This is a genomic window from Flavobacterium sp. CAU 1735 (assembly GCF_039888695.1).
In the GTDB taxonomy this organism is placed as follows: Bacteria; Bacteroidota; Bacteroidia; order Flavobacteriales; family Flavobacteriaceae; genus Flavobacterium.
In genome coordinates this window covers 1-57,671 of record NZ_JBDQQQ010000007.1, presented here as the reverse complement: position 1 = coordinate 57,671, position 57,671 = coordinate 1, and the positions used below count along the sequence as shown (strand labels likewise).

General features: G+C 40.4%; 48 protein-coding genes (1 of these 48 running past the window's edge). 31 read left to right on the top strand and 17 right to left on the bottom strand.

Annotated features, from left to right (window positions below; translation table 11 throughout):
* The 17 genes from queG to AAFN64_RS14590 form a co-directional block, all read left to right on the top strand.
* Window positions 1–81, top strand: the final stretch of a protein-coding gene (queG, locus tag AAFN64_RS14670) for a tRNA epoxyqueuosine(34) reductase QueG (protein WP_347761007.1). It extends 846 nt beyond the left edge of the window; only the last 81 of its 927 coding nucleotides appear in the window; its start codon lies off the left edge, out of view; the stop codon is at window positions 79–81.
* Window positions 82–245: 164 nt separating this feature from the next.
* Complete coding sequence (locus AAFN64_RS14665; RefSeq protein WP_300489297.1) at window positions 246–2,543, top strand: NADP-dependent malic enzyme; 2,298 nt, start codon at window positions 246–248, stop codon at window positions 2,541–2,543.
* Window positions 2,544–2,637: 94 nt separating this feature from the next.
* Window positions 2,638–3,219 (top strand): Holliday junction branch migration protein RuvA, encoded by a 582-nt coding sequence (gene ruvA, locus AAFN64_RS14660; protein WP_300489294.1) that lies wholly within the window; start codon window positions 2,638–2,640, stop codon window positions 3,217–3,219.
* 3 nt (window positions 3,220–3,222) lie between these two features.
* Entirely contained in the window at window positions 3,223–10,440 is a 7,218-nt protein-coding gene (gene sprA / locus AAFN64_RS14655) for a cell surface protein SprA (protein ID WP_347761005.1), read from the top strand.
* A 61-nt stretch (window positions 10,441–10,501) separates the two neighbouring features.
* Complete coding sequence (gcvH, locus tag AAFN64_RS14650) at window positions 10,502–10,882, top strand: glycine cleavage system protein GcvH (protein ID WP_300489288.1); 381 nt, start codon at window positions 10,502–10,504, stop codon at window positions 10,880–10,882.
* The gene (locus AAFN64_RS14645) at window positions 10,875–11,249 is read left to right on the top strand and encodes a VanZ family protein (protein WP_300489285.1); all 375 of its coding nucleotides are present in this window, start codon (window positions 10,875–10,877) and stop codon (window positions 11,247–11,249) included. Before gcvH ends, AAFN64_RS14645 begins: the two co-directional genes overlap by 8 nt.
* A 53-nt stretch (window positions 11,250–11,302) precedes the next feature.
* Window positions 11,303–12,046, top strand: coding sequence for a deoxyribose-phosphate aldolase (gene deoC, locus AAFN64_RS14640; protein ID WP_300489282.1), 744 nt, complete (start codon window positions 11,303–11,305; stop codon window positions 12,044–12,046).
* 12 nt (window positions 12,047–12,058) lie between these two features.
* Complete coding sequence (locus AAFN64_RS14635) at window positions 12,059–14,158, top strand: gliding motility protein RemB (RefSeq protein ID WP_347761003.1); 2,100 nt, start codon at window positions 12,059–12,061, stop codon at window positions 14,156–14,158.
* 47 nt (window positions 14,159–14,205) lie between these two features.
* The gene (locus tag AAFN64_RS14630) at window positions 14,206–14,748 is read left to right on the top strand and encodes an SRPBCC family protein (RefSeq protein ID WP_347761002.1); all 543 of its coding nucleotides are present in this window, start codon (window positions 14,206–14,208) and stop codon (window positions 14,746–14,748) included.
* Between the two features lie 142 nt (window positions 14,749–14,890).
* Complete coding sequence (cyoE, locus tag AAFN64_RS14625; RefSeq protein WP_300489330.1) at window positions 14,891–15,793, top strand: heme o synthase; 903 nt, start codon at window positions 14,891–14,893, stop codon at window positions 15,791–15,793.
* Between the two features lie 23 nt (window positions 15,794–15,816).
* Complete coding sequence (locus AAFN64_RS14620) at window positions 15,817–16,398, top strand: cytochrome c oxidase subunit 3 (protein ID WP_300489327.1); 582 nt, start codon at window positions 15,817–15,819, stop codon at window positions 16,396–16,398.
* A gap of 44 nt (window positions 16,399–16,442) precedes the next feature.
* Window positions 16,443–17,423: a cytochrome c oxidase subunit 3 gene (locus AAFN64_RS14615; RefSeq protein ID WP_347761000.1), complete on the top strand. Its 981-nt coding sequence runs from the start codon at window positions 16,443–16,445 to the stop codon at window positions 17,421–17,423.
* Between the two features lie 24 nt (window positions 17,424–17,447).
* Window positions 17,448–17,801 (top strand): cytochrome C oxidase subunit IV family protein, encoded by a 354-nt coding sequence (locus tag AAFN64_RS14610; protein ID WP_136403856.1) that lies wholly within the window; start codon window positions 17,448–17,450, stop codon window positions 17,799–17,801.
* 80 nt (window positions 17,802–17,881) lie between these two features.
* Entirely contained in the window at window positions 17,882–18,532 is a 651-nt protein-coding gene (locus AAFN64_RS14605) for a hypothetical protein (RefSeq protein WP_347760999.1), read from the top strand.
* A gap of 27 nt (window positions 18,533–18,559) precedes the next feature.
* The gene (locus AAFN64_RS14600; RefSeq protein ID WP_300489267.1) at window positions 18,560–19,186 is read left to right on the top strand and encodes an SCO family protein; all 627 of its coding nucleotides are present in this window, start codon (window positions 18,560–18,562) and stop codon (window positions 19,184–19,186) included.
* A gap of 5 nt (window positions 19,187–19,191) precedes the next feature.
* Window positions 19,192–19,731 (top strand): DUF420 domain-containing protein, encoded by a 540-nt coding sequence (locus tag AAFN64_RS14595; RefSeq protein WP_300489264.1) that lies wholly within the window; start codon window positions 19,192–19,194, stop codon window positions 19,729–19,731.
* Between the two features lie 43 nt (window positions 19,732–19,774).
* The gene (locus AAFN64_RS14590; RefSeq protein WP_136403873.1) at window positions 19,775–19,963 is read left to right on the top strand and encodes a hypothetical protein; all 189 of its coding nucleotides are present in this window, start codon (window positions 19,775–19,777) and stop codon (window positions 19,961–19,963) included.
* Between the two features lie 105 nt (window positions 19,964–20,068).
* Here AAFN64_RS14590 and AAFN64_RS14585 read toward each other — a convergent pair whose 3' ends face one another.
* The 3 genes from AAFN64_RS14585 to AAFN64_RS14575 form a co-directional block, all read right to left on the bottom strand.
* A complete protein-coding gene (locus AAFN64_RS14585; protein ID WP_347760997.1) occupies window positions 20,069–20,809 on the bottom strand; it encodes a zeta toxin family protein in 741 nt (246 codons plus the stop codon).
* A complete protein-coding gene (locus AAFN64_RS14580) occupies window positions 20,799–21,041 on the bottom strand; it encodes a hypothetical protein (protein ID WP_347760995.1) in 243 nt (80 codons plus the stop codon). The genes AAFN64_RS14585 and AAFN64_RS14580 overlap by 11 nt, the downstream gene beginning before the upstream one ends.
* Window positions 21,042–21,179: 138 nt before the next feature.
* Window positions 21,180–22,571, bottom strand: a complete 1,392-nt coding sequence (locus tag AAFN64_RS14575; RefSeq protein WP_347760993.1) for a DUF4403 family protein — start codon at window positions 22,569–22,571, stop codon at window positions 21,180–21,182.
* A 142-nt stretch (window positions 22,572–22,713) separates the two neighbouring features.
* Here AAFN64_RS14575 and AAFN64_RS14570 point away from each other — a divergent pair, with 142 nt between their 5' ends.
* From AAFN64_RS14570 to tsaB, 3 genes are all read left to right on the top strand, one after another.
* Window positions 22,714–24,147: a TolC family protein gene (locus AAFN64_RS14570; protein WP_300489249.1), complete on the top strand. Its 1,434-nt coding sequence runs from the start codon at window positions 22,714–22,716 to the stop codon at window positions 24,145–24,147.
* 6 nt (window positions 24,148–24,153) lie between these two features.
* Window positions 24,154–25,473: an efflux RND transporter periplasmic adaptor subunit gene (locus AAFN64_RS14565; protein ID WP_347760992.1), complete on the top strand. Its 1,320-nt coding sequence runs from the start codon at window positions 24,154–24,156 to the stop codon at window positions 25,471–25,473.
* A 148-nt stretch (window positions 25,474–25,621) separates the two neighbouring features.
* Window positions 25,622–26,296: a tRNA (adenosine(37)-N6)-threonylcarbamoyltransferase complex dimerization subunit type 1 TsaB gene (tsaB, locus tag AAFN64_RS14560; protein ID WP_347760991.1), complete on the top strand. Its 675-nt coding sequence runs from the start codon at window positions 25,622–25,624 to the stop codon at window positions 26,294–26,296.
* Here tsaB and AAFN64_RS14555 read toward each other — a convergent pair.
* The 4 genes from AAFN64_RS14555 to AAFN64_RS14540 all read right to left on the bottom strand — a co-directional run bounded on the left by AAFN64_RS14555 (window position 26,283) and on the right by AAFN64_RS14540 (window position 30,319).
* Complete coding sequence (locus tag AAFN64_RS14555; RefSeq protein WP_300489240.1) at window positions 26,283–27,056, bottom strand: mechanosensitive ion channel domain-containing protein; 774 nt, start codon at window positions 27,054–27,056, stop codon at window positions 26,283–26,285. The genes tsaB and AAFN64_RS14555 overlap by 14 nt on opposite strands.
* An 11-nt stretch (window positions 27,057–27,067) precedes the next feature.
* On the bottom strand, window positions 27,068–29,113 hold the full coding sequence (locus AAFN64_RS14550) for a thioredoxin domain-containing protein (protein WP_347760989.1): 2,046 nt from the start codon (window positions 29,111–29,113) through the stop codon (window positions 27,068–27,070).
* A gap of 19 nt (window positions 29,114–29,132) precedes the next feature.
* Window positions 29,133–29,333 carry a dodecin family protein gene (locus tag AAFN64_RS14545; RefSeq protein ID WP_136403866.1) on the bottom strand — a complete coding sequence of 67 codons (201 nt, stop codon included), beginning with the start codon at window positions 29,331–29,333 and terminating at the stop codon, window positions 29,133–29,135.
* A gap of 86 nt (window positions 29,334–29,419) precedes the next feature.
* Window positions 29,420–30,319, bottom strand: a complete 900-nt coding sequence (locus AAFN64_RS14540) for a NifU family protein (protein WP_347760988.1) — start codon at window positions 30,317–30,319, stop codon at window positions 29,420–29,422.
* 134 nt (window positions 30,320–30,453) lie between these two features.
* Between AAFN64_RS14540 and AAFN64_RS14535 the strand changes: the two genes are divergently transcribed.
* Genes AAFN64_RS14535 through AAFN64_RS14525 form a run of 3 tightly spaced genes read left to right on the top strand, consistent with a single transcriptional unit; the run spans window position 30,454 to window position 38,201 of the window.
* Window positions 30,454–36,627, top strand: a complete 6,174-nt coding sequence (locus tag AAFN64_RS14535) for a choice-of-anchor L domain-containing protein (protein ID WP_347760987.1) — start codon at window positions 30,454–30,456, stop codon at window positions 36,625–36,627.
* Window positions 36,628–36,632: 5 nt separating this feature from the next.
* Window positions 36,633–37,628 carry a type IX secretion system membrane protein PorP/SprF gene (locus AAFN64_RS14530; protein ID WP_300485330.1) on the top strand — a complete coding sequence of 332 codons (996 nt, stop codon included), beginning with the start codon at window positions 36,633–36,635 and terminating at the stop codon, window positions 37,626–37,628.
* 60 nt (window positions 37,629–37,688) lie between these two features.
* Window positions 37,689–38,201 carry a gamma carbonic anhydrase family protein gene (locus tag AAFN64_RS14525; protein ID WP_300485327.1) on the top strand — a complete coding sequence of 171 codons (513 nt, stop codon included), beginning with the start codon at window positions 37,689–37,691 and terminating at the stop codon, window positions 38,199–38,201.
* 90 nt (window positions 38,202–38,291) lie between these two features.
* Here the strand turns inward: AAFN64_RS14525 and murI are convergent, their stop codons facing one another.
* The 8 genes from murI to AAFN64_RS14485 form a co-directional block, all read right to left on the bottom strand.
* Entirely contained in the window at window positions 38,292–39,077 is a 786-nt protein-coding gene (murI, locus tag AAFN64_RS14520) for a glutamate racemase (RefSeq protein ID WP_347760986.1), read from the bottom strand.
* 64 nt (window positions 39,078–39,141) lie between these two features.
* Complete coding sequence (locus AAFN64_RS14515; RefSeq protein WP_300485323.1) at window positions 39,142–39,654, bottom strand: OmpH family outer membrane protein; 513 nt, start codon at window positions 39,652–39,654, stop codon at window positions 39,142–39,144.
* A gap of 17 nt (window positions 39,655–39,671) precedes the next feature.
* Entirely contained in the window at window positions 39,672–40,703 is a 1,032-nt protein-coding gene (locus tag AAFN64_RS14510; protein ID WP_300485321.1) for an OmpH family outer membrane protein, read from the bottom strand.
* 40 nt (window positions 40,704–40,743) lie between these two features.
* Window positions 40,744–43,494, bottom strand: a complete 2,751-nt coding sequence (locus tag AAFN64_RS14505; RefSeq protein WP_347760985.1) for a POTRA domain-containing protein — start codon at window positions 43,492–43,494, stop codon at window positions 40,744–40,746.
* On the bottom strand, window positions 43,427–44,167 hold the full coding sequence (locus AAFN64_RS14500; RefSeq protein ID WP_300485316.1) for an isoprenyl transferase: 741 nt from the start codon (window positions 44,165–44,167) through the stop codon (window positions 43,427–43,429). The genes AAFN64_RS14505 and AAFN64_RS14500 overlap by 68 nt, the downstream gene beginning before the upstream one ends.
* Window positions 44,168–44,171: 4 nt before the next feature.
* Window positions 44,172–44,855 carry a DUF6089 family protein gene (locus tag AAFN64_RS14495; protein WP_300485314.1) on the bottom strand — a complete coding sequence of 228 codons (684 nt, stop codon included), beginning with the start codon at window positions 44,853–44,855 and terminating at the stop codon, window positions 44,172–44,174.
* A gap of 152 nt (window positions 44,856–45,007) precedes the next feature.
* Window positions 45,008–45,892 (bottom strand): NAD kinase, encoded by an 885-nt coding sequence (locus AAFN64_RS14490; RefSeq protein WP_347760983.1) that lies wholly within the window; start codon window positions 45,890–45,892, stop codon window positions 45,008–45,010.
* A 9-nt stretch (window positions 45,893–45,901) separates the two neighbouring features.
* Window positions 45,902–46,561 (bottom strand): CBS domain-containing protein, encoded by a 660-nt coding sequence (locus AAFN64_RS14485; protein ID WP_300485310.1) that lies wholly within the window; start codon window positions 46,559–46,561, stop codon window positions 45,902–45,904.
* 94 nt (window positions 46,562–46,655) lie between these two features.
* Between AAFN64_RS14485 and AAFN64_RS14480 the strand changes: the two genes are divergently transcribed.
* The 8 genes from AAFN64_RS14480 to clpX all read left to right on the top strand — a co-directional run bounded on the left by AAFN64_RS14480 (window position 46,656) and on the right by clpX (window position 55,043).
* Window positions 46,656–47,369 carry a pyridoxine 5'-phosphate synthase gene (locus tag AAFN64_RS14480; RefSeq protein WP_300485307.1) on the top strand — a complete coding sequence of 238 codons (714 nt, stop codon included), beginning with the start codon at window positions 46,656–46,658 and terminating at the stop codon, window positions 47,367–47,369.
* A complete protein-coding gene (locus tag AAFN64_RS14475) occupies window positions 47,369–48,136 on the top strand; it encodes an alpha/beta fold hydrolase (RefSeq protein ID WP_347760981.1) in 768 nt (255 codons plus the stop codon). The genes AAFN64_RS14480 and AAFN64_RS14475 overlap by 1 nt, the downstream gene beginning before the upstream one ends.
* Window positions 48,137–48,280: 144 nt before the next feature.
* Window positions 48,281–49,534 carry an outer membrane protein transport protein gene (locus tag AAFN64_RS14470; RefSeq protein ID WP_300485303.1) on the top strand — a complete coding sequence of 418 codons (1,254 nt, stop codon included), beginning with the start codon at window positions 48,281–48,283 and terminating at the stop codon, window positions 49,532–49,534.
* A 35-nt stretch (window positions 49,535–49,569) separates the two neighbouring features.
* A complete protein-coding gene (locus AAFN64_RS14465; protein WP_347760980.1) occupies window positions 49,570–51,147 on the top strand; it encodes a G-D-S-L family lipolytic protein in 1,578 nt (525 codons plus the stop codon).
* Window positions 51,148–51,233: 86 nt separating this feature from the next.
* Window positions 51,234–51,572, top strand: a complete 339-nt coding sequence (locus tag AAFN64_RS14460; RefSeq protein ID WP_300485301.1) for a phage holin family protein — start codon at window positions 51,234–51,236, stop codon at window positions 51,570–51,572.
* 124 nt (window positions 51,573–51,696) lie between these two features.
* Window positions 51,697–53,022 carry a trigger factor gene (gene tig / locus AAFN64_RS14455; RefSeq protein ID WP_300485299.1) on the top strand — a complete coding sequence of 442 codons (1,326 nt, stop codon included), beginning with the start codon at window positions 51,697–51,699 and terminating at the stop codon, window positions 53,020–53,022.
* A gap of 80 nt (window positions 53,023–53,102) precedes the next feature.
* On the top strand, window positions 53,103–53,762 hold the full coding sequence (gene clpP, locus AAFN64_RS14450) for an ATP-dependent Clp endopeptidase proteolytic subunit ClpP (RefSeq protein WP_300485297.1): 660 nt from the start codon (window positions 53,103–53,105) through the stop codon (window positions 53,760–53,762).
* A 48-nt stretch (window positions 53,763–53,810) separates the two neighbouring features.
* The gene (gene clpX, locus AAFN64_RS14445) at window positions 53,811–55,043 is read left to right on the top strand and encodes an ATP-dependent Clp protease ATP-binding subunit ClpX (protein ID WP_300485296.1); all 1,233 of its coding nucleotides are present in this window, start codon (window positions 53,811–53,813) and stop codon (window positions 55,041–55,043) included.
* A gap of 91 nt (window positions 55,044–55,134) precedes the next feature.
* Here clpX and AAFN64_RS14440 read toward each other — a convergent pair whose 3' ends face one another.
* A complete protein-coding gene (locus tag AAFN64_RS14440; protein ID WP_347760977.1) occupies window positions 55,135–57,009 on the bottom strand; it encodes an OmpA family protein in 1,875 nt (624 codons plus the stop codon).
* A gap of 19 nt (window positions 57,010–57,028) precedes the next feature.
* Window positions 57,029–57,671, bottom strand: a 643-nt coding sequence (locus AAFN64_RS14435) for a type IX secretion system membrane protein PorP/SprF (RefSeq protein WP_347760976.1), incomplete at its 5' end; no start/stop codon positions are given.

Sequence of the window (57,671 nt, the reverse complement as noted above, 5' to 3'; positions counted from 1 at the left end):
CGGAAAGTTTTTAAGGATTCGGCCGTAAAGCGAACCAAATACGAAGGATTAATCCGCAACATGAATTTCTTAAAAGAATAATTCTAAATACTACTTCTTCTTATCTTTTTGTGAATCAGAGTCTTGCTTTTTTTTTGGCTTTTTGATTTACTGTAATAGTGCATTGTTTTTAAAATATTCGCTGTTAAAAGTTTCTAAAATTATGTGTATACCGTTATCTTTGTGAGTTAGTAAAATAAAAAACTATGCATAAAGACAGCAAAAGAAGAGAGGCTTTATTATATCATGCGAAACCTACACCTGGAAAAATCCAGGTAGTACCCACCAAAAAATATGCAACACAGCGCGATCTGGCACTGGCATATTCACCGGGAGTTGCAGAGCCATGTTTGGAGATTGAGAAAGATGTAAACAATGTGTATAAGTATACGGCCAAAGGAAACCTGGTAGCGGTGATTTCCAATGGAACGGCTGTCTTGGGGTTGGGCGATATCGGACCGGAAGCTTCAAAACCGGTAATGGAAGGAAAAGGACTTTTGTTTAAAATCTTCGCCGATATTGATGTGTTTGATATTGAAGTGGATACCAAAGACGTAGATAAATTTATTGAAACTGTAAAAAATATCGCACCAACTTTTGGTGGGATTAACCTGGAAGATATCAAAGCGCCGGAATCGTTTGAAATCGAACGACGATTGGTGGAAGAACTGAATATTCCGGTAATGCACGACGACCAACACGGAACAGCGATTATTTCGGCTGCGGCCTTATTAAATGCTGTAGAATTGGCCGGTAAGAAAATGGGAGATGTAAAAATGGTAATCTCCGGAGCGGGTTCGGCGGCTATTGCTTGTGCCAACCTGTATGTGTCGTTTGGTGTTAAACAGGAGAACATCGTAATGTTTAACAGTAAAGGAGCGCTGCGTAAAGGAGATCCTAGAGTTTCCGAAATGCAGGCAAAATATGCAACCGACAAAGAATACGCTTCTCTTGGCGATGCCATGTTGGGTGCTGATGTGTTTATCGGTTTGTCTTCGGGCGATATCGTAACACCGGATATGCTAGTAGGAATGGCCGATAATCCAATCGTTTTTGCAATGGCTAATCCGCGTCCGGAAATCAATTATGATGTGGCTATTGCAACCCGTAAAGATATTATTATGGCTACCGGTCGTTCCGACCATCCTAATCAGGTGAACAACGTACTTGGGTTTCCATTTATTTTTAGAGGAGCTTTAGACGTTCGTGCAACCAAAATTAACGAAGAAATGAAAAAAGCTGCGGTAGTGGCTTTGGCTAATCTGGCCAAAGAATCCGTACCGGAGCAGGTAAATATCGCGTATGGCGAAACCAAATTAATTTTCGGTAGAGATTATATCATTCCGAAACCGTTTGATCCAAGATTGATCGCCGAAGTACCACCGGCTGTAGCCAAAGCGGCGATGGAATCGGGAGTGGCAACAGCACCAATCACCGACTGGGATAAATACCGTGAGGAATTATTGGAACGTATGGGATCGGATAACAAAATGCTACGACTGTTACAGAACCGTGCCAAAACAGATCCGAAGCGAGTTATTTTTGCCGAAGCCGATCATTTGGATGTGTTAAAAGCAGCGCAGATCGTTTTGGAAGAAGGTATCGGACAACCGATCTTATTGGGTAACCGCGAAACCATTTTGGAATTAAAAGCGGAAATCGGTTTCGAAGAGGAAGTGTTGATTATCGACCCGAAAACCAAAGAAGAGGAAGAACGAAGAAATCGTTTTGCAGAAGTATATTGGAAAGCCCGTCAAAGAAGAGGAACAACTTTATTGGATGCTCAAAAATGGATGCGCGAACGCAACTATTTCGCAGCGATGATGATTAATGAAGGTGAAGCCGATGCTTTGGTAACCGGATATTCCAGAAGTTATCCAACAGTTGTAAAACCAATGTTGGAGCTAATCGAAAAAGGACCTGGGGTGTCACGTGTGGCAACCACCAACCTTATGATGACCAAACGCGGACCATTATTCCTGGCCGATACGGCAATCAATCCGAATCCATCGGCAGAAGACCTGGCAAAAATCGCCTTAATGACTGCCAAAACAGTAAAAATGTTTGGTATGGAACCGGTTATTGCAATGGTGTCGTTCTCGAACTTCGGATCATCTAAAAATGAAGGCGCTTCCAAAGTACGTGAAGCAGTGGCCTATTTGCATAAAAACCACCCGGATTTAATTGTGGACGGTGAGATTCAAACCGACTTTGCTTTGAATTCGGATATGCTAAAAAGCAAATTCCCATTCTCAAAACTGGCTAATAAAAAAGTAAATACCCTTATTTTTCCTAATCTGGACGCGGCGAATATCACCTATAAGATGATAAAAGAGTTGTATAAATCCGTATCGATCGGACCAATCATGTTAGGGTTGGAAAAACCGGTACACATTTTCCAATTAGGCGCCAGCGTAGAAGAAATGGTAAATATGGCGGCTGTTGCGGTTGTCGATGCTCAGGAAAAAGAGAAACGTTTCAAGCAACAAACAGTAAAGAAATAATTGCCGGTAACCGGACAAAATAGTGACTTTGCACTATAAAATTAGGATAGTAAAAGATTTTTCTTATTTTTGGTAATAACGAATACGGGTCAATATGATTGCACATATTAAGGGACGGCTTGCCGAAAAGTCGCCAACAGAGGTAATTATAGATTGTAATGGCGTAGGATATCAGATCCATATCTCGCTCCATACGTTTTCGTTATTGCCAGATAATGAGAATATTAAGCTCTATACTTTTCTTCAGATTAAAGAAGATGCGCATACCCTTTTTGGTTTTGTTGAAAAAGCCGAAAGAGAACTGTTTAAACTGTTGATTTCCGTTTCCGGTGTCGGAGCGGGAACAGCACGGACGATGTTGTCGTCTATTCCTCCACAACAAATCATTCACGCCATAGCCAATAACGATGTCGCGACGGTTCAATCCATTAAAGGAATTGGAGCTAAAACAGCGCAACGCGTTATCCTGGATCTGAAAGATAAAGTACTTAAAGTTTATAATTTAGAGGAAGTTTCGGCAGTAGAAAGCAATACAAATAAAAATGAAGCGTTATCAGCTTTGGAGGTTTTAGGATTCCTGCGGAAATCAGCCGAAAAAGTAGTTGATAAAATTGTTAAAGATAATCCAGATGCTTCTGTGGAATCAATCATTAAACTAGCTTTAAAAAATTTATAATTCTTGGAAACATTTTACTCGCATGATTTTTTTAAGAAGATAAAGACCGGACTCACGATTTTGGTTTTATTCTTTTGTTTTTCTGTCCAGGCTCAGGTTGATGAAGAAGAACAGGATTCTATTAAAACCGGTTCTTCAGTAGGAAAACTCAATATTTCCAATCCGAAAAGTATTGTGGAAGCCTATACCTATGATCCGGTAACCAATCGTTATATCTATACCAAAACTTTTGACGGTTTTAATATTAATTACCCGATCATCCTAACGCCAAAGGAATATGAAGAGTTGGTGTTGCGGGAGTCCATGCGAGACTATTTCAAGAAAAAATCAAGTGCTATCGACGGTAAAAAAGCAGGTAGCGAAGATGCGAAAAAAGATTTATTACCACGATATTATGTAAATTCCAATTTCTTCGAAGCCATCTTTGGAGGAAATACAATCGATGTAAAACCACTCGGATCCGTAGAAGTGGATTTGGGAATGCGGTATACCAAACAGGATAATCCGGCATTTTCCCCAAGAAATAGATCGACCTTTACATTCGATTTCGACCAGCGAATCAGTTTGAGTTTACAGGGGAAAGTGGGAACCCGTTTAAATGTAAATGCCAACTACGATACCCAGTCGACTTTTGCTTTCCAGAATTTAATTAAATTAGAATATACACCCACCGAAGACGATATTATTAAAAAGATCGAAGTCGGAAACGTAAGCTTGCCGCTAAACAGTTCTTTGATCCGTGGCGCGCAAAGTCTTTTCGGGGTGAAAGCACAATTCCAGTTTGGGAAGACGACCATTACCGGGGTTTTCTCCGAACAGAAATCACAAACCAAAACGGTTACCGCACAAGGTGGTGGAACCATTCAGGAATTCCAGTTGTTTGCATTGGATTATGATTCCGATCGACACTATTTCCTATCGCAGTATTTCCGTAATCGTTATGACGAAGCTTTAAAGCAGTATCCGCAAATTAACAGCCGGGTACAAATTACCCGTGTGGAAGTTTGGATCACCAACAAACAAAACCGAGTTAGTGGTACCGATAACAACCTGCGTAACATTATGGCGTTACAGGATTTGGGAGAGGCGCAACAACTTGGCGTACCGGATGCCAGCATCATCGGAATACCTTCCGGCGGATTTTTTAACCAGCCAGCGGGAGCACCTGTTGATAATAAAAATAACAAATTCGATCCGGGAGCGATCGGAACCAACTACCTGAATTCGGGTATCCGTGAAATTGTAAACGGAAGTGCCGGATTTAGTGTGCCAGCCTATAATGTTATCGAAGGAAAAGATTACGCTAAATTGGAAAATGCGCGTAAATTATCATCCAACGAATATACCTATCACCAGCAATTGGGATACATCTCGTTAAACCAACGTTTGGCAAACGACGAAGTACTGGCAGTAGCCTATCAGTATACCGTGGGTGATAAAGTATACCAGGTTGGGGAATTCGGTACCGATGGTATTGATGCGACACAGGTTCAAAACGGAATCCCGTCTACTCAAAGTCTTATCGTAAAATTATTAAAAAGTAACCTGACCAACGTAAACCAACCGATCTGGAATTTGATGATGAAAAACATCTACCAGATCCCGGGTGCTTACCAGTTGTCTCAGGAAGATTTCCGTTTTAATATTTTATATACCGACCCTTCGCCGTTAAACTATATTGTTCCGGCAGGTCCGGGCAGTGGATCGCAACCCGCGGTTCCATTACCGGGTGATGTAGAAAATACCCCATTGATCAAAGTTTTCAATGTCGACCGTCTAAATTACACCAATGACCCGCAAGTAGGAGGGGACGGTTTCTTCGATTTTGTTCCGGGTATTACGGTCGATCAGCAAAATGGACGTATTATCTTTACAACGGTTGAGCCATTCGGGGATCACCTTTTTGAAAAATTACGATCCAACGGAAACGAAAATTATGATGGAGACGCAACTAGCGGTATCGATTATAATGCCAACCAGCGTAAATATGTATTCCGAAACCTGTATAAAACCACGCAGGCCGGTGCTTTACAGGATAGTGATAAAAATAAATTCCAGTTAAAAGGTAAATTCAAATCCTCAGGAGGAGACGGTATTGCGATTGGAGCCTTTAACGTACCGCAGGGATCGGTTGTTGTAACAGCCGGTGGACGTCGTTTGGTTGAAGGTGTCGATTATACCGTAGACTACCAGAGAGGGCGGGTGCAAATCCTGGATCCGTCGTTACAGGCATCCAGTATTCCAATTGAAGTGTCGTTGGAAAACAACGCCATCTTTGGTCAGCAAACCCGACGTTTTTACGGTTTAAACGTGGAACACAAATTCTCGGATAAATTCTTGATAGGGGGTACATTCCTGCGATTATCAGAACGTCCGTTTACACAAAAATCAAACTACGGTCAGGAATCGGTAAACAATACCATTTATGGTTTGAATACCAATTTCTCTACCGAAGTACCATTCTTTACCCGTTTGGTAAACAAACTTCCGAATGTGGATACCGATGTGCCGTCGAACTTATCCTTCCGTGGAGAGATCGCCTATTTACAACCGGGTGCTTCTACTGCGGATCAGTTTAACGGAGAAGCAACAACCTATATCGATGACTTCGAAGGTTCGCAAACTACAATCGACATGCGTTCGGCTCAAGCCTGGTCGTTGGCGAGTACGCCGGTTGGCTACGGAGACGAATTGTCGGCTCCGGATTATGGTTTCCGAAGAGCGAAATTATCGTGGTACTCCATTGACCCGACGTTCTATGCCTCATCGCAATTACCGGCCGGATTATCAGTAGATGATATCTCTTCAAACCGTACCCGTCGTATTTATAGTCAGGAGTTATATCCGGTTACCGATATTGCACAAGGGCAAAGTACGGTGATCAATACGCTCGATTTAACGTATTATCCAAAAGAAAGAGGACCGTATAACTTTAGCCCGTTGGCAAATCCTTCCGACAACTCCATAGCCAACCCACAAAATAACTGGGGTGGTATTATGAGAGCGATCAACTCAACCAACTTCGAACAGTCGAATGTGGAGTATATCCAGTTCTGGATGATGGACCCGTATTACGGTTCCGATGTTCAGGGGATTACAACCAACGAAGGAAAATTAACCTTCAATATTGGTGAGATTTCGGAAGACATCTTAAAAGACGGAAGAAAATTCTATGAAAATGGTTTGGGACCAAATCAGGTTTTGGTACAACCGCAAGGTCCTTGGGGTAACGTACCGGCGTCGCAATCGCTAATCTATGCTTTCGATACCAATGAAGGAAATCGTGAAGCACAGGATGTTGGTTTGGATGGATTGAACGATGCTGAAGAAGCAGCAAAATTCCCAGCTTTTGCCAGTAATCCCGATCCGGCTGCCGATAACTACCAGTACTTCTTAAATGCACAAGGAAATATTATCCAGCGTTACCGTAATTATAACGGTGTTCAAGGGAACTCGCCAATCGCTGTTTCGGATACCAACCGTGGATCGACAACCTTACCGGATGTAGAGGATATCAACCGTGATAACACTATGAATACGATCAATGCGTATTGGAAGTTTGAAGTTCCGGTGAAGTATTATCCGGGTGAAGTTCCGGTTGGACAGGATTTTATTGCCGACGTTCGTGTAAACAATAACGTTGATCTTGCTAATGGTGGTACCGGTCGTGTACGTTGGATCTTATATAAAATTCCAATTCTGGAAGCAACCAGTGCCAATCAGGAAGGTTCGATTTCCGATTTCCGCTCGATCCGTTTTATGAGAATGTTCATGTCGAACTTCTCCGATCAGATCACATTGCGTTTCGGTGCTTTAGATTTAGTACGTGGTGAATGGAGACGTTATACCGGTACACTGGATCCTAACGAAACCGAACAACAAAACGAAAATGACAATACCGGGTTTGACGTAGTGGCTGTAAACATTCAGGAAAATGGTAACCGTTTGCCAATTCCGTATGTAACGCCTCCGGGAGTAACCCGCGAACAATTATATAATAACAACACGATTATCAACCAAAACGAGCAATCGTTATCGTTACGTGTTTACAAAAAAGATTCAGCCCTTCCGGGACTGGGAGGTTTGGAGCCGGGTGATGCCAGAGCCGTGTTTAAAAACGTAAGTGTGGATATGCGTCAGTTTAAAAAACTACGAATGTTCCTTCACGCCGAAGCGTTACAACCACCGGCCGAAACACAACCGCTAATGGCCGATCAGATGGTGGCGTTTATCCGTTTTGGTAATGACTTTACACAAAACTTCTATCAGGTGGAGATTCCGTTAAAACCAACGGCTTTCTCGGCGCGTTCGGCGGAGGAAATCTGGCCTTCGGATAACGAAATCGATTTACGTCTGGAATTGTTAACCAAGTTAAAAGTACTCGCATTACAGGGGAACCTGCCAAACCCGGTTGATCCGTTAACCGGTATCGGATATGCACGTGAGGATGTCCTGGATCCGTCATTGAGCGGAAAACCAAATATGCTGACATTAGGTATTAAAGGTAACCCGAACTTTGGTTTGGTACGTACCTTAATGGTCGGGGTAAAAAACATCTCCACTCAGGAAGTACGCGGGGAAGTTTGGTTTAACGAATTGCGTATGTCCGAAATGGATAACAAAGGCGGTATGGCGGCTATTGCCAATTTGGATACCAACTTTGCCGACCTGATGAATATCTCGGCTACCGGTAGGATGAGTACCATCGGTTTCGGAACACTGGAACAGGGACCAAACGAAAGAAGTCGTGAAGATGTAAAACAATACAACATCGTTACCAATATTAACTTAGGAAAATTATTGCCTAAGAAATGGGGAATCAACCTGCCGTTTAACTACGGAGTAGGTGAGGAAATCATTACACCGGAATACGATCCGTTTAATCAGGATATCAAATTACAGCAGTTGTTGGATGTAACCGCTGATAGTGCCGAAAAAGACAATATCCGCAACCGTGCGATCGATTATACCAAACGAAAAAGTATCAACTTTATCGGAGTGAAAAAAGACCGTGCACCGGAACAGAAACAGCATGTGTATGATGTGGAAAACCTTACCTTATCGTACTCGTTTAACGAAATGGAACACCACGATTTTGAAGTGGAAAGTTTGGTGGATCAGCAGGTGAAAACCTCAGCCGATTATGCCTATACATTCAAACCAAAAGCCGTAGAGCCGTTTAAGAAAACGAAGTTCATGAAGAAAAGCAGTTATTGGAAAATGTTGAGCGACTTTAACTTTAATTATTTGCCAACAACCATTTCATTCAGCTCGACAATTTTACGTCAGTACAACAGACAACAGTTCCGACAGGTAGATGGTGTGGAAGGTATTGCAATCGATCCGTTGTACAGAAGAAATTACTTCTTCAATTACCAATACGGATTCAATTATAATCTAACCAAATCGCTGCGTATTAATTATAGTGCGTCATCCAATAACATTGTAAGAAATTACCTTGATGAAAATAAAATTCCGGATCCGACAAATACTATCTGGGATAGCTATTTTGATATCGGAGAACCGAATAACCATACGCAACAGCTAAACGTAAATTACGATCTGCCGATAAACAAACTGCCGTTCTTAAGCTTTGTGAAATCAACCTATACGTATACCGGTGATTACAACTGGCAACGTTCGTCGGATGCTTTCTCATCAATCGATGGTTACGATTTGGGTAACACGATTCAGAATGCGGCATCACACCGATTGAATACGGTATTGACGATGGATAACTTCTATAAGTACATCGGTCTAACCAAACAACGTAGAAAAGCGGCGCCAAAAGCCAATACACCGGCTCCGAAAGCTCCGGTTCCGGGTCAGAAAATTACCCAGATCCAGCAAGCTCCGGAAGACAAACCGAATGTGATTATTGACGGTTTGATCGGATTGGCAACCAGTGTGAAAAATATTCAGATTAACTATACCGATAATGGTGGTACGGTACTTCCGGGTTATTTGCCTAAAGTAGGTTTCTTCGGAACCATGCAACCGACATTAGGATTTATTATGGGTAGCCAGTCGGATATTCGTTATGAAGCAGCCAAAAACGGATGGTTAACCAATTATCCGGAATTCAACCAGAGTTTTACACAGGTGCGTAATAAATTATTGGATATTACCGCACAGGTAGAACCGTTTAATGATTTGAAAATCGACTTAAATGCGAATCGTACCTATTCACAGAATTTCTCGGAACAGTATGATGTGGATGCCTTTGGAAACTATAACGCCCGTTCACCTTACGATTTTGGTAACTTCTCGATTTCGACTGTGTTGATTAAAACAGCGTTCTCAAGAAGTGATGAAACCGGTTCGGATGCGTTTAACGATTTCAGAGAAAACCGATTGACAATTGCAAGACGTTTGGCAACCGAAAGAGGATTGGATCCGAATAACACCACTCCGGACGGTTATCCGGTTGGATTTGGAAGAAACAGTCAGGCGGTATTGTTACCGTCGTTCCTTGCCGCTTATACCGGAACAAGTGCTTCGAGTGTGTCGACAGGAATTTTCCGCGATGTGCCAATCCCGAACTGGAATATAAAATATACCGGATTGATGCGCTATGGGTTCTTTAAAGAAAACTTTAAACGATTCTCGTTACAACACGGATACCGTGCCTCGTATACGGTAAGTTCATTCCGTTCGAATTTCGATTACGATGCCGATCCGAATGCTATAAACCCGACAACAGGAAACTATCCGGTAAAAACGATTGTAGCGAATGTCAACTTAGTGGAACAGTTTAACCCATTGATGCGCGTGGATTTTGAAATGAAAAACTCATTCAAGATTTTGGCCGAAATGAAAAAAGACCGAAGCTTGTCGTTGAGTTTCGATAACGGATTGTTAACCGAGGTAAAAGGAAATGAATATACACTGGAATTTGGATATCGTTTTAAAGATGTTACGATCAACTCCAAACTGGCCGATAATCCAATGGGTGTGATTCGTAGTGATATTAACCTGAAAGCGAATTTAACATTGCGTCAAAACCAGACAATCGTTCGTTATTTGGATTACGATAATAACCAGTTGGCTGGTGGTCAGGATATCTGGTCGCTAAAATTAACAGCCGATTATATGTTTAGTAAAAACCTGACAGCGATTTTCTATTATGACCATTCGTTCTCACAGGCGGTGATCTCGACTTCGTTCCCGATGACGAACATCCGCTCCGGTTTTACACTGCGTTATAACTTTGGAAATTAATAAGGAAAACATTTTAAAGTTACCGCTAATAAAATTACATTTGTCAATAAAAATAAACACAATGAATATACCATCTAACTTAAAGTACACAAAAGATCACGAATGGGTAAGCCTTGACGGCGAGGTTGCAACGATTGGAATTACTGATTTTGCACAAAAAGAATTAGGAGATATCGTTTATGTTGAAGTAGAAACGTTGGATCAGACACTGGATAAAGACGAAGTTTTCGGAACCGTTGAAGCGGTAAAAACAGTATCGGATTTGTTCTTACCTTTAACAGGAGAGATCATTGAATTTAACGAAGATTTAGAGTCAGAACCGGAAAGTGTTAACAGCGATCCTTACGGAGCGGGATGGATGATTAAAGTAAAAATCAGCAATCCGGCAGAAGTAGAAGAACTTTTGTCAAGCGAAGATTATAAAGCCTTGATTGGTGCGTAAACTCAATCTTTTACTCGCATTAGGTTGGTCGTTAGTGATAGGTATTGCCTGTCTGATAACCATTAATACGGATGTGGGCGGAAAAATTCCTTTTAAAGATAAGTTTGTACATTTTGTTTTTTACTTTCTGTTTACAATTCTGTGGTTTCGGACACTCGATAGCAAGTTCCCAAAAGAACCATTGGTAAAAAAACTGCGAATCGTATTTCTTTTCGGGTTTTTATACGGCGTTGGAATTGAAGTTTGTCAGGGTTTGTTTACAGAAAACAGGTCGGCCGACATTTTAGATGTGCTGGCCAATACCACAGGAGGACTTATAGCAATAGCATTGCTTTACATAAACAGAAGTCAGAAGCTGAAAGACTAAATTAATTGCAACATAGTAATCCCACTTTTGTGGGATTTTTTTATTTTTATACCATGGATATTAGAAATTATTTAGACTCGACCTATTTAAAAACCGCCGAACAGGCTGGTGTTTCAGAAACGGAGAACCGAAAAATTGTTGCCGACTATGTTGCGGAAGCAATTCGGGAAAAATTCAAACTGATTATGATTCGCCCGGATATGGTAGCGATGGCCCGAACGATGATCGCTGAAAATAATTCAGCTGTAACCATCGGAACGGTTATCGATTTTCCAAACGGTAACGGAACATTGGAAGAGAAATTAAATGAAGCGGAACAGGCCATTCAGGATGGTGCAGACGATCTTGATTTTGTAGCGGATTACGAAGCATTTAAACGCGGTGAAACCGATAAAGTAAAAAAAGAAGTCCTGGAGTGTACCCGTTTGGGATTATCGCATAACAAGATCGTAAAATGGATCATCGAAGTAGCGGCTTTAAACGACCATCAGATCGTACAGCTATCGGCATTGATCAAAAACGTCGTTATTGCCAATTTTAAAGAAAATCAATACGAATTGGTTTTTGTGAAATCATCAACCGGATTTTATAAAACCGAAGATGGGAAGCCAAATGGCGCGACTGTGCCGGCCGTAAAACTAATGCTGGAAAATTCATTTCCGCTACCGGTAAAAGCAGCTGGTGGTGTACGTACATACGAGGAAGCACTGGAAATGGTGCGTTTGGGTGTAAAACGAATCGGAACCTCTTCGGCGAAAGCTATTGCCAACGGAGAGCAATCAAATAGTGAATATTAAACCCGGTATTACATGAGGTATTTATGGTGTGCCCTGTTCTTGTCACTTGGATTGACAAATACGTTTTCACAAACCGAAAACGAACAGTTTCCGGTTTTTAAGGACTGTAAAGATAAACCGCAAAAAGAGCAGGAATCCTGCTTTAATGCTAAAGTTCAGGATTTTTTCTATTCGCATTTTAAAGTGCCACAGCAGGTAACCGATGCGAATTATAAGGGAACGGTTATTGCCTTGTTTGAAGTCGATTCAACCGGGACATTTAAACCCTTGTATATCGATGCGGCCTATCCCGAACTGAAAGAGGAAACCAAAAGAGTTTTTGCGCAGTTCGAAAAAGTAGAACCGGCAAAATTTGCAGGTAGGGCAACCTATGCTAAATATACGGTGCGTATCGCTATTCCGTTGGAAAAACCGGTATCGGATGAAACAACAGCTGTAGCGACTACTTCCGGAAAAACCAATCCAAAAGTACAACAGGAACTGGATGAGTTTGATAAAATTGTTAGCAAGCCCTTTCGGAACCCGCAGTTTAAAAGCCACCTGAATATTCCTTTTTCACATCAGAATTATGCCGTTTTCGATGCGGCCGTAAATCAGGTGGGAAGTAATAACCATTCGGCTTCCAAACCGTATTCTTATGCGGAAGTGGCCAAATATTACGATTTCGATAAGGAACAACAAAAACTGCTTAAAAATAAAACCTCCTGGTGGGGACGAAAACTCTGGAATGAAAACCTGGTTGCCATTCAGGGTGACGGCTATTGGTTTACTATCAACCCGATTTTCGACCTGCGCGTTGGGAAAGATATGGATAGCGAACTCAAATATACCTATGTGAACACCCGCGGGGTACATGTTCAGGGGGCGTTGGGCGAGCAGTTAACGTTCTCGAGTTCGGTTTATGAAAGTCAGGGGCGTTTTGCGGATTATTACAACCGTTATGCCGAATCGATCAAACCATCGGGTGGAAACCCGGCGATTATTCCAGGTATCGGGATCGCTAAAGAATTTAATGGAGATGGCTACGATTTTCCGCTTGCGGAAGCCAATATATCGTATACGCCTAATAAATTCATCAACCTGCAATTGGGTTACGGACGGAATTTTATTGGAGATGGATACCGCTCACTGATTTTTAGCGATGTGGCCAGTCCGTATCCGTATTTTAAAATCAATACGACGTTTTGGAAAATTAAATATACCAATACCTATATGTGGTTGAAAGATGTCCGTACCGACGTAACAGCCGAAAAGACATACGCCACCAAATATATGGCCAATCACTACCTGAGCTGGAATGTTTCCAAACGATGGAATATGGGATTCTTTGAATCGGTGGTTTGGAGTAATACCAACGACCGTGGTTTTGATTTTAGCTTTGTTAACCCGATCATTTTTTATCGTGCCGTTGAATTTACATCGTCTTCCAAAAGCGGAAATGCCGTTTTGGGACTTACGTCGAAATATAAGCTGAGCAACCAAATGAATATCTACGGACAATTCCTGTTGGATGAGTTTTCGTTAAGTGATATTAAAGCGGGTAATGGAAGCTGGAAAAATAAATACGGCTTCCAGATAGGTGGAAAGTATTACGATGCATTTAAGATTAAAAACCTGATGTTACAAGCCGAATACAATTATGTGCGTCCGTATGTGTATTCGCATAGTAATGTGTTAACGAACTACGGACATAATAACCAAAGTATGGGACATCTTTGGGGTGCCAATCTGAAAGAAGTGGTCGGAATTGCGCGTTATTATTATGGGCGTTGGTTTGTCGATGCAAAACTGATTTACGGACTAAGAGGACTCGATTTTAACACGGCGGACAATACCTATAATTACGGTGGGGATATCTATCGTAATTATGACGAAGACCGCCCTTTTGATACCGGAGTGGTAACCGGACAAGGAAATAAAACGAATGTTTTAATAGCCGATCTTCAGGCGGGTTATCTGGTAAATCCGGCGATGAACCTGAAACTTTTCGGAAATGTGATTTATAGAAACTTTGATCCGGCTACCGAAACGCCAAGTGCAGTAAAAAGTTCGACAACCTGGTTTTCAGTTGGTTTGCGCGTAGATTTGTTTAATTGGTACTATGATTTTTAATTATTTTTTGTAATTTTAGAATTATAACCAATAAAAAACATCATTTTATGAGAATCATAAAAAATATCATACTGTTCTTCCTGGCGGTTATCGTATTGTTACTCGTAGCGGGTTTGTTTGTGAAAAAAGACTATGCTATTGAAAGAGAAATAGTGATCAACAAACCTAAAGCGGAAGTGTTCGATTATATAAAGCATATTAAAAACCAGGATAACTATAGCGTCTGGAATCGAAAAGATCCGGCGATGAAAAGAGAGTATAAAGGAAACGACGGAGAAGTTGGTTTTGTTTATGCCTGGGAAAGTACCAATAAGGAAGTTGGGAAAGGCGAACAGGAAATTGTTCGTATTGTCGATGGCGATCGTGTGGATATGAAGCTGCGTTTTAAAGAACCTATGGAAGCCGATGATGATGCGTATATGATAACCGAAGCGGTATCGGAAAACCAAACCAAAGTCAAATGGGGTTTTAAAGGTTCGATAAACTATCCGATGAATCTGTTGCTGCTGTTTATGGATATGGAAAAAGAATTGGGCGGTGCTTTGGATACTGGTCTGAAGGATATGAAGACACTATTGGAAAAACAATAAAAAAATATGGAGAGAGGTCGAAAGACCTCTCTTTTTTGTTAAAACTGCTGTTTGCGGTTGATTTTAAGGGTTTACTTTTGATGAAAACTAATTTTTGAAGTATATTTGCGCACCGTTTTTATAAATAATAATGAAAACTGCCTTGAACGCTTCAGAAAAAACAATTTCACTTACCTCTTTATTTGCGGATTTTAAAGGAATCACCAAAGCAGGACTGGCTATTAGTGTTGTCTTTTCGTCTATAGTAGGCTATTTATTAGGGGTTTCCGATGAAACGCCTTTTAGCTGGATTACTTTTATACTGCTTGGAATTGGTGGCTATTGTATGGTGGGGGCTTCCAATGTATTTAATCAGATCATAGAAAAAGATCTGGATGCGTTGATGGATCGTACCAAAAACAGACCGCTTCCTTCCGGGAGAATTTCCAAACAAACTGCCTTTATTTTAGGAGCCGTGCTTACCGTTGTCGGGATCGCTATTTTGTATACGATCAATCCGAAAACGGCCATGTTCGGCGCAATATCCATATTTTTATATACCAGTGTTTATACGCCTTTAAAGACCATGACGCCACTTTCGGTGTTTGTAGGTGCTTTTCCGGGTGCTATTCCGTTTATGTTAGGGTGGGTAGCGGCGACCAATGAATTTGGTATTGAAGCCGGAACACTTTTCCTAATTCAGTTTTTCTGGCAATTCCCGCATTTCTGGGCTATTGGTTGGTTTTTGTATAAAGACTACGAAAAAGCCGGGTTCTTTATGTTGCCAACAGGAAAACAGGATAAGAAAACAGCCTTGCAAACGATATTGTATACTGTTTGGTTGATCATCGCTTCGTTGATTCCGGTAGTCGGGTTTACAGGTGATTTAAAACTGAGTTATGTAGCGGCTGGTTTTGTATTGCTTTTAGGACTTTGGATGTTGTATTTTGCAGTGAAATTATATAGAGAAATGGACGAGAAAGCGGCCCGCAAATTAATGTTGGTGAGTGTTTCGTATATTTCGTTGCTGCAATTGGTATATGTTATAGATAAATTTTTACGATAGGCTATATGAGTGCAATAAATAGTATGAAAATGTCAGTGGAAGAACATAACGAAAGAAAAGCAAAATCGTATAAGATGATGCTTTGGTTCGCGATGATCAGTATTGTGATGGTGTTTGCCGGCTTAACAAGTGCCTATGTGGTGAGTAAGTCCAGACCGGATTGGTTAAAGGATTTTACCCTGCCGAGTGCTTTTATTGCCAGTACGGTAGTGATGTTGCTGAGCAGTGTGACTTTTCATCTGGCTAAAAAAGCCATTCAGAAAGATAATAGAAAAGCAACTACCAATTTGTTATGGCTTACATTGGCTTTGGGAATTGCTTTTGTGGTATTGCAATTTGAAGGTTTTGCACAAGTTATCGAAAGCGGTTATTTTTTTACCGGAAGTGAGAGTACGATCACAACTTCGTTTTTATACGTGGTTGTAATTGTCCACTTAGCCCACTTATTCGGGGGTTTAATAGCACTTTTGATCATAATTTATAATCATTTTAAACAAAAATACAATTCAGGTCAAACCCTTGGTATAGAGCTAGGTGCGATGTTTTGGCACTTTCTTGATTTTCTTTGGGTGTATTTGTTTTTATTTTTCTATTTCTACAAATAGAAAAAAAATGTAAATTTGGGAACTTTTTAACTAATTACTTTATAATGGGAGCGACAGTTACTACAACAGCTACTAATGGAAAAACTTGGGACGGCGGTAATGAGCCGATGGGAGCAAGTTATGGTAAGATGATGATGTGGTTTTTCATCGTATCGGATGCCTTGACTTTTTCTGGATTTCTAGCAGCCTACGGTTTTTCAAGATTTAAATTTATAGAATCCTGGCCTATTGCGGACGAGGTTTTTAATCACTTCCCGTTCATGCATGGCGTTGATGCACCGATGTATTACGTGGCATTGATGACATTTATTTTGATTTTCTCATCCGTAACCATGGTATTGGCGGTTGATGCAGGACATCACATGAAAAAAACAAAAGTAGCCGTTTACATGCTTTTAACCATCATTGGTGGTTTTATCTTCTTGGGATCTCAGGCATGGGAATGGAAAAACTTTATCCAGGGTACTTACGGGGCTGTGGAAACTAAAGGAGGTTTAATCCTTCAGTTCGTCGATAAAGACGGAAAAAGAGTAGCGTTGGGTGATTTTGCTGCGAACCTTCCAAAAGAAAGAGAACAATTAACCCGAAATAAAGGGGTTTGGTATATGAACGAATCGCATGCTATTCCTACCTATTCTGTAGAGCAGGTTGTAGAAGGATTCAAAGCCAATCCGGATCTATTGATTCGTTCGGAATTCAATACAAAAGACAAAACGAAAACCGTATTGTCGAGAGAAGAATCATTGAAAAAATTAAATGACGTTAAATATGTAGTGGAAGGGGCAAACCTGATCCGCAACGAGTATGGTCATAAATTATTCGCAAACTTCTTCTTCTTTATTACAGGATTCCACGGATTCCACGTATTTACCGGAGTATTGATCAACATCTTGATTTTCTTTAATGTGATCTTAGGAACATACGAGAAAAGAAGAAGTTATGAAATGGTTGAAAAAGTTGGATTGTACTGGCACTTTGTAGATTTAGTTTGGGTGTTCGTATTTACATTCTTCTATTTAGTTTAATTGATTTAAAAGAATAAGTATATCATGGCACATACCGCGCACGAATCAAATACAAAAAGAATATGGGTTGTTTTCGGAATCCTTTCCGTAATTACAATCATCGAAGTTATTTTAGGTATCGATAAACCAAAAGCATTATACATGACAAATCTATTGTCGATGAATTTGCTAAACTGGATTTTCATTATCTTAACCGTTGTGAAAGCTTACTATATCATGTGGGCCTTCATGCACCTTGAAGGAGAAAAAGGAAGTTTCAGATGGTCAATTGTTGGACCTCTGGTTTTTTTAATTATCTATTTAGTGTTCATCTTACTGGTAGAAGGTAATTATATCTTTGATGTGTTTAAAAATTCCGATTACAGATGGATTTTTTAATAGCATATTAAATTATAAAAAAGGCGGTTATTCAACCGCCTTTTTTTAATTTTGTGAAGACTAAAATTCAGGTATATCCCATGAAAAAATATATTGTTCTCACCGTTCTTTTTGCATTGCCTATATGTGCTTATCTGTTCTTCGCATCCGGAGTAAACAGTTTTGCAAAATTGCCTACCGTAACACCCAATATCAAGGAACTTTCCAACTGGAAATCACTTGACGGCGATACCGTTCGTCTAAAAGATAAAATCACGATTCTGGGATTCCCCGGATCCGAAATCTTGATCAATAAAGGAGACGCCTTTAACCTCGATCAGAAAATCTATAATAAAAACAGAGAGTTTGCCGATTTCCAGGTGGTGATGCTAGCACCCGAAGGAACCGAAGATCAGGCACGCCAGTTAAAAACGGAATTAAGCGGGATTTCCGATCTGAAAGTGTGGCATTACGTATTTGCCAAGCCGGAAGAAATCCAGGCCTATTACGATGCACTTAAGCTGGTTGGAAAGCTGGATAAAAACCTGAGAACGCCAAATGTTTTTATAATCGATAAAGACCTCAACCTAAGAGGACGTAAAGGGAAGAATAAAAAAGGCGAGGAAGAATACAAAGAAGGTTATAATACAATCTCGGCTGCCGATTTGCACAATGAAATGAGTGACGATGTAAAAATCATTCTGGCCGAATACCGACTGGCGCTTAAAAAGAACAACAAACGCAAAATATAATCCGCATTACTCTAAATAGTTTACCTCATGAAAAACAAATCGTATATCGGAATTTCATTTATCGTGCTGATCTTCGGGATCTGGGCGGTGCCGAAAATTCTGGCCAAATTTCAAAAAGCAGATTTAGTAACCATCGGACCGGTGCCGAAGTTTGAGTTAACCGATCAGAACAATAAAAAAATAAGCAATACCGATTACCTTGGAAAAGTATACGTAGTGGAATTTTTCTTTTCGACTTGTCCGACGATTTGTCCGATTATGAATCAGAATATGCTGAAACTACAGGAAGAGTTTTATGGAAATCCAAGTTTCGGAATTGCCTCTATTACGATCGATCCGGAACACGATACACCGGCAGTTTTAAAAGCACACGCCGATCAGTTGGGAGTGAAAAATTACAATTGGCATTTCCTGACTGGTGATAAAAAATACATATACGATCTGGCGTTAAAAGGATTTAATCTGTATGCCGGAGAAAACGATAAACAGGCTGGCGGATTTGAACATTCCGGTTTGTTTGCTCTAATCGACAAAGAAGGAAACATCCGTTGTCGTAAGGATAGTTTTGATAACCCGATTTTGTATTACGATGGTTTGGAAGAAGCGGGAATCAAAGCGATAAAAGAAGATATTAAGAAATTGCTAGAAGAATAAGTATAATGGAAAATTCAGTAGAAAAAAAATACAATAAATGGATTGTGGTGCTTTCGGTTGCGATACCGTTAGTAGTAGCGTTATTGTTTGGTGTTAACCTTAGAAAGTTAGGTTATGATGTACAGCCGTTATCCTTTTTACCGCCTATTTACGCGACGATCAACGGAATAACAGCCGTTTTATTGGTTGCGGCGGTTTGGGCGATTAAAAACGGCAAAAGAAGCCTGCATGAAAACCTGATGAAGGTGGCGATTGCCTGTTCGGTAGCATTCCTGGCGATGTATGTGGCTTATCATATGACATCCGATTCGACAAAATTCGGAGGGGAAGGAGCAATCCGTTATATCTATTACTTTATTTTGGTGACGCATATCCTTTTATCAGTGATCATCATTCCTTTTGTATTGATTACCTATGTAAGAGCGATAGCGGGAAGTTTTGACCGTCATAAAAAGATTGCAAAGATTACCTTTCCGATGTGGTTGTATGTAGCCGTGACCGGTGTGATTGTTTACCTTATGATTGCGCCCTATTATGTACATTAAGAAGACTATAAAGCCACTGTTTTTATCGGTTGTGGTATTGCTAATGTCGTTAAATGCAAATGCACAATGTGCCATGTGTCGGGCGGCTTTGGAAAGTGAAGAAGGAGGCGTAAAAGCAGAAGCCGTAAACGACGGAATTGTGTACCTGATGGTGATTCCGTATGTATTGGTTGGTGTGTTGGGTTATGCGATTTACCGCTTAAAGACAAAGAAGAAAAAAATAGAGAATTAATAATGGCCGCTATAAAGCGGCCTTTTTATTGGATAAATAATTTGTGTGTGTAATCATGCGAATTTATAATACAGTGATCTGAATATAAAGATGTATCATTCATGATTATTCAGTATAGTAAGGAAGAACAAAGTCGATAAACCATCTTGGAGGATTGGCCGTCAGCAATTGCATTTCATTGTTGTATAGTTCGGCAATCATAATTAGTTCTTTTCCTGAATTGTCAAAAAGATAAGCCCTGTGGCACAATGGAAGCATCTGATGTAATAATTTAAGAGTTCGGGAGTATCGATTTTCAATCTTTTCTCTTGAGACTGGATGACCTCCTTTTTTAACTCTATTAGCTACTCTCGAGATGTTAACTTCGGGATCATCAATGCAAACAAAATATAGATAAGGTTGATAACCAAATTTTAATAAGTCTTGAATCTCTTTTATTTTAGAAGTGTGACTCATTATAGTTTCAAAACTAAAAGATTTTCCCTGTTCAATTAATATGTGTCTGATAAAAGAGGCTACATAGGAAGCTTCATAGCTGTGTGAATCTTTTGAACGATCGACAATGCAATTATTGCTTATCACTATGTCAATAGGGTGGTTTCCTTCTTGTGCTTTCTCTATGAGAGAAATTGAACTTGGCAGCTTAGAGAATAAAACTAGGTCATCTTGCGAGGCAATCACATTAAACTCATTCAAATCAATTAAGCCTTTTGTGATTAGTTTGTTTTCTATTTCATCAGCATTTATAAAAGAACCTGTAGGGTATACTTTGGAGAATTCCGAGAAAAGTGAACTCTTGCCAGAACCGTTTGGACCTGCAAAAATCCGTATTCTTCTATTTGGCATGAAATACCATTCCTTTGGTTAGTACGATGGGAGTCTCTTTTTTTTCAACTCTTTTTTTTAAGGTAACTGTGCCGTCGGGATGTTCTTCATAAATGGCATCATTTTTTATATAAGTGATTGTAAGATCCAACGCCTTCGATTGTCTTACAGCATTAATCGCAACTTTTTTGCTTGCTTTAACAAGTGATTTTGTTTGTAAGTTGTCTTTTCTGAAAATTTTTTTTTGGCTCATGATTTTAGAAAATCTAATTTGATTGCTCTCTCAAAGATAATAAATTTGGCTTAGTTATGCAAAGTTTCCTGACTTTGAGGCTTGTGTGAAAAGACCTCCAGACTATATACCCGGGATTTTGTTTTTTATTGTTGTTAATTACTCCATTCCGTCTATTTTAATGCTCATTTGTCCGGATGTTTTGATAAAAGCGATGATGGCTTTATCGGTAACCTCAACTTTGTCAAAAATAAAATCGTTGATGTTTCCATTTACAAAAACACCTTTCATTGGGGAATAATTGTTTAAGTACGGCAGCATATTTTTCTTACCTTCTTCCAGATTGTCTTTAATCGAATAACGGCAGCTCTCCTGTATTTTATTTAGAATATAACCCTGCATTAACCAGTTGGCCGTTTTGGTTAGGATGCCTTTGGTGTTTAATACATAATCCATTTGATCAAAATAAATCTCTTTTGATACCGCATTGTAATTAGGAATACCCGACAGGTAAATCGTACCATCTAAACTACCGGTCATACTTAATGCAATGATCATTTTACCATCTTTATGCCATAAGTCAACTTTTTGAACTGTGATCTTTCTGCTTCCGGAAGCAAATTCCTTACCCTGAAAGTTTTTGGTAATGATGCGTGAGGCACTTTCATAGGTCGAAACGGCGGCAACCGTGGCTTCAATCTTATTCGGCATTTTGGCAACCGGTTTTAAAACGATAGCTTCTTTTTTAAACGTGTTTAGCGGCTCCTGACCTACGATGGTTTGCATTTTGCATTTTAAGCCCATATCCATCGTGATTTTGCTTTTTGATAATATAGCGTCGGTTACATATAATTCGGTTGGAGCTACCTTAAACCAGGTTTCGTAAACCTCACTGGTTTTAAACGGCGTACTGATTTTCTCCAGAACGGCTAACACCTGTGGTTTGAAATCGGTGGTTTTGTTAATGGCATCATCTATCGTTTTGGCAATTTTGGCTTTAAACAAACGGATCGTCGGATTGACAACATAGGTAATCGGTACATTTTTGCCGGCTACGACAATACTCGGACTGTCTTTCCATTCGAAATCTTCAATTGCGGAAGTTGTCGAAAGTTTCCAGTTCGATAATTTGGCATCACTCAAAAGGGTGATTTGCCCGTTTAGGTTAATTTCTTTCGTATCGTTCAATCCTAAAAAGTCAGTCCCGTATTTGAATTTAGCCCATATTTTTAAAGGAATTACCGATCGGATTTTACCGTCTTTCTCCGTTAGTTTTATCGGAGCCTGTTTCCAGATTTTCATTTCCGTTTTATCATCGGCCAGAATACTATCGTTATAAATTAATCCGTTTAGGGATTTGTTGAGTTGGATTTCAATTTCCTTTAGCGGAATTTCTATCGGCATATTGATAAAAGAAGTGGTGGTTTCGTAAACCGCGGGTTTGTTGTCGCTGGGTTCCGGTTTTAGGGTGTTAATTTTTCCGGTACTCCCGCAACGGGTCATTAGCATTGCCAGGCTTATTACTGCCAGGAATGAAAAAAAAGTTTTCATAAGAGTTGTCTAAAAATCTTCGGTAAAAGTAGGTTTTTATTGAAATAAAATTGTAACGTTCGTTAAAGAATTGCGTCTAATGGATACCGAATAAAAATGCATATGTGCACAGAAATTTTATATTTGTAGGAAAATCAATAATATGAAGAACACAACATTGCTGTTTTTGGGTTTGTCCATGGTGACAATTCAAATGAAAGCACAAGCTAAAAAATGGACTTTGGAAGAGTGTGTGAATCACGCAATGGAGAAGAATATTTCGATCAGACAATCGATTTTAGATAAACAGGTTGCCGAAATCTCTAAAAAAGATGCTTGGGGAAATTTCCTGCCAACCGTTAACGGGCAAGCATCGCACTCCTGGAACGTTGGTCTTAACCAGAACATCACCACAGGTCTTTTGGAAAATCAAACCATTCAGTATACTTCTGCCGCATTGAATGTGGGAATTGATGTTTATAAAGGGTTACAGCATCAAAATCAGTTGCGAAAAGCCAATCTTTCGATCATCGCGTCACAATATCAATTGCAGAAAATGCAGGAAGATGTTTCGTTGAATGTTGTGAATGCCTATTTACAAATCCTTTTCAATAAAGAAAATCTAAAAGTGCAGACCAAACAGCTGGCCTACGATACCAAACAAATGGAGCGTACACAAGAGCTTGTTGATGCCGGAGTAGTACCAAAAGGGGACTTGCTGGATGTGAAAGCTACGGTTATGGCTGACAATCAGAAATTGATTGCCGGAGAAAACGCACTGTTGCTGTCAAAGCTAAGTTTGGCGCAATTATTACAACTGGACGATTTTCAGGAGTTTGATATTGTTGATTCTGAAACGCCGGTACAAAACAGTAGTGTGTTGCTGGAAAATCCAAAAAATATTTTTCAGAAAGCAAAAGAAACCAGAGCCAATATAAAAATTGCGGAAGCCAATGTTTCGATAGCCGAAAAAGATTTGTCTATCGCAAGAGGAAAATACCATCCGACACTTCAGGGATTCTATAGTTTCAGTACCCGTGCGGCTTATGCCGATAGAATTACCGGTTACCAACTGGATGCGGCTAACCCGACACTTCCAACACAGTATTTTACGGAAAATGGATTACAGGTGTTGCAAAACAACTACCGTCCGGTTTTAGGAAGTCCGGAGCCAATCTTTGATCAGTTTAGCAATAACAAAGGACAGAATTTTGGATTGTCGTTAAATATTCCGTTGCTAAATGGTTTCTCGGTTCGCAATAATGTCGAGCGTTCTAAAGTAGCGTTGGAACGTTCCAGAATCGCATTAGAACAACAGGAACTGGATTTGGAAAGAACGGTTTATACGGCTTTTACCGATACCAAAGGATCGCTTAAATCATACGAAGCGGCTGTGGCAACACTGGAAGCCCGACAAGAATCGTTTAACTATGCGAAAGAGCGTTATGAAGTGGGCTTGATGAATGTTTTCGATTTTACACAGGCACAAACGTTATTCGTAAATGCCCAGTCGGAAGTGTTGCGAACAAAATATGATTATATATTCAGAACGAAAATATTGGAATTCTACTTTGGGTTACCAATTATTCAAAAATAAAAATTTATGAAAAAGAGTACAAAATACATCCTGTTGGGTAGTGTTGTTTTGTTAGTTGTTGTACTGGTTGCCCTTAGTAAATCGGGTGTGATCGGTAACAAAGAAAAAGGAACGGAAGTAGAAACGACGCAAGCCAACCAGATGACAATTGTCGAAACGGTTTCGGCTACCGGGAAGATACAACCTGAAATTGAAGTAAAAATTTCATCCGACGTTTCCGGAGAGATTATTGGTCTTCCGGTTAAAGAAGGACAAACAGTAAAAAAAGGAGATTTGTTGGTTCGCATCAAACGCGACTTATACGAGTCGGGAGTGAACCGATCGGTAGCGTCTTTATCAACGTCCAAAGCGGGATTAAGTCAGGCGGAAGCTCAGGTAAAAGAAGCCAAAGCCAACTACGATCGTAACAAACAGTTGTTTGCCAAAGGTGTAATTTCAAAATCCGAATGGGATAAGATCGTATCGACCTACGAAGTGGCTGTTGCTGCGAAACAATCGGCCTATTACAATGTGCAAAGTGCTACGGCAACTGTGACCGAAGCAAATGATAACTTAAACCGAACAACTATTTATGCACCGGTAGACGGAACGATTTCCCGACTGGATGTGGAATTAGGAGAACGTGTATTGGGAACGCAACAAATGGCGGGTACCGAATTATTGCGTGTGGCCAACCTCAACAATATGGAAGTGGAAGTCGATGTAAACGAAAACGATATCGTTAAAGTAAATATCGGCGATCCGGCTAAAATCGAAGTGGATGCCTATCTGAAAAAAGAATTCAAAGGAATTGTAACCAGTATTTCCAATTCGGCCAGTTCGACGCTAACAGCTGATCAGGTGACCAACTTTAAAGTAAAAGTACGTATCTTAAAAGAATCGTATGAAGACCTTTTGGTTGGAAAGCCTTCTAATTATTCGCCTTTCCGTCCGGGAATGACAGCAACGGTTGATATTGAAACCAAACGTAAAGAAAATATTCTGGCGGTGCCAATTAGCTCGGTAGTGATGAAAACCGATGCCGATATTTCGGGAGCTAAAAAAGATATCATGGAAGAGCTGGAGAAAGAAGAAAAAGAAAAAACAAAAGGCTCTACCGAAAAGAAATTTGAATGCGTATTTGTGAAAGTAGGTAATAAAGCGGAATTGCGTAAAATTAAATCCGGAATCCAGGACGATACCAATATCGAAATCGTCGAAGGTTTGAAAAAAGGAGATGAGATTATTACCGGACCGTATACTACAGTTACTAAAGATTTAAAACCGGGTGATATGGTTGTGATAAAAAAAGCCGGATCGCCCGATAAAGGAAAAGATAAAAAATAATAACGCTTAGTTTTTTTGATTTTTACCGGATTTTTCCGGGAATACATTTGCCACGGTTGCACCATTTTTTCAGGCTATAGAGCGGAAAAGATATTGCAATCGTGGCAAAAAAATATATGATTATCTTTGCCAATAATTTTTACTGAAGATGGCTTACATTTTGAATATTGAAACGGCAACAAAGAATTGTTCCGTAACCCTTGCAAAAGACGGAGAAATACTGGTGTGTCTTGAAATGGCCGAAGAAGGCTATTCCCACGCGGAAAAACTTCATGTCTTTTTTGAACAGGCTTTGCAACAGGTGGGGTTAGCGTTTCAGGATTTAAACGCGATAGCGGTAAGTCAGGGGCCGGGTTCGTATACCGGACTTCGCATTGGCGTTTCGGCGGCAAAAGGCTTGTGTTATGCGCTCAATATTCCATTGCTGGCAATCGATACGCTGGAAACGTTGGCACGACAGTTAACGGTAGCCGAAGGAAAGATTATCCCGATGATCGACGCCCGAAGAATGGAAGTTTTTACAGCTGTTTTTGATTCGTCCTATGCCCGACTACGCGCTACGGAAGCAGAAATTATTGAAACTACAACTTACGATACACTCGAAGGAACGTTGCATTTGGTTGGTGATGGTGCCGCAAAATGCAAAGCGGTTTTAAACGATCCGAGGTTTGTATACCATGATACGATTGTATATCCGTCGGCCAGAGAAATGAGCCGGATCTCCTTTGAAAAGTATCAAAAAAGCGACACCGTAGATGTCGCTTACTTTGAGCCTTTTTATTTAAAAGATTTTGTGATGACTACAAAACCTAAGAAGTCGTAACGGAAACAATTTTACTGCTTTCTTCCAGTAATTCCGAACAAACGGTACCATAATCGGCATTATAGGTCCAGGCACGAAGGGAAAAAATCACATTCTTTTCGCCCATATCGCTAATCACGACTTCCGGTGCCGGAGTTTGTAATACTTTCGGATGATTTTTTACCAGTGCTTCCAGTTTGATTTTGATGTTTTTGACATCCGAATCATATCCCGTTGGTACTACCAAAGTGGTTCTGCGGGTTGTTTTCTGCGAAAAGTTTTTAATCTTTCCATTGGATAAAAGTCCGTTCGGAATATAGATGATCTGGTTTTGAGCCGTTAATATTCGAGTCGAAAAAATCTGAATCCCCAGTACTTTTCCATTTTCGGACTGCGCTTCGATGGTGTCTCCTACTTTAAAGGGTTTGAAAAGGATGATCAATACACCGCCGGCAAAATTCGAAAGCGAACCTTGTAACGACAAACCTACGGCAAGTCCGATGGCTCCTAAAATGGCTACAAACGATGATGTTTCGATACCTAATTTGGAGATTACTGATACAAATAATAAGATTCGTAATGCCCAGATCAGGAAATCCAACAGGAATTTGATCAATGTGGGTTCCAGTTCTCTTTTGGTCATTACCGTTTCGGCAATCTTTCGGATAAAACGGATTCCCCAAATCCCGACAAACAGGATGATGATCGCCGAGATCACTTTGGGTGAATAATCCAGTAAAACATTAAAATAGTGAATAAAAAAGTTATTCATTTGTTCCATAAGAGGGATATTTATTTAATTGCTAATTCGTCTAATACAGTGGTCAGTTCGCGAACGGGTAACTGACAATTTCTGTTTTCACAAATATAAAACAGTGTGTCCTTTTCGTCAAATCGATTTTGAAGAAATGGGATTTTTGAAGGCGTTGTACTTCCGGCGATAACCACATGTGGGTAATAATGTCGCTGCACAGCCTTTATACCGGCAATCGCATCCGCACCGCAAACGGCCAGTTCTTTGTTGTCGGTCGATAGGTTCATCCATAAATTCAACCAGTTCGAAAAAGCCGAACCATAATCGATATTGGGAATGACATGGTTGAGCATTTGCATAGCCGTTTTTTCATAATGACTGTTGTGAAACAGTATGCCAAGTGTAAACAGGTTGTTGGCCATAACCGAGTTGGACGACGGGATTACATTGTCTTCAATCTCATAATGTTCGGCGATTAAGGCAGTTGTGTTTTTGGCTTTAAACAGGAAAAATTGCTGTGTTTCATCATAGAAATGATCAAAACAATAATCGGTTAATTGTTTGGCGTGATACAAAAAGGTTTCGTCCAGTGTAGTCTGATATAAACTGATAAAAGCGTCGATAGTAAACGCATAATCTTCTAAAAAACCAACGATACTGCTTTGTCCGTTTTTATAGCTATGCCATAAATAGCCTTCTTCCGACCAAAGTTTTTCGATGATAAAAGAGGCGTTCCGAAGTGCCAGCTCGAGGTAAGAAGAAGTTTCGATGGCGTTATACGCTTCAACATATCCTTTTAACATAATAGCGTTCCACGATGTGAGCGATTTATCATCCAGTCGTGGTCTGGGTCTTTTTTGCTGTTCGCGGAATAATAACTGTTCCCACTGTTGTTTTTTGTCGGAAAGTGCCGTTACGGTCAATCCGAATTGTTCGGCGATACTTTCCAGCGACTGACTTTGGATAAGGACATAATTGTCGTGCTCCCAATAGCCGAAATCATTAATGTTAAACAAGGCGGCAAAAATCTCAAAATCGTCCTGTAGGAGTTGTTGCAGTTGTTCTTTTTGCCAAACGTAATAGGCGCCTTCTTCGAGTTGCTGTTCTGCGTTTAAACTGTCGGCATCCAAAGCGGCATAAAAACCGCCTTCCGGATTTAAAAGTTCGCGTTCGACGAATTCCAGTGTTTTTTCGATTACTTCTTTATACAGCGGATTTTGTGTCCGTTTATAAGCCTGAGCATATAGCGTAACCAACTGACCGTTGTCGTAAAGCATTTTTTCGAAATGCGGAACATGCCATCGCATATCGACGGAATAACGGGAAAAACCGCCGCCCAATACATCGAATAATCCACCGTGAGCCATTTTTGTCAGGGTCAGGTCTACAAAATCCAATAGGTCTTTTGAGGATGTTTGATAGCCAAATCGTTGTAGGAAAATAAAATTATTCGGCATCATAAATTTGGGAGCCCGCGCATAGCCACCAAAATCCCAGTCAAAACTTTTAGACCACTTTTCAATCAGTATTTTAATTCGCGCCGGATCCTGTTCTTCGGGATTGGCTTGTGCGTGGTTTACGATTCCTAAAAACGAAATACCTTCGTGTAATTTTTCGGCATATTCCAGCATCTTAGCGGGATTCGTCTGATACAGGTTTTGAAGCTGGGTTAAAATATCCATCCAGTTTTCTTTTTTAAAATAGGTACCGCCCCAAACCGGCCGGCCATCCGGTAAACAAACCACATTGAGTGGCCATCCGCCATGACTGGTCATTAGTTGTACGGCTTTCATATAAATAGCATCCACATCGGGACGTTCTTCACGGTCGACTTTAACGGAAATAAAACCGGGATTCATAATATTGGCTACTTCGCTGTCTTCAAAACTTTCATGTTCCATTACATGGCACCAATGACAGGCCGAATAGCCGATGCTAACGATCATGAGTTTGTTTTCTGCTTTGGCAGTTGCCAGCGTCTGGTCGTTCCATGCTTTCCAATGGATCGGATTTTGCGCATGTTGGAGTAGGTAAGGACTGGATTCGTATTGGAGTTCGTTCATGGTTTTAAAAAAGGCGTTCATTCGAACGCCTGTATCTTTTTTATTTTATTTCAAAAGTGAGTTTCAGATTTACCCTGAACTCTGTCACTTGATCATCGTTAACAACAGCACTTTGTTCCTGTACATAAACCGATCGGATATGCTTTAGCGTTTTCGATGCTTCTGCAACCGCTTTTCGGGTGGCATCTTCCCAGCTGGTTTCCGAACTGGAAAGTAATTCAATAACTTTTAGTACGCCCATAATTTACCAGTTTTTAAGGTTAAACTATTAAAGGTAGTGTATAAAAGTTAAAAAAGCAACTGCTGTTGTGGGAGAACAGTTGAAAATTAACCGTTTACCGCTTCTACTTTGATATTCTGATCGTGTAACATTTCTTTTAGCATGTTTTCAATACCGTTTTTCAACGTAAAAGTTGAAGACGGACAACCGCTGCAAGCCCCTTGAAGGATCACCTTTACGCGTTTTTCGGTTTCGTCGTAGGATTCGAAAATAATGTTTCCACCGTCTGAAGCTACAGCCGGTTTTACATATTCGTCCAGGATATTGATGATTTGCTGTGACGTTACATCCAGGTTGTTAAAATACTCTTCCTGTTGTTTTTCGTGGTTGGCGGTTTTTACGATCTGCGTTTCGTCGATGATTTGTTTGCCTTCTTCAATATAATTTTTGATAAAAGTGCGCACCTCCTGTGTGATTTCCTGCCACTCGTTAATATCGTATTTGGTGATCGAAATATAGTTTTCGTCGATAAATACTTCTTTTACAAACGGAAGCTTGAATAATTCTTTTGCCAACGGCGAAGGAGCTGTCTCGTCGATGTTTTTAAACTCCACGCTGGTTTTGGTTAGTAACCGACTGGCAACAAATTTTAATACCGATGGATTAGGCGTCGTTTCTGCATAAACAGTAACCGGTACTTTTTTACTTTTGTTTTCATCGGTGTTGATGATCTTTCCGCCTTTGTCTACAAAACTTTCGATTTGTTCGGCCAATAATTCTTTTACCTCATGCCATTCTACAATCGAATATTTTTCGATGGCAATAAAGTTGCCTGAAATGTACACCGTCTTAACAAAAGGTAGGTAAAATAGCTGTTTTGCAAGGGGTGACGGTGCGGTTTCGTCGATGTTTTTAAACTCGAAACTTTCACTTTTTGTTATGAAATCTGGAAATTCAAACTTCACAATAGCAGGGTTTTGCGTATCTCGTATTGTTACTTTTAACATTTTTTTTGTGATTTTTTGCAAATTTAACGAACATATATCGTTTGAATAAGTATATTTGGAAATTTTAAAGGAAAAATTAACATAAAGGAACTGTTTTAACCCCAAAATAAGATATTTTACAAGCTTAAGCAAATATGAAAAAACTCTCCCCTCTATTGTTTTTGCTATTCTCTGTTGTGGCTTTTTCCCAGCCTATAACGGTGAATTCCAATACATATACGGTTCCTCAATTGGTTCAAGATGTTTTGATCAACTCCCAATGTGCGCAAATTTCAAACGTGACCTGGAGAACGGGGAATACCAATGGACAGAATTCGGAAAACGGTATCGGGTATTTTCAGAATACCAATCCTAACTTCCCAATTCAGTCGGGTGTGATTTTAAGTACTGGTAGAGCTACTTCGGCTTCGGGACCGAATAACGGAATTTTAAGTCAGGGAAGTACTTCCTGGACCGGAGATGCCGATCTAAAGCAAACAATGGTGCAAGCCGGTGTTGTAAATAATGCGTTTACCTATACGAATGCCAGTTATATCCAGTTTAATTTTACACCGCTAACCAATAGTTTTAGTTTTAATTTCCTGTTTGCCTCGGAAGAGTATGGTATGTATCAATGTACGACAGATTATGCTGATGCTTTTGCTTTTATTTTAACAAATCTAACGACTGGGCAAAGTACTAACTTGGCTGTTGTACCGGGAACTTCAACCCCAATTTCTGTTTTTACAATAAAAGACCAGATAAATAATGCAATTTGTGCCTCATTGAACCCTACTTACTTCGGAATGTATTACCCGGAAAACGGATTTCCACCGGCTCCGATTCATTTTATAGGAAGAACGGTTGTAATGAATGCGTCTGCTACAGTTACTCCAAATACCCCTTATCGAATTAAAATGGTAATTGCCGATGGTGGTGGAGTTTCGGGACTGGATACTGCTTATGATTCTGCGGTATTTTTACAAGCGGGTAGTTTTAACGTAGGGCAGGCTTCTTTAGGAGGAAACCTTACAATTGATAACCTTGGGGCTTTGTGTCCGGGTGAGATTCGAACCTTATCTACCGGATTGGATCCAGCTTTTTATACATTCCAATGGACTAACGGAGGAAATCCTATTCCTGGGGCAACCGGACCTTCCTATGGTGTTTCGACACCTGGGACTTATGGTGTTATCATTACAAATGTTTCCGGTGCCTGTGTGCAACAGCCCGATCCGGTTACTGTAGAAGTCTTTCCACCTATTGCGGCCGGAACACCGGTTGACTTGTTTAAGTGTGGTGACGGAACAACTCCGGTTAGTTTTAACCTCGACGACAATCGTGCTGCAATTTTAGCGGGTCTTGATCCGGGTACGATTATTACCTATCATACCAGTTTGACAGATGCGGAACAAGGAGCAAATTATGTTCAGGATCCGACGAATTATCTGACGCCAATTACCAGAACGATTTATGTGAATGTTTCAACGGGTGAAAATGCCTGTTATGTTATCCGTCAGTTTAATGTAAACGTGATTTCGTGTACAGCTGATCCGGTACGTCCAGATGATCAAACAGTTTGTGATATTGACAGCGATGGTGTTGAGACTTTCGATCTGACACAATTTTATACGACTATTCTTGGAGGACAAAATGCGTCCGACTACAATATTACATTCCATCTTAATCAGGCGGATGCCGATAATGATGCGAATCCAATTACACCGGCTAATGCTTTTACTACTGGTAATCAAACGGTTTATATCCGTATGGAACGAGCAGCCGATCCTACCGTTTTTGGAACTACAAGTTTTAACCTGATTCTAAAAGCGCTACCACAGGCAGCTATTAGCGGACCTGATGGTACTTGTAATGGAAGTACTGCAGTAATCGTTTTTCAAGGTACGCCTAATGCAACGGTAAATTATACGGTTGACACTAATCCGGCCAGTATCACTTTGGATGCCTCCGGAAACGGATCGGTAATAACGCCACCTGTAACAGCCAATACGGTTTATAGTTTGGTAAGCGTGGTAAGTAATGATACAGCACCACAGTGTACCAGAAACCTTACGGGTTCGGTTAATATAACTGTTTATAATGCACCAACGGCTACAATAGGAACCGATACAACAATCTGTTCCGGTGATACCGCGGTACTAACATTTAACGGAACACCAAGTGCTGTTGTTACCTATAATAATGGTACGGCTGATACTACTGTAACATTAGATACGAATGGAATGGCATTGGTAACAGTTGGTCCGTTAACAGCAACAACGACTTATAGCCTTGTACGGGTTATTTCTTCGGGAACTCCGGCTTGTATGGCAACCTTAACCGGTAGTGCAACAATTACCGTAAACCCATTACCAACAGCGACAATCAGTGCACCGGCATTAATTTGTTCTGGTGACACGGCTGTAGTAACGTTTACAGGACCAGCCAACGGAACTGTTACATATAGTGACGGAACGACTCAGGTAACGATCAACCTTGATGCTGCGGGTCAGGCAACAATTACAACTCCTGTATTAACCGCACCGGCTACTTATAGCCTGGTTAGCGTAAGTACAGCAGGACCTTTGGTATGTACCCGAAACATCAGTACATCGGTAACGATCGGCGTTAAAGATCTACCGGTAGCAACAGTAACCGGACCTGCTTCGGTATGTTCAGGAAGTACGGCGAATATCGTATTCAACGGAACACCAAATGCTACGGTAACGTATACTATTGGAACCGATCCAACTTTATTTACAATTACCTTAAACAGTGCCGGAACCGCTACAGTTGCAACAGCAGCATTGACCGGACCGGTTACGTATACTTTGGTAAGCGTACAAAGCAACGGTACACCAAACTGTAGTCAACCACAAACAGCGAGCCATACGGTAACTACAGTAGTAGCACCAACTATTTTCAACCCGACTCCATTGGAAGTTTGTAACTCCAACTACGACGACGGAATTGAAACATTTGACTTAAGCGTTAAAATCGCAGAAATCACCGGAGGTGACCCTAACTTAACGGTAACCTTCCACGAAACACCGGAAGATGCTCAATTAGGAAACTATCCGATTGCGATGCCGTTATACACGAACATCAATCCGCATACACAAATTATTTACATCCGTGTTGTAAACACCGGAGTAAACGCATGTGCTTCTTTCAGTACCTTAACTTTAATTGTTAATGAAAGACCACGTATTGTAGTAGGGGATATCACCGATTACGAATTATGTGAAACCAGTACTCCTGGTGACGGATTTGAAATCTTCAACCTTACCACCAAAGACGCAGAAGCGATCAATGGTCAGGCAGGAGTAAACGTAACCTACTATACCACCGAAGCAGATGCATTAGCAGGAACCAGCCCTATTACAGGAGCGGCAGCCTATACGAATGCTTCGAACCCGCAAACAATCTGGTACCAGTTGAAAAACGCATCAGGCTGTATCGCAGTAGGATCTTTCGATCTAATCGTAAATCCACTACCAACCGTACCAAGCCCGGTACCGGCATACACCCTTTGTGATTACACCGGACAGGCGTTATACGAACAATTCGATTTATCAACTAAGATTCCGGAAATCATCGGAACCACAACCGGATTGGAAGTTAAATTCTATAAGACACAAGTTTTAGCAGAAGCCGGAACAGCCGGAACCGAATTACCAACGTTATACACCAATGAAGTTGCTACAGTACAAACCATCTTTGTACGTGTGACCAACAGTACAACGAGATGTTATGCGGTAACTGCAATGGACTTACGAGTGGAGCCACTACCAGTATTGGTAATGCCAACAACACCGGTAACTACATGTGACGGAACTAACAACGACGGAATCGGAGATTTTGACTTAACAACCTTAATTCCGGGTATGTTAAGTGGAGAAGCTAACGTAGTATTAAGCTTCCACGAAACACAACAAAATGCAGAAAACGGATTATTCCCAATCACCGTTCAACCATACCAAAACATCAACCCTTGGACACAAACCCTATGGGTATTGGCAACCAATACGGTAACGGGATGTAAGAGCGTATACTCGTTCAACTTACTAGTGCAACCGGCACCAATCATGCCAACACTATTAGACCTTGATGAGTGTGATACGGATTCGAATCCGCATGATAACCAAACCACATTTGATTTAACAGTACACACGGCCACAATCCTTGCAGCTCAAACCGGACCTGCATCGGATTATGTAGTGAACTACTATATCTCAGAAACCAATGCGCAGAATGGTTCACCATTTATCGTATCCAATGGAAACTTTATCGGAACCAACGGCCAAACGATCTGGGTACGTGTAACGCATAAAGCAACAGGATGTTATACCATCGGAAGCTTTAAACTGATTGTAAACAGTCCGCTACAATTAACACAGCCGGACGAGATCACCCTTTGTGATGATGCTTTACCAAATGATCAACGTCAAATCTTTGACTTAACGATCCGTGAAGCGCAAATCACCGGAGGAGCGACAGGATATACCTTTAATTATTACAGCAGCACGGCCTTACCACCGAACCCGGCTACGTTGATCGCAGATCCAACTGCGTTCCATAACACGGCAACGGTACAGACTTTATTAGTAGAAGTAGTAAGCGGCGCAGGATGTAGCAGCTATGTAACCCTAACGATCCGTGTTACACCACTACCGGAACCGAAATTCGACCCGGCACCACTTGTAGAGTGTGATGATGATTATCCAGGAGATGGAATCACGTTCTTTGATGTAACGCAAAACGCGAACTACATCCGAAACAATGAACCGAACTACGTATTAACATACCACCCAACTCAGGCGGATGCTTTAGCAGGAACCAACGCGATTGCTACACCAACCAACTGGCAAAATATGGATGCCAACGGAAACGCCTTAACCAGCGTATGGGTACGTGTAACAACAGCACCGGCCAACAACCGTGACCGTTGTTCATTAGTAGTAGAACAGCCATTAATCGTAAACCCACGACCAGCTGCTGGTCCGGTAACCGATTACCATATGTGTCAGATTCCATTCACAGGAAGTGGTGTATTTGATTTAAGTACTAAAACACCTGAGGCATTAGCCGGACAAGGTCCTGCAGGTTACACGGTAAGCTACCATGCTAACCAGGCGGATGCTGATAGTGGAAATGCTCCATTGGCAACCAGTCACCCAAGTACTGTAAACGGCGAAACCATCTATGTACGTGTGGTAAACACTACAACAGGATGTTACAACACCACAAGCTTCCAATTATTTGTGGAGCGTGGATCGGAAGCTACTGATGTAGCGGATATCGACAGATGTGATGACCTAAACGATGGAACGGAAACGTTTAACTTAAATGATTTGGATGCTACGATCTTAGGTCCTGTACAGGCAGCGGATCCGAACTTTAGCGTAAGCTACTATGCTTCGGATGCAGACTTAGCCAACGGAACACCGATTGCAACACCAGCAACGTATACAATCACGGATTACCTGACACACGAGATCATTGCAGTAGTTAAAAACACCTACAGCACTTACGGATGTCCTGCAGAAATACGATTCAACATCACGGTGCACCGTTTACCGGAACCGACACCAAATGCAGGATTTGTATGTATTGATCAAGAGACAGGAACGGTATTAAGTACGCATATCATCAACAGTGGATTGGATGCTACAACGCACACGTTCCAATGGTATGAGAATGATGCAGCGGGAGTACCACAACCGATTACAGGCGCAACAGGAGCTACGTATGAAGTAAACCACCCGGGAACGTTCTCTGTAATTGCAACCAGCATTGCAACAGGATGTCCTTCATTACCGGCATCAGTAGTGATCACACAATCGGAACCGGCAGAAGTTACGGCTTATGTATCGAATGCGTTCACGGATAACCAATCCATCACAGTAGAAGCGATTGGAATCGGAGAGTACGTATACCAATTAGACGAAGGTGACATCCAGACAAGCCCGGTATTTACCAATGTAAGCTCCGGATCGCACACGGTAACGGTATACGATAACAAAGGTTGTGCTACGGTAACCATTCCTGTAACGGCAATCAATTATCCGCATTACTTTACGCCAAATGGGGACGGATATCACGATTTCTGGAATATTGGTGATTTAGAAAACGATGCAAACGCAAAAATTTATATATTTGACCGATACGGAAAACTATTGAAACAGATCAAACCATCGCGATCAACCGGATGGGACGGAACGATGAACGGTCAACAGCTACCATCGACGGATTACTGGTTCACAGTGACCTATACCGAGAATGGAGATATTAAAGAGTTTAAAGCGCATTTCTCATTAAAAAGATAACCCAAATGAATATTTTTAAAAAACGTTATTTAGTTTTAGCATTATTTTTATCCCAAATGTCCTTTGCACAGGAAGGGATTGCAGTTTATTCTGATTATTTATCGGACAACTATTATCTGATACACCCATCTATGGCTGGAGCAGCAAATTGTGGAAAAATCCGATTAACAGCCAGACAGCAATGGTTTGGACAAGATGATGCACCGGCCTTACAAACTTTGAGTTTTAATACAAGTGTTGGAGAGCAATCCGGTATTGGTATTATTGCTTTTAATGATAAAAATGGGTATCATTCGCAAATGGGAGGTAAGATTACCTATGCGCACCACATCCGTTTTTCAAGAGGGGTTAACGATTTAAATCAGTTGTCATTTGGTATGAGTGCCGGTTTGGTACAAAGTACGCTGGATGAATCCAAATTCGGAAACGAGTTTGATCCGATCGTTGCCGGTATGAAACAAAAAGATTCGTATTTTAATATCGATTTGGGGGCATCTTACCACTACCTTGATTTCTATACGCACTTTACGGTTAAGAATGCCGTATCAAACAAACGCGATATCTATACCGATATTGAAAGTGATAACTTAAGAAAATATCTATGGAGTGTGGGTTATGTGTTTGGTAACAGCGATAATGGATTATCATGGGAGCCATCTGTAATGTTACAGTATGTAGATAAAACCAAAGAGAAAACCTTCGATATCAACCTGAAAGTTTATAAAGATATGGACTTCGGTAAATTATGGGGAGGTTTGTCTTATAGAAGAAGTTTCGACGGTGCTCAATTCGTTGCTGATAACAGCGTGAGTGACCAGAAATTACAATATATCACTCCTATCGTTGGGGTGAATTACAAAAACTTTATGTTTGCGTATACGTATTCACACTTAACGGGTGATGTAAAATTTGATAACTCAGGATTCCATCAAATCACACTTGGTATCAACTTATTCTGTAAGCGTGAGCCATACGATTGCCACTGTCCTGCAGTTAACTAATTATAAAGAGATTATTAATTCTGTCCCGATTTATTCGGGACATTTTTTTAAAAGACAGTTATGGTTATAAAAGAAGTTAGAGGGAAGTATCCTCAAATCCCGGAAGATTGTTATGTGGCCGAAAATGCCACTATTGTCGGAGATGTGTCCTTTGGTGCCTCATGTAGTGTTTGGTTTAATGCTGTTGTACGCGGTGATGTACATTATATAAAAGTAGGTGATAAGGTAAACATCCAGGATGGTGCGGTGATCCATTGTACGTATCAGAAACATCCAACGGTGATAGGAAATAACGTTTCCATCGGGCATAATGCGATTGTTCACGGTTGTACGATCGAAGATAATGTCTTGATCGGTATGGGAGCGATTGTAATGGATAATTGCGTGATCAAGAGTAATTCGATTATTGCTGCGGGTTCGGTGGTAACGCAGAACACTGTGGTGGAATCCGGAGTGATTTACGCGGGTGTTCCGGCTAAAAAGGTAAAAGATATCAATGCTTCGGATTTCGCCGGGGAAATCGAGCGTATTTCGAATAATTACGTGATGTATTCCAGTTGGTTTAAAGAATAAGTTTGTTACTTGCCCAATTCGGAGATTTATAAAATACAAAAGGCCATCTTAAGATAAAAGATGGCCTTTTTGGTATAATGAATTTTCAGTTTAAAAATCGATTATGGAAACATTGTCGGAGAAGGGAGCACCCAGTAATTTTTTGAGAACATCCGCTTTCGAATTGGTGTAGAACAAATGCTGTGTTTCTTCGTGGGATGTGTTTAACAATCCGTTTTGTTCCAGTATGTTTTTAGTTTGTTTCGCAACAGCTTCACCGGAGTCGATAATTTTAATATGATCCGGAATAATTTCTTTAATCTGCGGAATCAGAAAAGGGTAGTGGGTACAACCCAAAACCAGATAATCCATATTGGCGGCTACCATCGGATCGAGATAGGTTTTTAATAGCTCTTTAATCTCTTCGGATTCAAGGTCGCCGTTTTCGATCAGTTGAACGAGATTATAGCCCACCTGTTCAATGATATTGAGGTGTTGGTAGTTCGCTATGGTTTTGTGGAATAACTCGCTGTTTAACGTTCCTTTTGTGGCCAGGATTCCAATGGTTTCGGTTTGGGTCTGATTGGCGGCCGGTTTAATTGCCGGTTCGATACCAATAAAAGGAATGTCATAGCTGGCACGTAGTTCTTTTATCGCATTGGTTGTTGCCGTATTACAGGCAACGATTACCATTTTGCAACCGCGTTCGATTAGATAATCAACGTTTTTGCAACTTAAACGGATAATGTCTTCTTTGGTCTTCTGACCATAAGGGGCGTTTTTACTATCGGCTAAATAGATGGTGTTTTCATGAGGGAGGAGTTGATGTACCTCTTTCCAGATCGAAATGCCTCCAACACCGGAGTCGAATAAGCCTATGGGGTTTTTACTACTCATTACACAAATATAAAAAAAAACTGCCCTTGGAAAAAGAGCAGTTTTATTTTTATGAATATAATGATTATTTAAATCCTAATTCTTTTTTAACGTCACCTAATAAATCCGGACCGTCAGCTAAAATTACACCACTTCCGTCAGTTGAATCTAAAACATACTGATATCCTTTTGCTTTCGCTACTTTCTGGATAGCCGTTCTTGCTTTTTCCATGATTGGTTTTACAAGATCCAATTCTTTTTGTTGTAATTCTTTTCCAGCGTTTTCTCTGTACTGTTGGATTCTCTGACCCATGTCCTGCATTTCTTTAGAACGTGTTTCGTTGATTGCTTCTGTTACTGTTGCAGCTTCCGACTCGTATTTTTTCAATTTGGTTTGATACTCGCTAACCATGGTTTTATATTGTGCATCGTATGTCTCACCAATTTTTTTCACTTGAGCCTGTGCGGTTTTCATATCCGGGTAGCTTGTCATCAATTCACTTACGTTGATATGCGCTATTTTCGCCTGTGCAGAAATAGTTTGACTAGCACCAATGAAAAGTGCAGCAGCGATAAGTAAAGTTTTTAACTGTTTCATTGTTTTAGGTATTTAATTTAATTTTCTGATTTATTTTCTGTTGTCTTATTCTTCAATTTTTCTTCGCGCTCTTTTTTAGCCTTTTCTCTTTCTTCCAGTATTTTTTGTTTACGCTCTTCCAAGGCTTTTTTACGCTCGTCAATTTTTTGCTGACGTTCCTGAGCCGCTTTTTCACGGGCTTCCTGTTGTGCCGCTTTAATGTCGGCTTTTGGATCTGCTGCAGGTGTGGTTACCTGAGTTCCGTCTGCTGCTTTTTCAACTGTTTTATCAGTCGCTTTATTTTCGGTTTTGTTACCACCTTGTTTTGCTTTTCGCTCTTCAAGTAGTAGTTTTCTCTTTTCTTCCTGCTCCAGTTTTCGGGCTTCAAGTTCCGCTTTACGATCGGCAATTAGTTTTTCACGAGCTGCTTTTCTTTCGTCAATTTTTCGTTGACGTTCCACCTGATCCGGATTGGCGTTATCCATATCTTCTTTGCGTTCCTGAGCTTCCAGTTCTTTTTGCTGTTTTTTGCTCAGCTGCTCTTTTTTCTGCGAACGGGTTAGTGCTCGTAATACCTGATCACTGATGTCAAAACGTTGTGCTGCAAAAAGCATCGTCAGATCGGATGATTTGTCGAATACAAAATCGTATTTTTTGGCTTCGGCAATATCCTGAACGGCATTAAATACCTGATCCTGTATTGGTTTTACCAGCATGGTTTTCTGAGTCATCAGATCGCCTTGCGGACCAAAACGTTTTTGCTGATAATCCAACATTTCCGTTTCAAGGAACTTGATTTCTTCTTCTCGTTCGGTAATTAATTCCTTAGTAAGCAAAACCTTTTCTGTTTTAAGGCTTTCCTTTAATTTGTTGATTTCATTTTTTTTGGCCTCGATCTCCTGTTTCCAGCCTTGTGCTTTTAGTTCCAGCTGATTTTTCGCTTCGGCATATTCCGGTGCTTTTTCCAGAATATACTCCATATCGATATAACCTATTCGGATTCCTCTACCTTGCGCATTCGAAGCGATACTAACAAATGTTACAAGTGCCAATAAAAAATATTTTCTCATAGAATTAAATATTATTTTTCAACTATCGTGCCAAACTTTATTAAAACTGTTGTCCAATGATAAAGTGCGTTTCCCATCCGTTTTTCTGAGTTTGTCCCGGTAAGGCATCAAATCCATATCCGAAGTCAATTCCCAGTAATCCAAATGCCGGCATAAATACTCGTAATCCAAATCCGGCCGAACGTTTCAGATCAAATGGATTGTAGGATTTAAATGAATCGAAAGAGGCTCCTGCTTCTAAGAATGTTAATCCGTAGATTGATGCCGATGGATTCATGGTAATCGGGTAACGCAACTCTAATGAGAACTTGTTGTAAATGGTTCCTCCGGATTGTTGTCCTTTTTGAGAACCTTCCTGGATGATTGGTGTTAACGATTGATTTGGATATCCTCGTAACTGAATCACCTCTCTACCGTCCATAGAGAAATTCGCCAATCCATCACCTCCCAAATAGAATCGTTCAAACGGAACTAATCCTCTCGATTGGTTGTAGGCTCCTAAGAATCCAAACTCTCCTAACGAACGCAATACTAATTTATTATAAATGGTCGTGTACCAATCGGCTTTGAATTTAACTTTGTAATATTCCAACCAGTTAAATTTCTTTTGATCCACTAATGATTGATCAGCTGCAGCATCGTGGAAATTCGTTACCGGATTTCCATTGGAATCGATAAACGATCCTGATGGCACAAAAATATTGTTGGAATTCAGGTATCCGGCACCGGTATTTTTCAATTTATAGGCCTCTTGGTTACCTAAATCACCGTAGTCCACTCCGTTAAATAACGAGTAAGGTAAGGTAAATTTTCCAGAAATACTAAATTCTGATCCATAAGTTGGGAAAATCGGGTTGAAACCTTTACTGTTACGAGTCAAACCAATGGTATAAGTAAGGTTTTTAGACGAACCGTTACCGAAGGTAAATAACCCGGTGTTATAGTTGTTCAAATCGTAATATTGGAAACTCACTACGTGGGATAATTGGAAATAATCATCCGGAATTGTAAGACGTTTCGCTAATCCTACCGATAATGTTGTAATGTTGAAACTTTGGTTTCGAGTTACATCACGTGTCTGGTAGTTGTATAAGAATTGTTTACTGTGTGAAATCGATGTCGAGAAACTTACCGGTTTTTTACCACCTAACCATGGTTCCTGGAAGGAAATACTATAGGTTTGGAAATAGCTACTTCCCTGAAGACGTAGCGACATTTTTTGTCCGTCTCCCATCGGTAACGGTCGGTAAGCACTTTTGTTAAAAATGTTTTTGATCGAGAAGTTGTTAAACGATAATCCCAACGTTCCGATGAATCCACCACCACCGTAACCACCTTGTAGCTCTACCTGGCTGGAACCTTTTTCAACTACGCTCCATTCTACGTCAACACTTCCTGAAGACGGATCGGCATTTTTAACTTCCGGACGGATGGCTTCCGCATCGAAAAACTGTAACGCTCCTAAGTCACGAATGGTACGGATTACGTCCTGTTTGTTCCATTTTTGTCCCGGACGGGTACGTAATTCACGATAAATTACATAATCGTTCGTTTTGTCATTTCCTTTAACCGTTACATTGTTGAAGTAGGCAATTGGTCCTTCTACGATTCGGATCTCGAAATCGATAGTGTCGTTTGCCGTACGAACCTCAACCGGGTTGATGTTCGAAAACAAATAACCGTTGTTTTGGTATAGGTTGGTAATATCTTCCGCATCCGGACTTTTTTTGTTGGCAATACGCTCCTGTAATACTTTTCCGTTATAAACATCACCTCTGTTAATCCCCAGAAGTCGTCGTAATTCACGATCGGTATAAACCGTATTTCCAAGGAAACGGATGTCACCAAAATAGTAACGTTTTCCTTCTTCAACGTTTAATTTGATCGCTACGGTATTGTCTTGTTTGTTATAGGTAACCGTATCGGAGGTGATACGGGCATCGCGATAACCTTTTTCTTTATATTTTTCAACAATGGAAGTTAAGTCTTCCTTGTATTTGTCTTTGATGTATTTTGAAGACTTGAAAAGACGCATCGGGTTAAAAGGATTGCGCACTTTGGTGTTGCTCATCGCTTTTTTGATTTTGGAAGCCGACATCATCTGGTTTCCGGTGACTTCGATGTCCGAAACTTTTACCTTTTTGCCCTTGTCTACCAGGATAACCATGTTCACATTGTGTTCGGTTGAATCGGTAGGAATGGTATTGATGGTTACTTTCGTGTTGAAAAAACCGTCTTTTTTATATTTGTTTTCGATGTAATTACGCGTTGTGGTAATTAAGTTTTCATTGACAACCTTTCCTTTTTTAAGGTCGTTGTCTTTGATAAACTCTTCGCTCTTTCCTTTTTTAACACCCGTGAATTTTACATCCTGTAATTTGGGTAATTCATGGATATTTAACTCCAGGAAAATACTATCGCCCTGAATTTTATTGAAATAAACATTGATATCGTTGAAAAGTCCAAGCTTCCAAAGTTTTTTAATGGCATTACTGATCTCCTCTCCGGGAACACTGATCATTTGTCCTTTTTCCAAACCGGAAAAGGTTACAACCGTTTGTTGGTTATAACTGATTTTTCCCGTAACATCTACATCTGCTAATATGTATTGTCGACCCGTTTCAGGTCCGGTATGCGGTTGTTCCTGAGCATTTAATTTGGAAATGTTTCCTAAAATTATAATAGCAAAAAGTAGTTGTATTCCTTTTTGAAGCATTTGTAAATTATTTAATTTGTTCGCTGGTTTTTCCAAATCTACGTTCTCTTTTTTGATAGCTGATGATTGCCTCATATAAATCTTTTTCTCTAAAATCAGGCCATAGTACGTCAGTAAAGTAGAACTCTGCATAAGCAATTTGCCATAATAAAAAGTTGCTGATACGGTGTTCGCCGCTTGTTCTGATAACCAGGTCGACGTCGGGTAAATTATGCGTGTAAAGATGCTGATTTATAATTGATTCATCAATATGGGCTGATGAAATTATATTATTTTTAACTTTATCACTGATGTTTTTTACAGCTGAAATGATTTCTTCACGGGAACCGTAGCTCAGCGCCAGTGTTAACGTCATTCGGGAGTTGTTTTGTGTCTTTTCAATAACTTCCATCAGTTCTTTTCGAACCGAATCCGGTAAATGCTGTATCGAGCCGATACAATTTAGACGAATGCTGTTTTTCTGTAAAGTCGGAAGTTCGCTTTTTAGGGATTTGACCAAAAGTTTCATCAGGGTTTCCACCTCAACTTTTGGGCGGTTCCAGTTTTCGGTCGAAAAAGCGTAAAGGGTAAGAAATGAAATCCCAAGTTTGGCACAACATTCTACGGTTGTCCGTACCGATTTGGTACCGTTTTCATGGCCAAACGCACGGAGCATCCCTTTTTGTTTTGCCCAACGACCGTTACCATCCATAATGATGGCCAGGTGTTTGGGAAGGTTTTCTTTATTAATTGTATTTTCTAAATCCATTTATTTATTCTGCACAAAAACATGGGTTTTGACCAAATGTATATGTTAGGGTTATCCCCGAAAAAACATACCAGTCGTTACTGTTTAGATTTCCGAATTGTAATCGCTTAAACTGGTCGTTTTTGGGATTACTTCCGTCCAAATTGTCTGTAAAAGTATAACGGGCACCTACTTCAAATCCCAGGATAAAATTATCCGTCAGCCTTGTTTTGATTCCCGCAATAATCGGAATACCAAAAGCATTTCGGGAATCGTCTGTACGGGTGGTACCGTTCAATACGTACAATTCGTCATAGCGGAATAAACTCACTCCTGTTGTAATATAAGGAGTAGTCATTGGTCCGGAATCATGTAAATCGAAATCAAAAAAGTTGAATTCGAGTGCTAAAGATAATTCTTTTACGGAATTTTCAAAGCTGTAACCCCGGTCCTTTCTTCCGGAAACCTTCGAGTCGGCATCACTTGCGCTTATTTTTCCCTGTGTGTAGGAAATTCTGTAGGAATGTCTTTTGCTTCGGTTCCATTTGTATAAGATCCCGAAACCAAAGTCTTTTGGAGCAATGTAACTCGTTGGTCCTACATCTCCTACATAGTTGCTTCCACCTAAAAAAATACCCAGCTCATTAATCTGAGCGTGCGAACTTGTGAAGGTAAATACCAGTAAAAATGCAATAAGAATTCGACTCATTTTTCTAAAATAGTGTGCAAATATAATAATATTGATTTCTAAACCATTTAATTGCTCGTTTTTTCAGCTTTTTTTTGACTGAGGCGATCTGGCATAGAACAATAAAACGGGATATTGCCGTTTCTAGTATGACTTCAATTTCAAAAAATCGTTTAATTTCTTTTGTCTTCTCCCCAAAGTAATTTATTGCGAAGCGTTTTTAGGAAGCCTTCTTCCGGAAATTCAACCATGTTTATGGTAAACGGTGCTTTTTTAATATGGATCTCGGTTTCATTGTCGATCGCCTTGGTGCCGGAATCAAGCGATACCAGAAACTGAGGCTCTCTTCCGGAAACCTTAAGTTTGATTTCGGTATCGTCGGAAATAATTAACGGGCGAACATTCAGGTTGTGTGGCGCTATAGGGGTGATGATGATACATTTTACTTCCGGTGTGATCACGGGACCGCCACAGCTTAGGGAATAGCCGGTCGATCCAGTTGGAGTGGAGATAATCAGACCATCTGCCCAGTAGGAGGTTAAATATTCGCCATTCAGACAGGTTTCAATGGTGATCATCGAAGTAGTGTCTTTTCGGGAAACGGTGATTTCGTTCAGCGCAAAATTCAGATCATAAATATTGCATTCCTCCGGATAACATTCCAGACTTAATAAAGAGCGTTGCGAAATTTTATAGTTTCCTTCAAATAATAGCGGTAACAGATGCTCAATGGCATCCTGTTGTACGTTGGCTAAAAAACCAAGTCGTCCGGCATTGATTCCTACAATCGGAATGTTTTTATTTTTGACATAAGTTGCCGCACGCAACATCGTACCGTCGCCTCCAATGCTGATAAAAAAGGCAACAGAACTGTCGAGTTGGGTATGATTGGAAAATGTCGGATACGATTTGTTGATAATCCCTTTTTCCAGTAAAGTCGCATGAAAGTCGGCTTCAAAAACCACCTCAGTTTCATAGTTTTTAAAAACATCGAATACTTTATGGATAATCTCTTCGGTGTTTTTCTGGTAGTAGTAACCGTAAATTGCTATTTTCATACGTATCTTTTAAATGTTTAAATATTTGTCCAGGTAGTCCGATCGGTCTTTCAGGTTGTTCAGATAGGCGTCTTCCTGGTGTTCGGAAACGATTTCATAATTGTACCGGCGGAAGGTCTGAATGATTTCGTTTAAACCACCAAGACTTATCTTAACCGTAATCTGAACGCGATCCATTTCGACTTTCGAAATAAACATCCCTAATATGCGGGCATTGTTGGTTTCGACGATCTGACTGATTTCACTCATGCTGTATTCTTCTGCACCTTTTTCGACGATAAGAATACCGCCTTCTTCCCGTAAAAAAGGCGTTTCGTGGAAAAAACGGATGATGTCGTCCATTTCATAATACCCCAGATAGTTGTTGTCGTTGTCCAGAACTGGAACCAGATTGGTTTCGTTTTTGGCAAAAACTTCCAAAACATCCAGCCACATCGTGTCTTTGCGGGCAAAAAAACGTTCGAAGGTATACCGGAAATCACCGATTTTCATATCGTGATCCAGTAATTCCACATCGTGCGCGCCGATACATCCGATATAAATGCCATTTTCGACTATCGGAAAATGACTATACGGAAATTCCAGAAAAAGGTCCTGTGCCGTTTCGATGCTTTCGTCGGTACAAAGCGGATTGATTTCTTTAATGATGTAGTCGGAAATTTCAGTCATGGTAGCAGGTCTTATAATCGAATGCAAAATAATCAAAAAATAGGATATTACCGCTTAATTATACTTTGTATTTTTGTGGGAAAATAGATTGATTATGACAAAACTTTCAGTAAATATTAATAAAATAGCGACGTTGCGCAACTCACGAGGTGGTAATGTGCCCAACCTGCTACAGGTGGCTATCGATATTCAGAAATTTGGCGGGCAGGGAATTACAGTTCATCCGCGGCCAGACGAAAGACATATCCGTTATCAGGATGCGAGAGATTTGGTTGCGGTTGTGCATACCGAATATAATATTGAAGGGAATCCGGTAAAGAAATTTATGGATCTGGTTTTGGAAACCAAGCCCACTCAGGTAACATTGGTGCCGGATGCGGATGATGCACTAACATCAAATGCCGGATGGGATACTATCAAAAACAAAGATTTTTTAAAAGAGGTGATTGCCGAGTTTAAACGTAACGGAATCCGAACCTCCATTTTTGTCGATCCGGTGCTGGAAATGGTTGCCGGAGCCAAAGAAACCGGAACCGATCGGATTGAATTGTATACTGAAGCCTTTGCACATGAGTACGGTTTGGGGAATTATAATGGAATCGAACCGTATGCGGCGGCGGCGGCATTGGCGAACGAACTGGATCTGGGGATTAATGCCGGACACGATCTGAGTTTGGATAACATCAAATTCTTTAAAGAGAATATACCGGGATTGTTGGAAGTTTCTATCGGACATGCGCTGATTTCGGAATCGATTTACCTCGGACTGGAGAATGTAGTGAATATGTATTTACAACGGATGAAATAATGAGTTTGTATTCAAGAATTGAAGGTTCGGGAAAGCCATTGCTTATTATTCATGGTTTTTTGGGGATGTCGGACAACTGGAAAACATTGGGAACCCAGTTTGCAGCTCAAGGCTATGAAGTTCATGCACTGGACCTACGTAACCACGGGAAAAGTTTTCACTCGGATGCGTTCAGTTATCAATTGATGGCCGATGATGTCTATGAATATTGTCAGCAACACAATCTGACCCATATTGATCTTTTGGGACATTCTATGGGTGGGAAAGTAGCAATGTTAGTGGCTGTTACTTATCCGGAACTGGTAGATAAGCTGATTGTGGCAGACATCGGTCCAAAGCAATATGCGCCGCATCATCAGGATATATTAAAAGGTTTAAGTGCGGTCGACTTTTCTCAAAAACCGGGTAGAAGCGAGGTGGAAGCTATCGTTGAATCCTATATTCCGGACTTCGGAACACGACAGTTTCTGTTGAAAAACCTGTACTGGAAAGAACCGGGACAATTGGCCTTCCGATTTAACCTGGATGTCTTTGTAAGAAATCAGGAGGTGATAGGAGAATCATTGCCGTATGAAGGTCATTTTGAGAAGCCTGTACTTTTTTTAAAAGGCGAAAAGTCGGGATATATCAAAAGTGAAGATGTCGAATTGATCGAGCATCATTTTCCGTTTTCCAAAATTGAAACGATTAAAAATGCAGGACACTGGCTTCATGCCGAAAATCCGACTGCTTTTTTTGAAGCTGTAATTTCATTCCTAAAAGGATAAAATTATAAGGTTGTTAATATAAAAGAATAAATATTATGAGTGCATAATATTTTTCTTAAAAAAATTGTAAAATCCATATTTTGTTATAAATTTGATATAATCAATATTCGAACGTAACAAATAAAACTAACACATTTTTAACTTATGAGAAAACTGCTATCTTTAACATTGTTAGCTCTGGCTTCCTCGAGTGCTTTTGCAGGCGGGTATCGTGTGAGTCTTCAAGGGCAGAAGCAATTGGCAATGGGACATACGGGAGTTGCTGTTGTAAATAGTGCAGAGGTATTGTTCTTTAATCCGGCAGGGATGTCCTACTTGAAAGATCGATTTAATATCTCTGTTGGTGCTAATATCCTTACAGCAAAGACAAAATTCCAGAATGAAATGTACAATTGGAATGCTTCTACAAGTAATACCGGAACGCCTTTCAATATTTATGCTTCTTACAGAATAACGGACTGGCTTTCTGCCGGAATCGCGGTGTATACACCATATGGTAGTGAAGTAGCCTGGAATCAGGATTGGCAGGGTGCTCATTTAGTAAATAAAATTGATTTGAAATCGTTTTATGTTCAGCCAACAATCTCTTTAAAAGTAAACGAATATTTCAGTGTGGGTGGTGGACCTATCTATGTGAACGGTTCGGTTGAATTCAACAGAAACCTGTTCCGTGGTGACAATATTACCGATGCAAACGGAAATCGTCCGGATGTAACCTTGGATGCAAAAGGAATTTCCGGTTGGGGATATAACGTAGGTTTTATGTTTAACCCAACCAATAAAATGCGTTTAGGGGTTAACTACCGTTCTAAAATCGTAATGGAAGCCCGTGATGGCGATGCTACATTCCACGATGTGCCAGCTTTCTTACAGGGAACTTTAACGAATACGCAGTTTAATGCCGATCTACCTTTGCCAGCTGAATTAACAGCCGGTTTATCGTACCAGATTACCGATAAATTCTTGGTAGCATTCGATATCAACAGAGCCATGTGGAGTGCCTACAAAGCTTTGGTGGTTGAGTTTGCCAACGGTGCGCCAACTTCTATAAATCCGAGAAATTATAAAGATGCCACTACTTATAGAGTAGGTGCGCAATATAAAGCGAATGAAAAGTTTACTTTCCGTGCCGGATGGTATCATGACGAAAGTCCGGTTCAGGATGGTTACTTCGCTCCGGAAACACCAAGAAACAGTTCTATGGGATATACAGGAGGTTTGACATACCAGATTGGAAAACGTTTTGGTATTGATGTTTCATTCCTATACCTGCATTTCGACGAAGTGGATAACAGCTATGACCACTACACAGAAGGAGCTAACCAGAACGTTAGTTTTGGCGGAACGTATAAATCATCGGTGTTTTCACCAGGTTTAGGGGTAACCTATAGCTTCTAAGTCTTAATCGTCTAATCTTTTTATCGGAATTTAACATGAAAAATAAATTTATATACTTTGCTGTTTTGGCTTCGTTAGGATTAGCATCCTGTGAGCCGGAATTTGAAAACGAGGTGAGCAATGCGAGTTACTCGGCCGGAGATGCTGATTTTAGTTCGTATGTAGCCATCGGAAACTCATTGACCTCCGGATACATGGATGGTACCGTGTCTCGAGTAGGACAACAATATTCCTTTCCGAACATTTTGGCACACCAGTTTGCCGTTGTAGGTGGAGGTGAATTTACACAACCGTCTTACGCAGAAGATACCGGTAATCTTGGTGGTTTATTGATTAACGGACAACCTTTTCCAAATGCACAGGCAAATGCGTTTCCAACACGATTGATTATTAACGCTTCAGTTGGTGGACCTCAAAATATTGCAGGAACCTCAACGATCAATGTAAGTCCATCTACATTACAGGCTACGGCTTATAATAACATGGGAGTACCGGGAGCAAAAACATTCCATTTAACATTACAGGGGTACGGAAATATCGCCAATTTAGCGACAGGAACGGCAAACCCTTACTTTGTACGTCATGCGGTAACACCAAATTCAACAGTGATTGGTGATGCGATGACGAAAAACCCGACGTTCTTTACCAACTGGATTGGAAATAATGACGTGTTAGGGTATGCAACCAATGGTGGATCAGGCTCGACAGCGGGAACCGGTTCGGCTGATATTACACCGTCTGCCGTATTTTCTGCGGCTTATGGTGCGATTATCGATCAGTTAACGGCAAACGGCGCTAAAGGTGTTGTGGCTACGATTCCTTCGGTAACAGCAATTCCTTTCTTTACAACTGTTCCGTACAACCCGATTACAGCAGCTTTATTAGCGAGTCAGGCAGATCCTACAGGTGCCGGAACCATTCAGGCGTTAAATACACAATTATATGGTCCGCTTAAACAGGCTTTAACTGCTTTTGGAGCTGGAGATCGTATCAATCTGCTTTCTGCAACGGGTCAAAATCCATTGTTGATTAAAGATGAAACGTTAACCAACCTTTCGGCTCAGTTAACAGCTGCGTTTACACCAACATTAGGACCGGTATTGGCCGCACAATACGGACAAATCTTCGGACAGGCAAGACAAACAACCAATAACGATTTGGTGTTGTTAACAACCAGAACGGCTATCGGAACAGCTCCTGCCGGAATCCCGGCTCCGCTTGATAAATATGGTATTACTTTCCCATTGGAAGACAAACACATTTTGATTCCATCTGAAAAAGATGCCATTGCAGCAGCGACTACCGATTTTAACAATATCATCCGTGCAAAAGCAGCTGCTAAAAACTTAGCAGTAGCCGATATGAATGCGATCATGAACCAATTGGTGAGTGGATTGCGAGTAGAAGACGGTCAGATTTATACCGCTAACTATTTTAGTACGGCTGGTGTTAATACCGTATTATTCTCTTTGGATGGAGTGCACCCGAATGCTAGAGGGTATGCTGTTATCGCGAATGAGGTAATCAAAGTGATCAACAACTACTACCATGCAAAATTACCATTGGTAAGCGCCGGAACCTATCCGGGAGCGACCGTTTTGGTTACAAATTAAAAACACCGTAAGGTATTACACTATAAAAAGCACTGATTATTCAGTGCTTTTTTATATTTTTATAACACGAAACGAAACAAAATAATATGAATTTACTTGTTAGACTCCTTCTTACGACCATCCTTGTGGTGGTGATCGCCCATTTTTTACCGGGTATTTCGGTAGATAGTATCAAGACTGCGCTTATTGTTGCGGTAGTTCTGGCTTTGCTGAATACGTTTTTAAAACCCATACTGGTGTTTTTTACCTTACCGGTGACGGTGATAACACTGGGATTGTTCCTGTTGGTGATCAATGCTGTGATGATTCTGATCTGTGATTATCTGATCGATGGCTTCGAAGTGAAATCCTTTGTAAGTGCATTACTTTTTAGTGTTGTGCTTTCCGTTTGTCAGTGGTTACTGAATCTTTTTGTGAAAGACTAAAGTAGAAAACACGATTTTAAAAGATATTTTTTAGCTTATTGAGATACAATAAGTTAAAAACTTGGTTGGGTTGTAAAAAATATATAATTTTGCAACCCAATTTTAGTATGTAAAAAATAAAATAATGAATATTACAAGAAACAATGTTGATGCATTAAATGCGATTGTAACAGTTGAAGTTACAAAAGAAGACTATGCTGGTCAGGTTCAAAAAGTTTTAGCAGATTATCGCAAAAATGCTAGTATCCCTGGATTCAGAAAAGGTGCTGTACCAATGAGTTTAATTGAAAAACAATATGGTAAAGCGGTTCTTCTTGATGAAGTAAATAAATTGTTGCAAGATTCATTAAACAACTATTTAGTTGAAGAAAAATTAGATATCCTTGGAAATCCACTTCCAAAAGTTACGGAAGATTTCGATTGGGATACCGATAATTATAAATTCGAATTCGAATTAGGTCTTGCTCCGGAATTTTCGGTTGATTTAACAGCGAAAAATGACGTGACTAAATTCAACATCGTTGTAGACGACGCTATGTTGGAAGAGCAAGTGGAGCGTATCCAAAAACAATACGGGAAATTGGTTTCCAAAGAGAAAGTGGAAGAAGGAGATGATTTAAGAGGTACTTTCTCAAACGAGGAAAAAGGAATCAACAATACCACAAACATCACGTTGGATATCTTTAAAGATAAAAAAACGATCAAAAAATTCATCGGTAAAAAAGTGGGTGACGTAGTAACCGTTAGCACTAAAGGTTTATTTGATGATGATCACAAATTGATGGATTACCTGAAAGTAGGTCATGATGACGTTCATGGTTTGGATATCGAAGTAAACTTCACAATCGAAGAAATCAACACAACTGAAAAAGCGGAAATCAACCAGGAGTTATTGGATAAATTGTTCGGAGAAGGAGTAGTAACTTCTGTAGAGCAATTAAAAGAGAAAATCAAAGAAGATGCGGATAAGCAATTTGCTACGCAGGCGGATCAGAAATTCTTAAATGATGTTACGGAGTTCTTAATCGAAAACACAAAATTCGATTTGCCAGCTGAATTCCTTAAAAAATGGATCCAGACTGTAGGTGAGAACCCATTAACAGAAGAACAAGCGAACGAAGAGTACGCAAAATCGGAAAAAGGATTACGTTACCAATTAATCGAAAGCAAAGTAATCGTTGAAAACAACTTACAAATCACTTTCGAAGATCTAAAAGCATTCACTGCTGACTTGATCAAAAAGCAAATGGCGCAATTCGGACAAATGGATCCGTCTGATGCTGAGGTAGAAAATATCGTAGCGCGTGTATTGTCAAACCAGGAAGAAGTAAAACGTCTTTCAGAGCAGGTAATGAACGAAAAGATGCTAAATGTTTTCAAAGAAAAGGTTTCTGCAAAAACTAAAGAAGTTTCTTACCAAGACTTTATTAAAGAAATGTACGGAGAATAATTTGTACTAAAAAATAAGTATATTTGAGCGTCAGACAGATTTGTCTGGCGCTCTTTTTAATTTTAAACAAAAAAATTACTATGAATTACGGAAAAGAATTTGAAAAATATGCTACCAGACATCACGGTATCAATAGCATGTATTACGATAAAATCGTAAGTAGTATGACACCATATATCATAGAAGAACGTCAAATGAACGTGGCTTCTATGGATGTTTTCTCCCGATTAATGATGGATAGAATTATCTTTTTGGGAACAGGGATCGACGATTATGTAGCGAACATTATTCAGGCGCAATTGTTGTTCCTGGAAAGTGTAGACGCGACAAAAGACATCAGTATCTATATCAATTCACCGGGTGGAGGTGTATATGCCGGACTGGGAATTTACGATACAATGCAATTGGTTAAACCGGATGTGGCTACCATTTGTACCGGAATTGCCGCTTCTATGGGTGCGGTTTTATTATGTGCCGGAGCAGACGGAAAACGTTCTGCTTTACCACATTCCCGTGTGATGATCCACCAACCGCTTGGAGGAGCGCAAGGTCAGGCTTCCGATATCGAAATCACAACCCGTGAGATCTTAAAACTAAAAACCGAGTTATACGAAATCATTGCGAAGCACTCCAAACAGCCTATGGATAAAGTACACCATGACAGTGACCGTGATTACTGGATGATTGCACATGAGGCTAAGGCATACGGAATGATCGATGAAGTATTAATCAGACAATAATTTTTTTGAAGATGCTTTACGGCATCTTCACTTTTTAAGAAAATAAAAATGGCTAAAGAAGTATTAGAGTGTTCTTTTTGTGGAAGAAAAAAGCCAGAAACAAACCTGCTGATTGCCGGAATCAATGCGCATATCTGCGACAGATGTATTGAACAGGCACACGGGATTGTTTTAGAAGAATTAAAACAGAGTGAGAATTCAGGATTGCTGGCCGATTTGGTATTGAGCAAACCTAAGGAAATACGTGCGTTTTTGGATCAGTATGTGATCGGGCAGGAGCAAACCAAAAAAGTATTGTCCGTTGCCGTTTACAACCACTACAAACGTTTGTTGCAAAAACAGTTGGACGATGAAGTGGAAATTGAAAAAAGTAACATCATTATGGTGGGACAAACCGGTACCGGTAAGACATTAGTGGCCAAAACCATCGCCAAAATGCTTAATGTACCGTTGGCAATCGTGGATGCTACGGTATTGACCGAAGCCGGATATGTGGGAGAAGATGTAGAAAGTATTCTAACCCGTCTTTTACAGGCTGCCGATTATGATGTGGCAAAAGCGGAACGCGGAATTGTATTTATCGACGAGATTGATAAAATTGCTCGTAAAAGTGATAACCCATCCATCACCAGAGATGTATCCGGAGAAGGAGTGCAACAGGCCTTACTAAAGCTATTGGAAGGAACTGTCGTAAATGTACCGCCTAAAGGAGGACGTAAACACCCGGATCAGAAGTTTGTTGAGGTAAACACGCAAAACATTCTTTTTATCGCAGGTGGTGCTTTCGACGGTATTGAGCGTATCATTTCCAAACGATTAAACCATCAGGCGGTAGGTTATACGGCATCTAAAAATGCGGATCAGGTGGATAAAAGCAACCTGTTGCAATATATCATCCCGAAAGATATCAAAGATTTTGGATTGATCCCGGAGATTATCGGACGTTTACCGGTGTTAACACATATGGATCCTTTGGATCGCGAAACGTTACGTGCGATTCTGACGGAACCTAAAAATGCTCTGGTAAAGCAATACAAAAAACTATTCGCAATGGACGATGTGGAATTTTCCATTACCGACGATGCGTTAGATTTTATTGTAGACAAAGCGCTGATGTATAAATTAGGTGCCAGAGGATTGCGTTCGTTATGTGAAGCGATCTTAACCGATGCGATGTACGAACTACCAGGGTCGGATGAAAAAGAACTGGTAATCGACAAAAAATATGCGGAACATTCGTTGGACAAAAATCTGTTACAACGATTAAAAGCAGTATCATAATAAAAAAGGGTTGTCGCAAGACAACCCTTTTTTGTTTTATATTTTACACCTGACAGGTTTCCAAAAACCTGTCAGGTGTTATAAAATAGTATTACTTCTTAACAATCAGGAACTCTGATCGTCTGTTTTGTGCATATTCTTCTTCCGTACAGTTATCACCACAGTTTACTTTAGGCTCGCTCTCTCCGTAACCTTTTCCGGAGATTCTGTTCTTAGCAATTCCTTTGGAAAGGATATACTGAACCGTAGACTTCGCACGACGGTCGGATAAATTCATGTTGTATTTATCGCTACCTCTGCTATCGGTGTGGGATTTAACCATGATCACCATGTTTGGATAGGCAATCATCGCCTGAACCAACTTGTCTAACTCAAAAGCACCTTGTTGGGTAATATTGCTCTTGTCGAATTCGAAATAGATATCGTTCAATACCACTTCTTTTTCGGTTACGATCTGTTCGATTGGCTGTAAGTCGGCGCTGATGTTTACAATACCTCCTTTGGTTTTGCTAACCGGGAAGTTGTTGCTTTCATAACCGTCTTTGGCCACCTGAATCGTGTACGCTTTATCACACTCAACAGCGTAGGATACCGTACCGTCGGCTTCGGTTGTTTTAGTCGAAATGATGTTGTTTTTCTCGTCTAAGATCGCTACACGGGCACCCGATAATTTAGCGCCTGTTTTCGCGTCTCTAACCAACGAAACCACTTCCACACCACAAACCGGAATCGCCATATAGATGTTGTCCACACCCGCACGGTTACTCGATACAAATCCGATGTTTTTAGTTGTGTTAAAACTAAACGCAAAATCGTCTTTCTCCGAGTTTACCGGTTTTCCAACGTTCGTTGCATCGGTTCCTTTGTTTAAGTCGATCACATACACATCCATTCCTCCAAACCCCTGACGAGCATCTGATGAGAAATACAATTTGTTGTCATCCGTGATAAAAGGGAAACTCTCATTTCCTTCGGTATTGATCTTTTTACCTAGGTTCTCCGGTGTTCCGTAAGTACCATCCGAGTTGATTGCTACTTTCCAGATATCCACACCACCAACTGAACCCGGCATGTTTGAGGAGAAGTACAATGTTTTACCGTCTTTACTCAAACTTGGGTTGCTGGTTGAATAGTCTTTACTGTTAAAAGGAAGAGCTTTAATGTTACTCCATTTGCTTCCGTCTTTGGTCGCTTTGAAAAGCGCTACCTGTCCGAATTTCAATTTTTGAGCTTTGTCTTTTTCAAACAAACCTTCGTTAAAACTCTCACTGGCAAAATACATCGTATTGCCATCGGCACTAATCGTAGCCGGTCCGTCATGGTATTTCGAGTTGATACTCTCTACCGGTGTTGGCTGACTAAAAGTTCCATCGGAATTATACGTGGCACTGTACAAATCCAAAAACGGTTGTTCATTCCATCCGTAGGTTTTACGCGAAGTGTTTCGCGCTGAGGCAAAATAAAGGGTGTTATCATTGCTTAAAACCGCTCCAAAATCCGATTTATCACTGTTGATATCCATGTTTTTGATATCAAAGGATTTTGCCTTTTCGTTTAGTTTTGGCAAATAGTTCGGGTTTTGTTTAAAGGCAATAGCACGTTGATCATTCGGAGCCATACTGGCAAACTTCTGCATTTGTTTGTTGGCTTCGTCATATTTCCCCTGTGCTTTTAACATCTGGGCATAACGGTAATACGTCTCGGCATCATCGTGTTTTTCGCTGATTGCCTTAGCGTACCATTTGGAGGCTTCGGCAGCATTGAATACGTTGTAGTAACTGTCGGCCAGTTGCTTGTATACGTATCCGTCAGCTTTGCCTTTGTCTACCAGCTTAAGGTAGGCATTGGCAGCATCGACATACTCAAATCTATTGTAGAGTTTGTCGGCGCTTTGGGTGTCTTTGTTTTGTGCCGATAGTGTCGAACTAGCGATCACAAAACTTAAAGTGATATATAAATTCTTCATGTCTTAGGTCGCTTTTATATTAGAAATATCTTGGAGATCGGGACACTTTCTTAGAGAAGTTCACATCGAATAACAAGATGACTTCATGCGAAGAAGGTGTGGTTACTTTTAAATCGGATACGATATGGTCGTACGCATATCCGATACGAACACTTGGTGAAATGGCATAGTTAACCATCGCGCCAAAGGAATCGTCCAAACGATAAGTAGCTCCGATTTCGAATTTGTCATAAAAAAGGAAATTGGTCGATACATCAAAGGAAGTCGGCGCATCAAAGGCTGACTTCACCATAAAGAACGGTTTGAATTTTGCATTCTCGCTTAAGTCGAATACATATCCCCCCGTTACAAAATAGTGTTGGGTATCGCTTCCGAATTTACGTCCGTTATAGTCCAAATACGTCGATTTTAACATGTTTGGTACCGAAGCGGCTAAGTAGTATTTGTTGGTGTAGTAGAACAATCCGGCTCCGGCGTTAAAAAACGTACGGCTGGTGTTCTCCGCAAAGGCAGGGTCGTTCGCATCCGGAACATACGGACTTACATCCGATAAAAGCCCAACTTTATGGAAAGTCGCACCCGCTTTTAATCCCAAAGCAAGTTTGTGTTCACCACCAAGGTTTAAGGTGTAGGAGAAGTCAGCGTACACATTATTCTCTTTC

Excerpts from the sequence above, each read along its gene's own strand:
- AAFN64_RS14665 (WP_300489297.1), top strand. The coding sequence starts at position 246 with ATGCATAAAGACAGCAAAAGAAGAGAGGCTTTATTATATCATGCGAAA.
- ruvA (WP_300489294.1), top strand. The coding sequence starts at position 2,638 with ATGATTGCACATATTAAGGGACGGCTTGCCGAAAAGTCGCCAACAGAG.
- gcvH (WP_300489288.1), top strand. The coding sequence starts at position 10,502 with ATGAATATACCATCTAACTTAAAGTACACAAAAGATCACGAATGGGTA.
- deoC (WP_300489282.1), top strand. The coding sequence starts at position 11,303 with ATGGATATTAGAAATTATTTAGACTCGACCTATTTAAAAACCGCCGAA.
- AAFN64_RS14635 (WP_347761003.1), top strand. The coding sequence starts at position 12,059 with ATGAGGTATTTATGGTGTGCCCTGTTCTTGTCACTTGGATTGACAAAT.
- AAFN64_RS14630 (WP_347761002.1), top strand. The coding sequence starts at position 14,206 with ATGAGAATCATAAAAAATATCATACTGTTCTTCCTGGCGGTTATCGTA.
- AAFN64_RS14620 (WP_300489327.1), top strand. The coding sequence starts at position 15,817 with ATGAAAATGTCAGTGGAAGAACATAACGAAAGAAAAGCAAAATCGTAT.
- AAFN64_RS14615 (WP_347761000.1), top strand. The coding sequence starts at position 16,443 with ATGGGAGCGACAGTTACTACAACAGCTACTAATGGAAAAACTTGGGAC.
- AAFN64_RS14610 (WP_136403856.1), top strand. The coding sequence starts at position 17,448 with ATGGCACATACCGCGCACGAATCAAATACAAAAAGAATATGGGTTGTT.
- AAFN64_RS14605 (WP_347760999.1), top strand. The coding sequence starts at position 17,882 with ATGAAAAAATATATTGTTCTCACCGTTCTTTTTGCATTGCCTATATGT.
- AAFN64_RS14600 (WP_300489267.1), top strand. The coding sequence starts at position 18,560 with ATGAAAAACAAATCGTATATCGGAATTTCATTTATCGTGCTGATCTTC.
- AAFN64_RS14595 (WP_300489264.1), top strand. The coding sequence starts at position 19,192 with ATGGAAAATTCAGTAGAAAAAAAATACAATAAATGGATTGTGGTGCTT.
- AAFN64_RS14590 (WP_136403873.1), top strand. The coding sequence starts at position 19,775 with ATGTCGTTAAATGCAAATGCACAATGTGCCATGTGTCGGGCGGCTTTG.
- AAFN64_RS14585 (WP_347760997.1), bottom strand. The coding sequence starts at position 20,809 with ATGCCAAATAGAAGAATACGGATTTTTGCAGGTCCAAACGGTTCTGGC.
- AAFN64_RS14580 (WP_347760995.1), bottom strand. The coding sequence starts at position 21,041 with ATGAGCCAAAAAAAAATTTTCAGAAAAGACAACTTACAAACAAAATCA.
- AAFN64_RS14575 (WP_347760993.1), bottom strand. The coding sequence starts at position 22,571 with ATGAAAACTTTTTTTTCATTCCTGGCAGTAATAAGCCTGGCAATGCTA.
- AAFN64_RS14570 (WP_300489249.1), top strand. The coding sequence starts at position 22,714 with ATGAAGAACACAACATTGCTGTTTTTGGGTTTGTCCATGGTGACAATT.
- AAFN64_RS14565 (WP_347760992.1), top strand. The coding sequence starts at position 24,154 with ATGAAAAAGAGTACAAAATACATCCTGTTGGGTAGTGTTGTTTTGTTA.
- tsaB (WP_347760991.1), top strand. The coding sequence starts at position 25,622 with ATGGCTTACATTTTGAATATTGAAACGGCAACAAAGAATTGTTCCGTA.
- AAFN64_RS14555 (WP_300489240.1), bottom strand. The coding sequence starts at position 27,056 with ATGGAACAAATGAATAACTTTTTTATTCACTATTTTAATGTTTTACTG.
- AAFN64_RS14550 (WP_347760989.1), bottom strand. The coding sequence starts at position 29,113 with ATGAACGCCTTTTTTAAAACCATGAACGAACTCCAATACGAATCCAGT.
- AAFN64_RS14545 (WP_136403866.1), bottom strand. The coding sequence starts at position 29,333 with ATGGGCGTACTAAAAGTTATTGAATTACTTTCCAGTTCGGAAACCAGC.
- AAFN64_RS14540 (WP_347760988.1), bottom strand. The coding sequence starts at position 30,319 with ATGTTAAAAGTAACAATACGAGATACGCAAAACCCTGCTATTGTGAAG.
- AAFN64_RS14535 (WP_347760987.1), top strand. The coding sequence starts at position 30,454 with ATGAAAAAACTCTCCCCTCTATTGTTTTTGCTATTCTCTGTTGTGGCT.
- AAFN64_RS14530 (WP_300485330.1), top strand. The coding sequence starts at position 36,633 with ATGAATATTTTTAAAAAACGTTATTTAGTTTTAGCATTATTTTTATCC.
- AAFN64_RS14525 (WP_300485327.1), top strand. The coding sequence starts at position 37,689 with ATGGTTATAAAAGAAGTTAGAGGGAAGTATCCTCAAATCCCGGAAGAT.
- murI (WP_347760986.1), bottom strand. The coding sequence starts at position 39,077 with ATGAGTAGTAAAAACCCCATAGGCTTATTCGACTCCGGTGTTGGAGGC.
- AAFN64_RS14515 (WP_300485323.1), bottom strand. The coding sequence starts at position 39,654 with ATGAAACAGTTAAAAACTTTACTTATCGCTGCTGCACTTTTCATTGGT.
- AAFN64_RS14510 (WP_300485321.1), bottom strand. The coding sequence starts at position 40,703 with ATGAGAAAATATTTTTTATTGGCACTTGTAACATTTGTTAGTATCGCT.
- AAFN64_RS14505 (WP_347760985.1), bottom strand. The coding sequence starts at position 43,494 with ATGAGGCAATCATCAGCTATCAAAAAAGAGAACGTAGATTTGGAAAAA.
- AAFN64_RS14500 (WP_300485316.1), bottom strand. The coding sequence starts at position 44,167 with ATGGATTTAGAAAATACAATTAATAAAGAAAACCTTCCCAAACACCTG.
- AAFN64_RS14495 (WP_300485314.1), bottom strand. The coding sequence starts at position 44,855 with ATGAGTCGAATTCTTATTGCATTTTTACTGGTATTTACCTTCACAAGT.
- AAFN64_RS14490 (WP_347760983.1), bottom strand. The coding sequence starts at position 45,892 with ATGAAAATAGCAATTTACGGTTACTACTACCAGAAAAACACCGAAGAG.
- AAFN64_RS14485 (WP_300485310.1), bottom strand. The coding sequence starts at position 46,561 with ATGACTGAAATTTCCGACTACATCATTAAAGAAATCAATCCGCTTTGT.
- AAFN64_RS14480 (WP_300485307.1), top strand. The coding sequence starts at position 46,656 with ATGACAAAACTTTCAGTAAATATTAATAAAATAGCGACGTTGCGCAAC.
- AAFN64_RS14475 (WP_347760981.1), top strand. The coding sequence starts at position 47,369 with ATGAGTTTGTATTCAAGAATTGAAGGTTCGGGAAAGCCATTGCTTATT.
- AAFN64_RS14470 (WP_300485303.1), top strand. The coding sequence starts at position 48,281 with ATGAGAAAACTGCTATCTTTAACATTGTTAGCTCTGGCTTCCTCGAGT.
- AAFN64_RS14465 (WP_347760980.1), top strand. The coding sequence starts at position 49,570 with ATGAAAAATAAATTTATATACTTTGCTGTTTTGGCTTCGTTAGGATTA.
- AAFN64_RS14460 (WP_300485301.1), top strand. The coding sequence starts at position 51,234 with ATGAATTTACTTGTTAGACTCCTTCTTACGACCATCCTTGTGGTGGTG.
- tig (WP_300485299.1), top strand. The coding sequence starts at position 51,697 with ATGAATATTACAAGAAACAATGTTGATGCATTAAATGCGATTGTAACA.
- clpP (WP_300485297.1), top strand. The coding sequence starts at position 53,103 with ATGAATTACGGAAAAGAATTTGAAAAATATGCTACCAGACATCACGGT.
- clpX (WP_300485296.1), top strand. The coding sequence starts at position 53,811 with ATGGCTAAAGAAGTATTAGAGTGTTCTTTTTGTGGAAGAAAAAAGCCA.
- AAFN64_RS14440 (WP_347760977.1), bottom strand. The coding sequence starts at position 57,009 with ATGAAGAATTTATATATCACTTTAAGTTTTGTGATCGCTAGTTCGACA.